The following is a 55,325-nucleotide window of genomic DNA, read 5'->3' on the forward strand; positions in this document are numbered from 1 at the left end:
AGCCGCAGCCCGACCTGCGCCTGGTCGCCCGGCGCAAGGAAGGCGGGCGCGGTCACGGTCAGCACCACAGGGTCGCGGACCAGGACCGAGGCATCGGCCTGGCCGACGCCCTTGTCGGTCCAGACGACGGCCATGACGCGGACCTCTCCGTTGAAGTCGCCGACCGGGACGTCAAGCTTTGCGGTTCCGTCCGCGCCCAGCGTCACCGGCCCCGAGAACCAGCTCATCAGCTTTTCGGTGGGCGGCGGGGCCTCGCTGTTCGAGGACATGGCGTCGCCGCCTTCGCGCAGGGCGCCGTCCGGGGCGCCGCTCGACACGATCAGACGACCATAGATGTCGCGCAGCCCGACACCCAGCCGGCGTTGTCCGAAATAATGCCCGGACGGGTCCGGCGCGGTATAACCGGTCAGGTTCAGGATGCCCTGGTCGACGGCAGCGACGGTGGCATGGACAGTCGCGCCCGGCGCCCCCTCGACCCGCAGCGTGACCGGGATCGTTCCGCGCGGCCGGGTTTCCTTTGGCGCCTCAAGGCTCGCCGCCAGTCGCCGCTCGCCCGGATCGACGGCGGCATGGGCCAGACCCAGCGCGCGGACGGGCGTGCGGTTTCCGGCTGCCGCGTCGCCCAGCGGCCGGATCGCGCTGACCGTGACATAGGCTCCGGCGCCCCAGTCATCCGTGACCGGAAGCTGGATCTCGTTCTCGCCCTCTTTCAGCGCGATGCCCTGCATCGAGACAAGACGGTTCGACAGGACCGAGACCAGCCCCAGCCCGTCCGCCAGCGCCTTGACCTTGACCCGCGCGGTATCGCCGCTGCGATAGGCGGCCTTGTCCAGCGTGACCTGCAGGCGGTCGGGGGTGGGGCTTCCGGCCTCGGCCGTCGCGCCCCATCCGGCGTAGAATTGGGTGGTGCTGGCCCCGCCCTGTCCCGAGGCCTGTTCGACCACAAGTTCATACTGACCCCAGTCGACGGGGACGGCGATCTCGGCCGGGTCCTGGCCCGGTTCGGCCACACCCTCGGTCACGCGGGCGCGGGTGGTGATCGGCTCCCAGTTCCATTGGCCTTCCAGTGAATACCATTGGTATTCGGTGTCGATCCGGTTCAGCACCCAGCGCAGCGGCGCGCTGGCGGGCTTCATGTCCGGGCCGACGGCCAGCAGCGAAAAGCGCGCCTCGCCGCCTTCGGACACGGTGTCGCCTTCGAACAGCGGCTTGATCCCGATCACGGGCGCGCCGGGCATCACGACGAGGGTTTCGCTGCGCTCGACGGGGCGTCCCGCGCCTTCGCGGATGTTCACCACAAGCTCGGCCTTGACCGGCTGCGGGCCAAGTTCGGCAGCGGGGGGCAGGTTCACCTCGGTCCGGTAATTCCCCGCGGCATCGGTCGTGCCCGCGGGCAGGCTTTGGACCACCGGCTGTGGCGCGTCGTCGGCAGAGCCGAAGACATAGCCTTCGAACCCGTCGAGATCCCGCGCCGCCGACAGACGAAGCTGACCTTCCACCGGCAGGTTGGCGGCGGGTGCGCCGAAAAGCCAATGCGCGGCCAGCGTCAGGTCCAGCACGTCACCGGCCTTGGCCGGGCCATCGGGCAGGGCGGGGGTGAAGTCGATGCGCTCGGGCAGGAAATCCTCGACCAGCAGACGTGCGGTCGACAGCGCGGGGCCGTCGGCCTGACTGCGCAGCTCAAGCCGCCATGTTCCACGTGGCGCATTTCCGGGGATGGTCCAGCTGACGGTGCTGCCGCCATCTCCGGCCTCGGCCGGCGTGACCCGGGTCTGTTCGACCCCGTCGGGACGCAGGATCACGGCAGTCAGGGGCAGGCCCTGCAGGGCACGGGATTGCGCGTCGCGGGCAAGGATCGTGGCATTCACCGTCTCGCCCACGCGATAGGCCCCGCGGTCGGTCGCGACGAACAGGTCGATCGGGGGCGCGGGGGGCTGGCCTTCGACGCCACGGTCGGACAGATCGAATTCGGGATCGCTGAGGGACAGGAACGCCATGTCGCGGGGCGTGCGATCGCTGCCGTCACCCTGCCACTCGGTCACGGTAACAAGGGCCGGGGCCGCACCTTCGGTCCCAAGGCTCAGCCCCGGCGCGAAATGCGCGACACCTTGCGCATCCGTCGCGGTCCGGGCCAGCACCTCGTTCGACTGGCTGACCAGGGCGACCTCGGCCCCGGCCTTTGGCGTGGCGTCGCGCAGGCTGCGCACGGCGACGGTCAGCCCATCCGTTCCCGAAAAGGTCGAGATCCCGAAATCCGAGATCACGAACCACTGCGTCGCCAGCCCGGTATCCGAGGCTTCCTGCCCGGTCACGCTGGCCTCGACGATGTAGATGCCCGGCTCAAGCGGGCCGGCAGCCGAAGGAATGGCCAGGCTGGTCGTCAGCTCCCGGTTCAGGACATCCTGCCCGACGGGTTTCGCCGGCTCGGCCGAGCCGCGCCAGATCTCGCGCGCCATCTGCCCCGAGAAGTATTCCGTCTGCCAACTGTCCAGCGGCGAGGCAAACATGTCCTCGGACATGGCGCGGATCAGGTTGCGGTCGGAAATGCGCAGCAGGCGCAGGTCGATCCGGTCGGCATTGACGGTGACCATCGACAGGCGCTGGTCGCCCGAGGCGGGCAGGACATAGGCGCGCCCGGGGAAACGCACTTCGGGCGAGCGGTCGCGGACATAGCCGCGCAGGGTCACGTCCCGCGTCAGCTTTTCGCCGTCCGCCGAGGGCAGGCCCGCGCGCAGTGTCAGCTCGACCTCCTGCCCGTGGGTCAGACCCGCGACGCAAAGGCGCGAGCCCTGGGCCTCGACCGTCAGGTCTCCGGCGGGCAGGCGAAGGAAGGGGCCGTAATCGGTGCCCTTGGCCAGTTCGCGCGACAGCTCGGCGCAAAAGCGGGGCATCCGGCCTTCGGATTCGACCTGCGTGTCGGTCACGCGCAGGCCGTTCCGGGCCTCGGACTGTTCAAGGGCGGTGGCGATCGAGGCGTCGCCGGGTGAAAGGCGCGCGGCAAGGCGCAATGCGCTCAGGGCATCCGGGCCGCGATCCAGCCGTTCGAACGCCATGGCAAGCCATGACAGTGCCTGTGCGGCCACCGGATCGGGATCGGCGCGCAGATAACCGTTGGCCGCCATCGACGCGATCGCGGTCGAGGCGTCGCGGTCATCGGAATCGCTGCTGTAAAGGGTCAGCCGGGCCAGGTTCGTCCAGTCTTCGGCCCCGTCGGAAAGCGCCACCACCTGCGCCATCAGCTGTGCCGCGGCACCCATGTCGCCCGCGCTTTCCGAGGCGGCGGCCTCCTCGCGCGGGTCGCCCGCGCCCTGCGGCGGGTTCATGGCCGGGAACAGCCGCGCCTGCGTCTGGGCGGCCTTGATGTCATCGGCATTGATGAAGGGGGCGGCACCGGCGCGGGACGCCGCGACAGCCTGGGTTTCCGCGACGATCGGAATCACGCGGCCCGACAGCGCACCGGCAAAGGGCGCGGGGGCGCCGTGGCCCTCGCCCTTGGGAAAGCAGGACCGGGCCTTCTGGTTATAGGTGACGGCGCGGCAGGCCTCGTCCCCAAGACAGGCCTGGATGCAGGATTGCAGGGTAGTGTCGAAGATCCGGCCGATATCGCCGCCGGGCAGGTCGGTGTCGGGGGACAGCTGAAGCCGCTCGGCGGGCAGCACGGCCTCCTGCGCAAGTCCGGGCAGGGCGGTAAGGGCCGCCAGCGCTAGCCCGGTCGAGATTGCGCGACGCAAGACAGATGATGGCATGATGTCCCTCCGATCCATGCCCCAAGGTGGCATTCACGGAAAGGAGAGGCAATCAGCCTATTCCCATTCCAGTTGGGAAAAGCTTGTCGCGGCATTGCGCGCAGTGGTGGCGTTGAAATCGGCCCAGCCCTCGGAATAGGGCTTCATCATGCTGACGATGGCCGGGATCGCCCGCGACAGCGCCATGCCGCCCGTAACGGCCTTGCGCGTCGCATCCCGCAGCGCGTGCAGATACTGGCGTTCGGGGGCTACAGCTTCGTCCCAGGTCGCGGCGACGGGGCCGTGGCCCGGCACGATCAGGCTGGGCGCGGGGTCGGGTCCGGTCCCATCGACCCAGTCGATCCAGTTGGACAGCGAGCCGTCCAGCGACGGGGTCAGCCCACGAAAGATCAAGTCCCCGGTGAACAACGTCTCTGATTCGCTGTCGAAGACGGTCAGATCGTTGTCGGTATGCGCGGATTTCACCGGCTCCAGCCGCAATTCGGTCGAACCGAGCGAAATCGTCATCGGCGCATCCACCTTTTGATCGACCGGCGCAATCCGCGATCCCATGAACGCAGCCTGTCCGATCTGATCGGGGATCGACATCATCCAGGCATCGGTCCGGCGCGCGACGGCGTCTGACAGGCGGGCATCCGCGACAATGCTGGCGCCAGCCTCGGCAAAGACTTCGGCCCCCAGGATATGGTCGGGATGCATGTGGGTCAGGATCAGATGACTGACCGGCTTGTCGGTCACGCTGCGGATGGCGGCATAAAGCGCCTCGCCCTCGGCCCGGGTGCCGCCTGCATCGATGACCGCGACGGTGTCGCCGACCACGAAGGCCAGGTTCGCGATGCGCCCACGATTCCCCGGCGAGATCTGCTCCATCGCGCCCTGGTAGAAGAAAACGCCATCCGCGACTTCCTGCATGTTCAGGGCAGGCAGGCCGGCGGTCTCGACACAGCGCGCGGCACCGCCGCGCAGGTCGGGATGGCGGGCCAGCCAGTCACGAGCGATGGGTTCGGCCTTGCGGTGGCATTCTTCGACACTGGGGGACTCGGCCGACGGAAGAAGCCTTTCGGCGCAGATCGAGGGGTCGTTCGCCAGGCAGGTGGCAAGCAGCAGATGAAACATTCCGCCCTCCGTCCTGTCGTGCGGTGCGGGACGTTAGCACGGCTTCCAGGCAGGCACCATCTAAGACCTTTGGCGGGTTGACTGAAACATACAGCGGCATACGATTTGTTGCATGCCGCAAGACGCGGCGGGATGAGGAGGAGGAACTCATGGCCTGGACCAAACCGGCGATCAAGGAAATCGCCTGCGGGATGGAAATCAACATGTACGCTCCGGCCGATGATGAGCCGGTTCTGTTCTGACCTGAACTGCTAGCAGATCCGGCCGGTCCCGTGCTGTCGGGACCGGTCGTGCCAAAAGCTATAAGCCATGCGTATCGTGATTCTCGGCACCGGCGCCGGGGGTGGGTTGCCGCAGTGGAACTGTGGTTGCCCAAACTGTGAAGCGGCGCGCGAGGGGCGCATCCCCTCGATGAGCCAAAGCGGGATCGCGGTCTCGTCGAACGGCAGGGATTGGGCGCTGGTGAATGTCTCGCCTGACCTGCGTGTGCAGCTTGCCACCAACCCGGTCCTGCGACCGGCGGGGCTGCGCGGCTCGCCCATTCGCTCGGTGCTGGTCACCAATGGCGACATCGATCACGTCGCCGGCCTGCTGACCCTGCGCGAAGGGCAGCCATTCGATCTGTTTGCCACCCCGGCCATTCACGGCGTGCTGGGGGCGAACCCGATGTTGTCGGTGTTGAATCCGCGGCTTGTCTCGCGCCGCGAAGTCGTTCTGGACCAGGATTTCGAACTGGTTGCGGGCGTTACGGCCCGCCTTTTCGCGGTGCCGGGCAAGGTGCCGCTATATCTGGAGGGCGAGACGGTCGAGACAGGGCAGATGGGTGAGCAGACGGTGGGCGTCGAACTTGACGCAAACGGCCGTCGCATATGCTATATCCCCGGCTGCGCCTCGGTTCCCGACTGGCTTCGCGACCGCATTTCGGGGGCGAATGCCTTGCTGTTCGACGGAACGCTTTGGACCGATGACGAGATGATCCGCGCGGGCCTTGGCCAGAAGACCGGCCGCCGCATGGGCCATGTCCCGGTTTCGGGTGCCGATGGCAGTATCGCGGCCCTGGATGGGGTGCCCGTCGCGCAGCGCATTTTCGTCCATCTCAACAATTCCAATCCGCTGGTGGACCCCGCCAGCCCCGAACGCGCCCGCGCCGAGGCTGCCGGCTGGCAGATCGGCCATGACGGCATGGAGATCCGGCCATGAAACTTGCCGACCAGCACCCGCTTTCACGGGCCGAATTCCATGAGCGGCTGAAGCGCATCGGGGCCGAGCGTTATCACGACCGCCACCCCTTCCATAAGCGCCTGCATGGCGGCGAATGCACCCCTGATGAGGTTCGCGCCTGGGTCATCAACCGCTGGCAATACCAGTCCCGGATTCCGATGAAGGACGCGGCCTTCCTGTCGCGGGTCGAGGATCCCCACCTGCGTCGCATTTGGCGTTCCCGGATCGAGGATCACGATGGCGGCGTGGACGAGGGTGGCGGCATCCGCCGCTGGCTGGCGCTGGCACAGGCCGTGGGGCTTGATCCCGACTATGTCGCAAGCGGGGCGGGCGTGATGCCCGCGACGCGCTTTGCGGTGGATGCTTATGTCCGCTTCGTCCGCGACATGCCGTTGCTGGACGCCGTGGCGGCCAGCCTGACCGAGATGTTCGCCCCGAAGATCCATGCCGAGCGGATCGAGGGCCTGTTGAAGCATTACGACTTCGCGGACGAGGCCAGCCTTGCCTATTTCCGCAAGCGCCTGTCCGAAGCGCCGAAGGATGTCGAATTCGGGCTGAACTATGTGCTCGATCATGCGGACACGCTGGAAAAGCAGGATGCGGCAGCGGCGGCGCTGACTTTCAAGACGGACGTGCTTTGGGCACAGCTTGACGCCTTGTGGCACGGATACGTCGAAGGCCACACGCCGAACGGTGCATGGCGGCCGGGGCAGGGGCTCATGGCCCGCCGGCCGGAACCTGCCGCGGCCGCGACATGACAGGACACCGCCTCAGCAATGCCTGCATCCCCTATCTGCCGCGCGGGGTGCGGCTGCACGATGACCGTGTCCGCGGGATCCGCGTCCTGCTGGCGCCAGAACGCGCCATGCAGCTGGATGCGGTGGGCGATGCCATCCTGACCGAACTTGACGGACGACGCAGCCTGGCCGAGGTGATCCTGACCCTGTGCGACCGCTACGACGCCCCCTCAGAACAGATCGAGGGGGACGTCCACGACTTCATTCGCGGGTTGGTGGATCGGCGCATGCTGTTCCTTGCCTGCCAGGGCCCGCATGGGGAGGCACCATGACCCATCAGCCCGTGATCCCTCAGGACATCCAGGGCAACCCGGTGCGCGTCGGCCTGCCGATGGCGATGCTGGCAGAACTGACGCATCGCTGCCCGCTGGCCTGCCCGTATTGCTCGAATCCGGTCGAGCTGGCGCGGGTCAACTCCGAGCTGACGGCGGCGGAATGGGGCGACATCTTCCGGCAGGCGGCAGATCTGGGCGTCCTGCAGGTGCACCTGTCGGGTGGCGAACCCGCGTCCCGCCGCGACCTGACCGAGATTGCCGCGGCCGCGCGCGATGCCGGGCTTTATGTCAATCTGATTACCTCGGGCATCGGCTTCACCGAGGCGCGGCTGCGCGAACTGGACGGCATCGTCGATCACGTCCAGCTGTCCCTGCAGGGCATCGACGCCGAAATGGCCGACTGGATCAGCGGTTATGGCGGCAGTTTCGCGCGCAAGATGCAGGTCGCGGAATGGATCGGGCAGATCGGATTTCCGCTGACCCTGAACGCGGTGGTCCATCGCCAGAATCTGGATCGCCTGCCCGAGATGATCGATCTGGCCGAACGTCTGGGTTGTCGCCGGATCGAGGTCGCGACCGTTCAGTTCCACGGCTGGGCCGACCTGAACCGCCGCCCTTTGATGCCGACGCTGGCGCAGGCCCAACGGGCGCGCGAGATCGTGAACGAGGCGCGGCGGCGCCTGCGCGGGCGGATGGTCATCGACTATGTCCCCGCCGACCACCATGCGACCTATCCCAAAAGCTGCATGGGCGGCTGGGGGTCGACCGGGCTGAACATCGCGCCGGACGGGGTCGTTCTGCCCTGCCATGCCGCGCAGACCATCAAGGGGCTGGAGTTCGACAATATCCGCGACGTGCGGCTGGCCCAGATCTGGCAATATGGCGCGGCCTTCAATGCGTTTCGCGGCACCGCCTGGCTGCCAGAGCCCTGCGCCTCATGCGAGCGACGCGAGGTTGATTTTGGCGGCTGCCGCTGTCAGGCTATGGCCATGGCGAATGATCCTCTGGCGACGGATCCGGTCTGCTCGCGCTCATCCCTGAACGCGCGGCTGCGGGCCGAGGCCGAGGCGGAGGCGGCCAGCGACGACATCGCGCTGGTCTATCGCCGGATGCCGAAGGAGAAACGGACATGAGGCTGGCCCTTGTCCTTGCCCTGCTGGCCGCACCGCATCTGGTCCTTGCGGCCGAGATCGAAAATCCGCTGCAACCATCGGAGGCCTGGGACGATCTTCGGTCCAGCATCATCGGGACAGATGACGAGCCGCCGATCGATCCCGCGATCCTGCTGCTGGATGCGCCCAAGCGCGCCGATAACCCGGCATTGGTACCGGTCCATATCACCCAGCCGCCCGGCGCGCCCGCGATCACCGGGCTTGCTTTGGTCGTAGACGGCAACCCGGCCCCGGTCGCCGCCGAGTTCACCTTTGGCAAGGCGCTGATGCCGCTGGATTTCGAAGTCAGGGTGCGCGTCGATAGCTATTCAGACCTGCGCGCCGTCGCGACGCTGGCCGATGGGCGCAAGGTGATGGCGGGGCGCTTCGTCAAGGCCTCGGGCGGGTGCGCGGCGCCGGCGGGCAAAAGCATGGACGACATGCGGGCCACGATGGGCCAGATGAAGTTTCGCCGGACCGAGGAAGACGGCCGCCACATCGGGACGCTGATGATCCGCCATCCGAATTTCTCGGGGCTGCAGCGGGATCAGGTCACGCTGCTGACGATCCCGGCCGAATTCATCCAGACGCTTGAGGTGACACAGGACGGGGCCGAGCTGTTCACGATGAACGCGGGGATCTCGATCTCCGAAGATCCGGTCTTTCGCTTTGGCTGGTCCCCCGGCGACGCGCCGGTGAAGATCCATGCCCAGGATACCGAGGGGCGGGTCTGGGATCAGTCCTTCTGAAGCCGGGCTGGCGTGCCTGACAGGCGCAACGCGCGCGCCTCCAGCGCTGCCCCCTCGTTCGGGTCGTGGGTGACAAGGATCAGCCCGGCGCCGCTGCGGTCCAGCAACTCTCCGGTCAGGGAGACCATGCGCGTCGCGGTCTCGGCATCCAGCGATGCGTAAGGCTCATCCGCCAGCAGGATATCCGGCCCCGCCGCAAAGGCGCGCGCCAGCGCCAGCCGGCGCTGCTGGCCCAGCGACATCTGGCGCGGAAACTTTGCCTCATGCCCGGCAAGCCCGGCACGGCCCATCCATTCGATGGCGGTCTTCCGGTCGCAGCCAGTGGGAATGGTGATATTCGCCAAGGCATCCCGCCACGGCAGCAGGACGGGTTCCTGAAACACCATCGCCAGCCGTTCGTCGCCGTCGCGCCGTCCCTGAAAGTTCCGGTCCAGCCCGGCCAGGATGCGCAGCAGCGTGGATTTGCCGATGCCCGAGGGGCCAAGGATCGCCACCCGCTCGCCCCGACCGACCGAGATTTCGATCGGGCCAAGGATCTCCTTGCCGGCGAAGGATTTTGCCTGAAGGTCAAGCCGCATCCTGCCTCCACCGGTTTACCCGCCGTTCCCAGGGGCGCAGGATGAAAAGGTCGATGGCCAGCATGATGGCCACGAAGGTCAGCGCCCAGGCGAGAACCCCGGTCACGTCGAAGCTGGAGAACAGCAGGTGGATCTTGAACCCGACCCCGTTTGAGCGGCCAAGGAACTCGACGACCAGCACGATCTTCCAGATGAGTGAGATGCCCGCGCGTGCCGCGGCCGCGATCTGCGGGGCAAGCTGCGGCAGCACGACATGGCGCAGTCGCGCGGCGGGCGCCATGCGAAAGGCGCTGGCCATCTCGTCCAGATCGGGGCGCAGCGCCCTTGCCCCTTCGCGGATCATGACGGTGACGACCGGGATCTTGTTCAGCGCCACGGCCAGAATCGCGGCGGTCTCGTTCAGGCCGACCCAGATATAGCTCAGCACGATGACGACCAGCGCGGGCACGTTCAGCAGGATGATGATGCCAGGATTCAGCCAGTCGTCGACGCGGCGGCTGCGGCCCATCAGCAATCCCAGCGCCAGCCCGATCGCCATTGCCAGCGCAAAGCTTGCCGCGACGCGCATCAGGGTCATCCCGGCATTGAACCAAAGCTCTCCGGTCGCGGCCAGATGACCAATTCTGGCCGCGACCTGCCAGGGGGCGGGCAGGGTCTGCGGCCGGTCGGTCAGTTGCGACGCGACGGTCCAGATCAGCAGCATGGCAAGAATGGACATGAGCCCCGGCCAAAGGCCCGAGCGGGAATTGCTGTCCTGGGACAAAAACCTACTCCGGCGTCCAGAACAGGCCGGGCGGCAGGGCGGTCACACCGCCGGTCAGTTCTTCGCCGCCAAGCGCGGCCATGGCCGCGAACATCTTTTCGGCATTTGCGACATCGACGGGGCCTTTCGCCGGAATGCCGGCGCGCCACCCCGCGCGCAGGGCCTGAAACTCGGCATCGTCCTTGGCGTCCATGAAGCTGCGGATCGGCTGCCAGGCGGCATCGTCCTTGGCAAGCAGATCCTTGGCTGCGGCCGAGGCCTTGGCCAGTCCCGCTGCCAGCGCGGGGTTCTTGGCGATCCAGCTTTCGCGCAGGACATAACCCAGCAACGGGGTCGAGGGATCAAGACCCAGATCGCGCGCCGCGGTGGCAACCGACATCACCTCGCGCATGCCGCGTGCCTGCATCTTGGCCTGGAAATGCCAGAAGTTGATCGCCGCATCGACCTCGCCGGTTTCGGCGGCGTTCAGGATCATCGGCGGCGCGCCGAAGACCTGCTGGGTGATGTCCGCCAGATCCTCGCCCAGCTTTTCGCGTGACCAGGCGCGCAGGATCAGCCAGCTTTTGTCCACCGGCCCGCCTGCGATGCCGATCTTCTTGCCCTTCAGGTCGGCAAGGGTCTGGACGGGGCTGTCGCCCTTGACCATCAGGCCGCCGACGGCGGTGGAGTAGGGGAGGAAGGTGAAGTCTGCGCCGCGCGCCCTTTGCTGCGCGACCCAGAGCCAGTCCGATACGATCGTCTCGACCTCGCCACCCTGCATCGCGACCTGGGTCGCGGGATTGCCCGCCAATATCATCGGAACCAGCGAAAATCCGTTGGCCTTGTCCAGCCCCTGCTTGACGATGGTCTGGATTTCCCAGTTGACGGTTCCGTTTTCCAGCGTGCCGATGCGGATGGCGGGCGGGGTGGTTGCGGCCCCGGCCCGGAACGCGAATCCCGACAGCATCGTCGCCCCGCCCAGCAGGGTGATTCTTCTGTTCAGTTGGACCATGGCTGTTCTCTCCCCCAATGCGGCCAAAATGCCACGCGGCAGCGGGATCGGCCAATACGCCCGAAGTCTTAGGAGAATTTCCCCTATAGCGCCATCAGGCTTGCACCACGGGCCGAGCCGCCTAAGATGAGGCACCTGCCGCCGGAGACCTGCACCCGGCAACCATTCGTTTCTTTGGGAGGAGAACGATGGCTACAGCCATTCTGCATAATTCGGACCGCGCAATCGCGGCCAGGCTTTCGGCGGATCGCGTTCGCGAGATCCTGATCGTGGACGACCACCCGCTGATGTGTGACGCGCTTGCGCTGACACTGAAGATCAGCTTCGGGCTGAAGAATGTGCGCACGGCGCGCAGTCTTGCCGCCGCGCTGGAACAGATTCGGAACCAGGGCGCGCCGGATGCGGTGATCCTGGACCTGAACCTGCCCGACGCGCGCGGAGCCGAGGGGCTGGTCACGCTGCGTCGCCAGATTCCTGATGTGCCGATCACGATGATTTCGGCCGATCTGGAAAACGCGATGATCTCGGCCGCGATGGCGGCGGGTGCGCAGGGCTATATCTCGAAATCGCTGGGGCGCGAGGCGCTGGTGGAAAGCCTGCGCCGCATGTGGGAGGGTGAGCGCGTCACCCCCGACAGCTACCAGCCCGAACATGTCGGCGAAGAGGATGCAGCCCGAGTCGAACTGGCGCGGCGATTCTCCAGCCTGACCCCGCAGCAGATGAAGATCCTGCGCCTGATCTGCCAGGGCAAGGCGAACAAGGAAATCAGCTATGAGCTGTCCATCGCCGAAGCCACGGTCAAGACGCATATCACTGCGATTATGTCCAAGATCAACGCGCGCCGCCGCACTCAGGCCGTGCTTCTGGCCAATAGCGTGAGGCTGTTCGAACCGGCATGAGCTCCGCCTTGCCCGAGCCATGGCCGGGCGATGTCGCCCCCGTCCGGCCAAAGCCCACGGTCGGTTTTCCCCGCGCCCCGCTGGCCCTTGCGGTTCCGGCGGGGGACGAGGATATGGCCGCGCGCCTGATCGCGGCCTTCCAGCCCATCGGTCCGTGTCTGGTCCTGCTGTTCGGCACGCCGGCCCTCGGCTTGCCGCAACTGGGTCGGGAGCTTGGCGCTGCGCTTGGACCTGCCTGCCGAATCGTCGGTTGTTCCTCGGCCGGGGAGATCGGGCCGCAAGGCTACTGCAAGGAAAGCGTCGTCGCGCTGGCTTTTCCCGCTGAAAGCTTTCGCGCGGGCATCTGCATCCTGCGCGATCAGGCGCAGGTTCCCGTCTCGGACTGGATGGCGAAGTTGCGTCGCTTTCATGCCGGTTTCCGTCCCGATCCCCGGCGATCAAGCTTCGGGATCCTGCTGCCCGACGCGTTGGCCCGGCAAGAGGATGTGCTGGTTGCCACGCTGGACGCGGCGATTCCGGGTCTGCCGGTCATCGGCGGCTCGGCGGCAGAAGGGATGCGATTCCTGCCCACCTGCCAGATGGTCGATGGCGAGGCCCATCCCGGCGCGGCTGTTTTTATGTTGATCGAGACCGATCTGGCGGTGGCCGAGGTTTCCTTTGCCCATTTCCGCCCGACCGATCGCCGTGCGGTCGTGACGGCGGCCGATCCCCATAATCGCATCATCTGGGAGTTGAACGCCGAACCCGCCGCGCAGGAATATGCGCGCCTGACGGGAATCGCGCTTAACGCACTGACGACTACGGAATTCGCCCGCCACCCGCTGCTTTTGCGCACCGGACGGCGGCACCATGTCCGCGCAATTCGTGCAATGACCCCTGATGGCGGGCTGCAGCTGCTTTCGGGGATCGAGGCGGGCAACATCCTGACGCTTGGCCACGCGGTCGACATGACCCAGGGATTTGCCGACGCGATGGACGCCCTGCCGCGCCCGCCGCTGATGGTGCTGGGCTTTGACTGCATCCTGCGGCGCATCGCGCTTGAACGGGCGGGCATGACCGAGCGGATGTCCGAGCTTCTGGCGCGCTATCGCGTCGTGGGCTTCAATACCTATGGCGAGCAGCACAGCGGGATGCATGTGAACCAGACCTTCGTCGGCATGGCGCTGATGCCCCCCGAGGTGGGATGACGATGTTCCTGCGCGAAGAGGACAGCGAGATTCGCCGGGTAGAGAAGCTGACCCGGATCTCGGACGTGCTGGTCGAACGGATCGACCGGCTTGAGGAAAGCCGCGGCTCGGCCTGGTCGATGTTCCAAGCCGCCGTCGCGCTGGAGCAAGAGGTGCAGGTCCGCACACGAGAACTGGAACAGGCGCTGGCTGACCTGTCCGAACGCAACCGTGAACTGGCCGTGGCCCGCGCCCTTGCCGAAGAGGCGAACCGCTCGAAGACGCGTTTCCTGCGCGCGGCCAGCCATGACCTGCTGCAGCCCCTGTCCGCCGCAAAGCTGTTCCTGGCGGCGCTGAACGATACCAGCATGGACGAGTTGCAGACCGAGCTGGCGCAGCGCCTGTCCGGGGCCTTCGAATCGGTCGAGGAACTGATGCATGCGGTCCTGGACATCTCGCGGCTGGACAGCCAGCGGATCGAGTTCCAGCGCAAGCCGGTCGATCTGGGTGAGATGTTCCGCCGCCTTGCCATCGAATATGCGCCGATGGCCGAGGCCAAGGGCCTTCGGCTGAGCTTTGCCCCGACTTCGGCCATTGTCGAAAGCGACCCGACCTTCTTGCGGCGCATCGCGCAGAACCTGGTCTCGAACGCGATCAAGTATACCGACAGCGGTGGCGTTCTGGCCGGCGTCCGGCGGCGCGGCGGCCGCGTCTGGCTTGAGATCCTGGACACCGGCATAGGCATTGCCGCGCCGGATCGGGCGCGGATCTTCGACGAATTTCACCGCATCGGTCGCGAGGGCGGCGCGCCGGGCATGGGCCTGGGCCTGTCGATCGTGCGCCGGGCCTGCGCCAAGCTGGGCCATCCGATAGCCATGGACAGCGAACCGGGACGCGGCACGGTGTTTCGCGTCAGCCTGCCGCTGGTCGGGGCTGAAACCCAGGGCAAGGGCGTGGCCCCGGTTCTGGACGGACCGTCCCTGCGCGGTCGCGTCGCCTTGGTGGTCGAGAATGACGATGCCATGCGCCGGGCCTATCAACTGATCCTGCAGGACCGGCTGGGCATGGTCGCCCGCGTCACCTGCGGCATCCCGGAGGCGTTGGCTCAGATGGGGGATGAACCGCCCGACGTGGTGATCGCGGATTACAATCTGGACAATGGCGACACCGGCCTGCAGGCAATCCGCGAATTGCGGCTGGCCGCCGGTCAGCCCGTCCCGGCGATTATCGTTTCGGCCCGACGCGACCCTGAAATCGGGCGCGCCAGTCTTGAGCTGGGCGTCCCGGTGGTCGAGAAACCGGTTCGCCCCGAGGATCTGCAGGCGGTGCTTCAGCACATGTTTGCCTAAGACCAAAGAAGCATTGCCGGGCCGCCGGACTTCCGCGGTGCATCGCGCGGGGGCAGGCTCGACCGGAGGGAAGAGGAAGGCCACGATGAAATTCTTGCGATTGATTGCCCTGGCCGGTCTGCTGGCCGCGCCACCCGCCATTGGCGGAGAGGCGGGCGACCTGCTGTTTGCCGAGCGGGGGCCTTGGGATCTGTCCAGCGGCCCGCTGGTCTGGAAGCTGGATCAGACCGGCCCCGAGGTCGAAGGCTTTACGCCGCTGGGGCAGGGTAAGCTGACGCTGGACAAGGGGACCGATCCCTCGGACGGCAAGCCGATGCTGCAATTGGCCGAGGAAACCTCGCGCATCAAACGCAAGATCGGCCCGTTCCCGGTGGAAGGGGGCGATCCGCTGCTGACCTTCTTCCTGGAAACCACGACGCGCGACATGGCCGCGCTGACCGGGGGCAGTCCCTTCTATATCCGCAACCGGCTGAAGGACGCGCTGTTCCGCGGCGGCGAAATCCGCAAGGAGGATGGCAAATCGGTCGCCGTCTTCACGCCTTTCGCTGGCGACAAGAACAAGGAACGGATGTTCGGTTTCGATACGCTGGAACTGAGCTTCACCGTCGCCGATCCCAAGCAGCCGATCCTGCGCATGGCAGCCAAGACCGGGCCGCTGGCGGGCGGGCGCCCCGCTTACATCAGCGAAATGGTGCTGCAATGAGGCGCGCCGCGATTCCGACGGCGTTGCTGGCCGTATGGGCCGGATCGGCGGGGGCGCAGTCCGTCAACGACTATCCCACCAACGCGCGGGCGGATTACGTCTTTGTCTGCATGGCGACCAACGGCCAGACCCGCGACATGCTGGACAAGTGTTCTTGCGCCATCGACCAGATTGCGTCGATCCTGCCCTATGACGATTATGTCCGGGCCGAAACCGTGATGCGGATGCGCCAGACCTCGGGCGAGCGGACCGCGCTGTTCCGACAGGGGCAGCAGGTCAACGACATGGTCGCCTCTTACCGCCGGGCCGAGGCCGAGGCCGAGATCATGTGCTTCTGAACTGGACAATCCGACCCTTGCGCGTTTCCTTGGCGGCAGCTGAACAGGAGGAAATCGCATGGATCTGGGCATCAAGGGCAAGCGCGGGTTGGTCTGCGCCGCATCCAAGGGGCTGGGCCGCGGCTGCGCCGAGGCATTGGCCGAGGCCGGGGTGGACCTGGTCATCAACGCGCGCGGCGCCGAGGCGCTGGAACGCACAGCGGCGGAGATTGCCGCGAAACACGGCGTCAAGGTCACGGCCGTGGCTGCCGACATCACGACCGATGCCGGACGCGCCGCCGTCCTTGAGGCGCTGGGCGGGCAGGCCGACATTCTGGTGAACAACGCGGGCGGCCCGCCGCCCGGCAAATGGACGGACTGGAATCGCGACGATTTCATCAAGGCGATCGACGCGAACATGCTGACCGCCATCGCGCTGATGCAGGCGCTGGTTCCGGGCATGATGGAACGGGGCTGGGGCCGCGTCGTCAACATCACCTCGCAATCGGTGCGCACGCCGATCGGAATCCTTGGCCTTTCGAACACCGCACGCGCGGGTCTGACCGGCTTTGTCGCGGGCATGTCGCGTCAGGTGGCCCCGCAGGGGGTGGTGGTCAACAACCTGCTGCCGGGCATTCATGCGACGGACCGAGCCTCCAGTCTTGATTCGGGCATCGCCAAGGCCGAGGGCATCAGCGTCGAGGAAGCCCGCCACCGCCGCGAGCAGACCATCCCGACGCACAGCTACGGGACGGCCGAGGATTTCGGGGCGACCTGTGCCTTCATGTGCAGCCAGCACGCACGATTCATGGTGGGCCAGAACATCCTGCTGGATGGCGGGGTGTCGAACATCTCGATCTGACCGGGGCGCGCGAACACCGGGGCGGCGGGTTGGCTCTTGCCAGAATCCCGCCGCCTCGCTACGACGAAAGTCGGAAATCGGGAGACACTGGCAGAGGCCAGGGCCGAAGGAGCAACCGCCCCGGTAAACTCTCAGGCGCAACGAACCGTTTTCCATCGAAGACTCTGGAGAGTGGCGATTTTTTCTCGCCCGCCGAAGGGATAACGATCTCAGGCGCCCCGGTTGGGGTAGGGACAGAGGGGGCATCGAACGGACGGGATAGGCCTGTCCGCAGATGAGGGATGCCCATGGCCGAACTTCGGCGAACGAGACTTCACGACCTGCATCTGGCGCTGGGCGCCAGGATGGTTCCCTTTGCCGGCTGGGACATGCCCGTCCAATACCCGATGGGGGTCATGGGCGAACACCTGCATACCCGCGCGAAAGCCGGGCTTTTCGACGTCAGCCACATGGGGCAGGTGATCCTGCGCGGGCCGGATGTTGCTGCGGCGCTGGAAACGCTGGTTCCGGCCGATATCGCCGGGCTGGGGCAGGGGCGCCAGCGCTATGGCCTGTTTACCAATGCGGCGGGTGGCATCCTTGACGACCTGATGATCGCGAACAAGGGCGACCACCTGTTCCTGGTCGTGAACGCCGCCTGCGCCGAACAGGACATCGCCCATCTGCGCCTGCTGGAAGGCAAGGGCATTTCGGTCGAACCGATTGCGGGCCGGGCGCTGCTGGCGCTGCAGGGCCCCGAGGCCGAGGTCGTGCTTTCCCGGCTGGTGCCGGGCGCTGCCGCGATGAAATTCATGGATGTCGCGGAATTCGACTGGCAGGGCGCGACCCTGTGGGTCAGCCGCTCGGGCTATACCGGCGAGGATGGGTTCGAGATTTCGATCCCCGATGACGTGGCCGAGGCCTTTGCCCGCGCCCTTCTGGACCAGCCCGAGGTCGCGCCGATTGGCCTTGGCGCGCGCGACAGCCTGCGGCTTGAAGCCGGGATGCCGCTTTACGGTCACGACATGGACGCGGCGACCACACCCGCCGTCGCCGGGCTTGGCTGGTCCGTGCCCAAGGTCCGCCGGTCCGGCGGTGCGCGCGAAGGCGGCTTCCCCGGTGCGGACACGGTGCTGGACGAACTGGCGCGCGGTCCCGAGATGACGCGCCACGGCTTGCGTCCCGAAGGCCGCGCCCCGATCCGAGAAGGCGTCGAGATTTTCGACAAGCCGGAAGGTGGCCACCGTATCGGGCAGGTCTGCTCGGGCGGGTTCGGCCCCTCGGTCGGTGGTCCGGTCGCGATGGCGATCCTGCCGGTCGGACTTGCCGATGGTGCTTCCGTTTTCGCCGAGCTGCGTGGCAAGCGCCTGCCGGTGACCCTGACCCCCATCCCCTTCCACAAACCAAGCTACAAGCGCTGAGAGGCCAGGCAATGCTGAAATACACCGAAGACCACGAGTGGCTGAAACAGGATGGCGACGAGATCATCGTCGGCATCACCGCCCATGCCAGCGAACAACTGGGCGACGTCGTCTTCATCGAGCTGCCCGAGATCGGCCGCGAGGTCGAGGCGGGCGAGGAGATCGTCGTGATCGAATCCGTCAAGGCGGCATCCGACATCACAGCCCCCGTCGCGGGCACCATCACTGCCGTCAACGAGGCGCTGCCCGATGCGCCTGGCGCGGTGAATTCCGATGCGATGGGGACCTGGTTCTTCCGGATCAAGCCGGCTTCGGTCGACCTTTCCGGCTTCATGGACGAAGCCGCCTATAACGAGCTGATCGGCTGAGCCACCGCTGCCGGGCCATCCGGCCCGGCGGTGGCCGAGGGGGCTGTCTGCCCCCTCGGGCTCCCCGAGGGTATTTCTGAAACGGTGAATGCCGCCTTGTGCGGTTGGACCGATCTTACTGGAACGCGCATATGGCCCGCTGGACCCCGACCACCTATAATCCCGACGACTTCGCCAACCGCCGCCATATCGGCCCCTCTCCGGCCGAGATGGAGGCCATGTTGAAGGCCGTGGGCGTCGACAGCCTTGACACGCTGATCGAGCAGACCGTTCCCGCGGGCATCCGCCAATCCCGCGCGCTGGACTGGCCCGCCTTGTCCGAAGCCGCCCTTCTGCAGCGCATGCGCGACGTGGCCAGCCGCAACCGCGTGATGACCAGCCTGATCGGGCAGGGCTATTACGGGACCGTCACGCCCCCCGCGATCCAGCGCAACATCCTGGAGAACCCGGCCTGGTACACGGCCTATACCCCCTACCAGCCCGAAATCGCGCAGGGTCGGCTTGAGGCGCTGCTGAACTTCCAGACCATGGTTGCGGATCTTACCGGCCTGCCGGTCGCGAATGCCTCGCTTCTGGATGAGGCAACTGCGGCGGCCGAGGCGATGGCGATGGCGCAGCGCGTCGCGAAGTCCAAGGCCAAGGCGTTTTTCGTCAGCGACAATCTGCATCCGCAGACCATCTCGGTCATCGAAACCCGCGCCGAGCCGCTGGGGATAGAAATCATCCGTGGTTCCGAGTGCGATCCCTCGACCGTGTTCGGGGCGATTTTCCAGTATCCCGGCACCTTCGGCGAAGTCCGCGATTATTCGCGGGAATGCGCCGCCCTGCACGCGGCGGGTGCGGTGGCCATCGTCGCAACCGACCTGCTGGCACTGTGCGTCCTGAAAGAGCCGGGCGCGATGGGTGCGGACATCGCCGTCGGCTCGGCGCAGCGCTTCGGCGTGCCGATGGGTTATGGCGGTCCGCATGCCGGTTTCATGGCCTGCCGTGACGAAATGAAGCGCGCCATGCCGGGCCGCATCGTCGGTGTGTCGATCGACGCAAAAGGCAACAAGGCCTATCGCCTGTCGCTGCAGACCCGCGAGCAGCATATCCGTCGTGAGAAAGCGACTTCGAACGTCTGCACCGCGCAGGCGCTGCTGGCGGTCATGGCAAGTTTCTATGCCGTATTCCACGGGCCTGTGGGTCTGCGCGCCATCGCGCAGCGCGTCCACCTGAATGCGGCGACGCTGGCCCAAGCCCTGCGCTCCGCAGGGGCCGAGGTCGAGCCCGAAGCCTTTTTCGATACCATCACCGTGCGCGTCGGCGTAGGCCAGCAGGGCATCCTTGCAGCGGCGCGCCATCGCGGCATCAACCTGCGCCGCGTCGGTCGTGACCGCGTCGGGATCTCGGTCGACGAGACCACGGATGCGGGCGTGATCGCGCGCGTTCTGGACGCGTTCGGCATCGCCGATCCGGCCAAGCCCGCGACTGCTCCGGCCATCCCCGAGGACCTGATCCGCGAAAGCGACTACCTTGCGCATCCGGTCTTTCACATGAACCGGGCCGAATCCGAGATGATGCGCTATATGCGCCGCCTGTCGGACCGCGATCTGGCGCTGGACCGCGCGATGATCCCGCTGGGGTCCTGCACGATGAAGCTGAATGCCGCCGCCGAGATGATGCCGATCACTTGGCCGGAATTCGGCGCGCTGCATCCCTTCGCGCCGGAGGATCAGGCCGCCGGCTATCATGAAGTCTTTGCCGACCTGACCGCGAAGCTTTGCGAGATCACCGGCTATGACGCGTTTTCCTTGCAGCCGAACAGTGGCGCGCAGGGCGAATATGCCGGTCTTCTGACCATTGCCGCCTATCACAAGTCGCGCGGCGAGGACCGGGACATCTGCCTGATCCCGGTCAGTGCGCATGGCACCAATCCGGCCAGCGCGCAGATGTGCGGCATGAAGGTCGTGGTGGTGAAATCGGCCCCGAACGGCGATATCGACCTTGAGGATTTCGCGGCCCATGCGGCGAAGGCGGGTGACAGGCTGGCGGCGGTGATGATCACCTATCCCAGCACCCATGGCGTCTTCGAGGACACCGTGCGCGAGGTCTGCGAGATCACGCACAAGCATGGCGGGCAGGTCTATATCGACGGGGCGAACATGAACGCGCTGGTCGGGCTGGTGAAACCCGGCGAGATCGGCGGCGATGTCAGCCACCTGAACCTGCACAAGACCTTTGCCATCCCGCATGGTGGCGGCGGCCCCGGCATGGGTCCGATCGGGGTCAAGTCGCATCTGGCACCCTTCCTGCCCTCGGACCCGCGCAGCGGCGATCTGGGTGCGGTCTCGGCAGCGCCATGGGGGTCGGCCTCGATCCTGCTGATCAGCTGGGCCTATTGCCAGATGATGGGGGGCGAGGGGCTCACGCAGGCAACCCGTGTCGCGATCCTGAACGCGAACTACATCGCAAGCCGACTGGCAGGATCCTTTCCGGTGCTGTTCATGGGCAATCGCGGTCGCGTCGCGCATGAATGCATTCTGGACATGCGGCCGTTCCAGGCGCATGGCGTGACCGTGGACGATATTGCCAAGCGTCTGATCGACAATGGTTTCCACGCGCCGACGATGAGCTGGCCGGTCGCCGGAACGCTGATGGTCGAACCGACCGAATCCGAGACCAAGGCCGAGATAGACCGTCTGATCACCGCCTTCCAGGCGATCCGGGCCGAGATCACCGATGTGGCCGAAGGTCGCATCAGCGCCGAGGCCTCGCCCCTGCGCCATGCTCCGCATACGGTCGAGGATCTGGTTGCTGACTGGGACCGCGAATATTCGCGCGAGCAGGGTTGCTTCCCGCCGGGCGCCTTCCGCGTCGACAAATACTGGCCGCCGGTCGGTCGCGTCGACAACGCCTATGGCGACCGCAACCTGATCTGCACCTGCCCGCCGCTGGAAAGCTATGCCGAGGCGGCCGAGTAAGGCCCATTGAAATTGGTCATCGCGGGATCATCTTGGGTGCAAAGACCCGGAGACCCGCGATGCCCGCCCTGAAACTGACCTGCCTGTCCTGCGGACAGGTGAACCGCCTGCCCGAGGAACGCCTGCCCGCCGGTCCTAAATGCGGCATTTGTGGCGAGGGGCTGATACCCGCGAAGCTGCGTTCCGTTAATTTCGACACGCTGCAAAAGGCCGCGCGCAATGACGATCTGCCATTGCTGGTCGACTTCTGGGCGCCTTGGTGCGGTCCCTGCCGTGCGATGGCTCCGGAATTCGAGAAGGCGGCGCAACATCTGAAGGGTCGGGTGCGGCTGGTCAAGATCGACACCGAGGCCCATCCCAAGGCAAGCCAGCGATGGAATATCCGGGGGATTCCGGCCTTCATCCTGTTCCGCGCCGGTCGCGAGATCGCGCGCGAGGCCGGTGCCCGCCCCGCCGCCGATCTGGTTCGCTTTGCAGAAACCGCGACCCGTTCCAGAGCGTCTTGACATTCCTCTCGGGCCGGTCCAATTACCCCGCCAGTGGGGCCGTAGCTCAGTTGGTAGAGCGCATCGTTCGCAATGATGAGGCCAGGGGTTCGATTCCCCTCGGCTCCACCAGATCCTCCCAGAATATCAAGATCGATTCCGAATTTCGCGATGTTGCGCAATGTTGTCTGGTGTCCCGACGCCGTGGGCTTGCCTGTCCTGATGACGGGTTTTGGGGCGAAGGCGGTGGACTTTGGCTGAGGTTGGCGGCTAACCTTTCGGCATGAAGCGGTTCGCGTTCATCGTCCTTGCGATCCTGTCGCTTTGCCTTGCGCCCTATATGGCCGCGGCCCACGCCACCGGCATGGCTACGGGGCAAATGACCCATGAGATGGCGATGGACCATGCCAGCGCGCATAATGCGCATCGCGGGACCGTGGTGACCTGCCATGGCAAGGGTAGCTGTGGCACGGATGCTGCCGTTTGCGCCTGGGTCTGTGCCGGAGGGGCGGCCATCGATCCGGTTTCACTCACGTTCCGCACTGTCCCGGTGCCGCGCGCTTTTCATGCGTTGCCCGCGGCGCGGATCGGCAAGGGAATGGTGCCGCCGCTGAACGAGCGCCCTCCCAATTCTTCCTTCCTCTGAAGCTGCACGCCGCTGTGGCGTGCGACAATCTGATTTCAGAGGGGAATCGTGGATTCCCACGGAGGCGAAGATGACTCTTCTTACCAGGCGCGGCTTTCTTGCCGCGGGCGTCGCGGCATCGGCAATGGTCCAGTTCCCGCGCATCGGGATGGCCGAACCCCCGGCAATTGGCCTGCGCGCCGCCAGCCGGACGCTTGACATCGACGGGCGGGCGGCCTCGGTCTGGGGGCTTGCGGGCCCCTCGGGGCAGGGGCTGATCCTGGACCCCGGCGCGCGGTTTCGAGTCGACCTGACCAACGATCTGCCAGAGCCGACAATCATCCACTGGCACGGACAGATTCCACCAAATGCGCAGGACGGCGTGCCCGACATGCCGATGCCGAAGCTGAAGCCTGGCGAGACGCGAAGCTATGACTATGCGGCAATTCCCGGCACCTACTGGATGCATTCTCATATCCCCAAGCAGGAAATGCGCCTGCTGGCCGCGCCGCTGATCGTGCGCAGTGCCAGCGACATCGCGGCCGACCGGCAAGAGGTGGTGATGTTCCTGCATGACTTTGCCTTCAAGTCGCCCGAGGAGGTGATGGAGGAGATTGCGGGTGGTCATGCGCCCTCGGGTCACGAAGGCATGGATCATGGCGCCATGCCGATGAAGCAGCCGATGGCCGGCATGGACCATGCGGGCATGTCGGGCCACGACATGTCCGGCATGTCTGGCATGGCCGCAATGCAGATGGACCTGAACGATTATGACTGGGACGCCTATCTGACCAACGACCGCACCCTGTCCGACCCCGAAGTGATCCGGGTCGAGCGGGACGGCCGCGTGTTGCTGCGGGTGGTCAATGCCGCTGCCGCCACGGTCTTCTGGATCGATACCGGCGGGGTTCAGGCGCGGCTGGTGGCGGTCGACGGGCAGGGCATCCAGCCCCTGACCGGCACCCGCTTCGGGATCGCGATGGCGCAGCGCCTTGACCTGGAGATCGAACTGCCGGGTACGGGGTCATGGCCGATCCTGGCGATCCGCGAAGGGGCGCGGGAGCGCACCGGCCTGATCCTGGCCACGGCGGGGGCAAAGGTGCCGAAGCTTACGCCTTTGGCCGACCAGAACGCCGCGGCCTTCGACACCGACATGGCGCAGGAAATGCGGCTGATCGCGAGTGATCCGCTGCCGGCGCGAGAGGTCCAGACAAGCCGGGCGCTGATGCTGGGCGGCACGATGCAGCCCTATCGCTGGACGATCGACGACAAGGTCTGGGGCGAGCATGTTCCCGTCACCGCGCGTTCGGGCGAACGGGTCGAGATCATGTTCCACAACATGTCGATGATGGGCCACCCGATGCACCTGCATGGACATACGTTCCAGGTGGTCGAGGTGAACGGGCGGCGGTTCTCCGGCGCGCGGCGCGATACGGTCTATGTGCCGCCGATGGCGATGGTGACGGTGGCACTGGACGCGGGCGAGGCCGCGCGCTGGATGCTGCACTGCCACCACATGCCGCATCTGGAAACCGGTATGATGACGGAATTCGCCATCACCACCTGAGCTTTTGGCGGGGGCCGCAAGGTGCCCCGCCATCCATCCGCGGATCAGGAATATCCGGGACGCGGCACCAGCCCCATCAGCGACTGCGACAGGCCGCCATCGACCACGATCTCTTGTCCGGTGACATACGAGGCGCGGGGCGAGGCCAGGAACAGCGCGACCTCGGCCATGTCCTCGGGCGCGGCGATGCGGCGCAGGGGCACCATCTCTTCACGTCGGGCCTTGGTTTCGGGATCGGCATAGAAGGCCTCGGACAACGGCGTCCGCACCAGGCCCGGACTGACGCAATTCGAACGGACCCCGCGTGGGCCCCATTCCTGCGCCATTTGCCGCGATAGCATCAGGATCGCCGATTTCGACGCGGAATAGGCCCCGCTGGCGGGCTGGGGCTGGCTTCCGGCAATCGACGAGACATGAACGATCGCCCCGGCTCCACGCGCCAGCATTGCCCGCCCGAAAGCCTGCGAGGTCAGCAGGTAGCCGGTCAGGTTGATGCGCAGCATCGCCGACCAATCCGCTTCGGCAATGCTGTCCAGGGGACCGGGTCGCAGGATGCCTGCATTGTTGATCAGCACATCCGCGCCGCCCAGCTCATCGACGCGGGCGGCGGCGGCTTCGATCTCGTCGCCCTTCGACAGATCGCAGGCCAGCGCCACAGCGGACTGGCCCAGTTCTTCGGTCAATGTCCCCAGCGCGGCAGCATCGCGGTCCAGCGCGACCACGCGTGCGCCCTGCGCCGCGAAAGCCTGGCAAAGCGCGCGCCCGATGCCGCCCCCTGCGCCGGTGATGACGACGGTCTTGTCCTGAAGTTCAAGCCAACTCATCGGTTTCTCCTTGTCTCTTGCCAAATGATATGTTGCGAAAGCAACAAAATCGCTTATGTCTTTGGGGTGTCAGGCAATCTGCCAGTGCCCGTTCGTGCTGCCCGGATGCCCTTCACGCGACGCACGCGGGACAAGGCAGGGGGAGTTTCATGCAATCCGATCATTTCGACCTCAACCGGTGCATCGGGGCGCTCAGCCTGCGCTTTTCCAGCCGCCTTGGTGCAGGCGCGTCGCAGGAATATCATGAGCGGTTCCAGATCGGCGTGGTCGAGTGGCGCATCCTGTGTCACCTGGCGGTCGAGCCGTGGTCGAATGTCATTTCGATGGCGAATTCCATCGGGCTGGACAAAAGCTCGGTCAGCCGGGCGTTGTCGGGGATGGAGGCGCGCGGCCTTGTCGAGATGCGCGACGCCGCCCGCCGCAAGCGCGAGGCGAACCTGACCGAAGCCGGGCTTGCGCTGCACCGCCAGGTTCTGCCCATTGCCCGCGCGCGCGAAGCCGCGCTGCTTGACGGCTTCTCGGACAAGGAATTCGACCAGCTTCTGTCCTTCCTGCACCGGCTCATCATCAATCTTCCCAAGGTTGAAGAGGACGCACAATCCCGCGCCGACACCGAAACCGAAACCGCCTAGCGCGCCAGCGAGGGCAGGGGGGCCGCCCGCAGCAGCCGGTCCTCTTGCGCGACGATCAGATGGGCCGAGGCGCGCATGTATTCGGCAAAGTCCGGGTCCGTGTCGCGGGCGTGCCAGCGCGCCTCCATATCCGCCATGTCGCGATAGGCCCACAGGTGGACGACCTGGTTCAGCGTGCCGACCGTGCTCGTGTAAAAGCCGATCGGTGCGCCCAGGCTACGCAGCAGCACGGGCATGGCCAGGCGATCGAAGACCTCAAGGAACTCGGCCATGCGGCGCGGTGTAATCGTATAGACGCGCAGGTTGACCAGCGGCCTGTCTTGGGGGGCGGTGAACATCGTCTTCTCCTCAGGCGGCATTGGGCGTGTGCTCGCAGGTCGCGTCGTCATCCAGCTTTCCGGCCAGCGCCAAAGCGGCGACATAGCCGAAGGTCATGGCTGGTCCGATGGTGATGCCAGCACCCGGATAAGCCCCGCCCATGATCGAGGCGGCGTCGTTCCCCGCCGCGTAAAGCCCCGGAATCGGGCGATCCTGTTCGTCCAGCACCCGCGCGCGTGTGTCGGTGACAAGTCCGGGGAATGTCCCCAGATCCCCCATCACGATCCGCAGCGCATAGAACGGTCCCTGTTCGACCGGCGCGACATTGGGATTGGGCTTGTGCGCCGCATCGCCAAGATATCGGTTGAAGCCGGAACTGCCGCGACCGAACTGCACGTCCTCGCCCCGGCGCGCGCCAAGGTTGTAGGTGTCGATCTCATGCGCCAGAGCCTCGGGGGGGACGCCGATCTGCTGAGCCAGATCCTGCACCGTCTTCCCTCGCCGCAGATAGCCCGAACGCAGATGTGGCGACAGCGGCATCGGATAGGGTTTCACGAAGCCGATTCCGTATTTGCGGATGGTGCGGTGATCCGCGATCAGCCACGCCTCGGTCTTGCCGGTGCCACGGCAGGCTTCGATCATGGCCGCACCGACATCGTGATAGGACGAGCTTTCGTTCACGAAGCGCCGCCCCGCGGGCGTCACCATGATGAAGCCCGGCTTGTAGCGGTCGACCAGATGCGGAAAGGCGACATCTCCGCCGGGGAACGGCACCTTCGAGACGGGCATCCAGGCGGCGGCATTGGGCAGGCCGGTGGACAGGTGGCCGCCTGCAGCCTCGCCCAGCGTGATGCCGTCGCCGGTATTTCCTTCGGGGACCGGGGTGAAATGCTCGCCCCCCTCGCGCAGATGCGGATAGATGGAGCGGGTGCGCAGGGGATCGCGGGCAAAGCCGCCCGCCGCCAGCAGGACGCCACGGGTCGCGGAAAATTCGCGCCTTTCCCCGTCGATGATCGCGGCGACCCCGATGACGCGGCCATCCGCTTGCAGAAGCTCGGTGACGGTTGCCCCGGTCTCGATCCTGATCCCCAGATCCAGCGCCGATTTCGCCAACCGCGCCGCCAGCGCATTGCCCGATGTCAACTGCACCCCGCGGCGATAGCGCAGCAGATGCAGCAGATGCACCCCAAGCCGCTTCGCGACATAGGCGGCCGAGACGGGCGAGCGGGTGAAGTTGAAGAAATGCTTCAGGTCGTTGTTCGACGAATTGAACATCATTCCCATGAAGGTGATGGTCTTCAACGGCGGGCGCAGGCGCGCCAGCTCGGCTCCCAGACGCCGCGCGTCATAGGGCGCGGCCGTGATCGAGCGGCCGATCTGGACACCGCCCGGCGCTTCGGGGTGATAGTCGGGATAAATCGAGGGGACGAAGGCCACCTCGGTCTCGGCCTCCATGAAGCGCAGCATGCGCGGGCCGAAATCCAGATAGGCGTCGACAAAGGCGCGGTTGTAGTTCGGCCCGGCTTCGTGGCGCATATAGGTGTGGACAGCCTCGCGATCGACCCTGGTTCCGCCCTGTTCGGGGGAACGATCCTCGAAATGCGGGTTCCCGGGGATCCAGGCGACGCCGCCCGAAAAGGCCGTGGTGCCGCCAAAGACCGGCGCCTTTTCCAGCACGATCACCGTCAGGCCGGATTTGCGCGCGGTAATGGCGGCGGTCAGTCCGGCGGCGCCCGATCCGACGACGACGACATCATGGCTGTTGGTTGCGGACATGGCGGGGTTCCTTTCAGTCATGCCGGATTGCGGCCGCGGACGAACAGTGCCGCGATGCCTGCGATCAGAAGCGGGATGGCAAAGACGGCCAGCAGCGCAGGCAGGCCAAGACCCTGTCCGATCAGCACGCCGCCCAGCATCGGCCCGATGACCGCGCCGATGCGGCCGATCCCCATGGCCCAGCCGATCCCGGTCGAGCGGATCTCGGAAGGATAAAGCGCAGCGGCCAGCGCGTAAAACGAATTGAAACCTCCATTGGTGGTGAAGCCGGCCAGGAAGGCCAAGGCCAGCGTGACCGCCAGCGTCACCGACAGATAGCCGAAGGCCGCGACCACGACCGCGCCACACAGCATTGCGGCAAAGGTGGCGCGTTGCAGGCCGATCCGGATGGCGATGCCACCGATGACGAAGGTCCCGACAAAGCCGCCCAGGTTGAACAGGGCTCCGGCATAGATGGCGTTCTCGACCGCAAGGCCTGATTGCACCGAAAGCTGGGTGATCCACGAGACAAGGAAGTAAAAGGTCATGAACCCCATGATCACCGCGATCCACAGGCACAGCGTCCCAGCCAGCCGTCCGTCACGGAAGATGGTTGCGGGCGAGATCCTGCTGCCCGAGATCCGTGGCGGCAGCGACGGCAGGGCGGTCTCTCCCAGCCGCCCCAGCAGGCGGTTCAGTCGGGCCAGCGCATCCTTGGGCTGGACCCGTTTCAGATAGTCGATGGATTCGGGCAGAAGCACCACCACCAGCGGCAGGATCGCCAGCGACACGAAGCCCGCCCCGGCCAGCATCGCGCGCCAGCCGTGGACGGGCAGCGCATGGGCCACGACCAGCCCTGTCAGGACCGCACCCAGCGGATAGCCCGCGATGGTCCCGGCGACGATCATGCCTTGCTGGCCCGGCGGCGCGTACTCCGCCGCGATCGTGCTGACGCTGGCCAGGAATGCCCCCACGGCCATGCCGATGATCGCGCGCAGGATCACCAGTTCGGTGACGTTCTGCACCCGGCTCGACAGCAGCATGCTGGCAGTGATCAGCGTCAACAGCGCCACGATCAGCGGCCTGCGCCCGAAGCGGTCGGCCAGCGGCGCGATGAACAGTCCGCCGACCGCCATGCCCGCCAGCGAGGTGCTGAAAACAACCCCCAGCGCCTCGGGGCCCAATTGCCACGAGGACTTCAGCGACGGCGCGATATAGGACATGATCACGATGTCCATGCCGTCAATCGCGTTCAGCAGAAAGCAGATCAGGATGACGGCCACGCGCAGTGGCGTCCAGCGCCCGTCGCCTGCCTTGCCCCGCGCCCGGTCCACCATGATCGTATGTGCCATCTCGCCTCCCCGAAATGCGGCAAGCCGCGGCCGGCGCGCGAAAGCATGGCTTCGCGGTCAGCAAACTTGCCGTGGATGATCATCAGAATGCGCCGCCTTCTCCCCCGGCGACGTTCGGATCTGCATAGGCGAGCCGGGGGCTTCGGTCAAACACTTTGTTGCGGTCGCAACACATGGCGAGATCGAAAGCTCGCCACTCAGCCGCTGCGGCGCGGCATTCACCCTTGCGCCACTGCCTTTTTGCTGGCTAGCTGAGGGGATATTGAGATGACGAGCCTCCACTTTTCCTCCCCATCGGAGCTGAGCAATGGCGACTTACATTCTTCCCCCCGACGCCGTCGCGGTTGGATCGACCAACCAGCAGGCAGGTGAGACGGTCATTACCCCCACGTCATTGCCGATCAACGATTTCCTGATCTCGCAAGGCTATGATCCGGCGGATGCCGTGGTCACGATCACCATCGACGACCAGTATATCGTCGATGACGAGGATCTGGATGGCGACGGCACTCCCGACCCCTATATCCCCGACGATACGCCGGTATCGAGCTTCGAAATCGATGCTGACGGGGACGGGACCGCCGATTACTACGTCGCGGGGCAAGGCTCGCAGGCCAGCGAGTTGTCGACCAACAACCAGTACAGCGGCAATACCTGCAGCTACAGCGGGGGGTTCTATTTCCACGACTCCGAAACGGGCGAGGAGGTGGACAGCGTCAATGGCACCATCTTCATCACGACCGACGGCACCTTCACCCCGGGTGTAAGCAAGCCCGTGGTGCCGATGGACAATGGCGGCATCGCGCTGGACGATCTGGTCGTGGTCTGCTTCACGCGCGGCACATGGATTACGACGCCCGACGGCCCCCGCCTGATCGAGGAACTGGCCGTCGGCGATCTTGTCACCACGCTTGACCAGGGACCGCAGCCGATCCGCTGGATCGGGTCGCGCCGGCTCAGTCGCGGGACACTGGCGCGGCTGCCGAACCTGCGCCCGATCCGCATCGCCGCGGGGGCACTCGGGCCGGGCCTGCCGGAAACCGATCTTGTCGTTTCGCCCCAGCACCGGATGCTGCTGTCCTCGCCCATCGTGCGCAGGCTGTTCGATACAGACGAAGTCCTTGTTCCTGCCAAGAAGCTTCTCGGGCAACCCGGCATTGCCGAGGAAGCGGCGCAATCGGTCGAGTATTTCCACATCCTGCTGGACCGCCATCAGGTCGTGATCGCGAATGGCGCGCCCTCGGAAACCCTGCTGGTCGGGCAGATTGCCCTGCGCGCGCTGGGGGCCGAGGCGCGGCGAGAGATCGCGCTCATCTTCCCCGAGATCGCCTTGCCCGGTTTCGCGCCGGTTCCGGCGCGCCAGCTTGCCGCGCCACGCCGGATCGGCAAGCTGGTCGAACGCCATGTCAGGAACGGTCATCCTCTGTGCCAGCAGGTCAGGTCGGCTGCGAGCTGAAATCCGGCGCAGGCGATTCCTTGCCGGTCCCCTTGCTTCCGTGGGGCCGGAACCGGTCGTTGCGCGTTATCCTGGATCAAGAAGGTTCAGGAGCAGGACAATGAAGCTCGCATCCAGATTGGCCGCCGCGGGATTGGTGCTTGCCACTCTTGGCGCGGCGCCCGCGATGGCCGATCCCGGCAATGGGAAAGGCCATGGCAACGGGAACGGCAAAGAGCACGCGCGCTATGGCCACGATCAGGGCAAGCACGGCGACTATCACGGGCGAAGCAATTATGTCGCCGACTGCCCGCCGGGACTCGCCAAGAAGAACCCGCCCTGCATCCCGCCCGGCCAGGCCCGCAAATACGGGAACCGCGTCGGTGATACGCTGCGAGTCGGAGATTACATCGTGATCCGCGACCCGCACCGCTATGACCTCGAGCAGCGGCGGGGCTGGGATTACTATCGTGACGACGACCGCATCTATCGCGTCGACAGCGGCACCCGGAAGGTGCTGGCCGTCATGAACCTGATCGACGCCTTCACGAACTGAACGCAGGCAGAAAAAGGCCGGGCATTCCTGCGGATGCCCGGCCTTCACCGTTTTTCAAATACCCATCTTGACCGCGCCACCGGGGCGGCGCGGGGGCAGGGTCACATGGCCGCCAATTGCGCCAGCGCCGCACGGATGCGGGCCACGTCGTCTTCAAGCGCGGCCAGTTTGTCGCGGGTTTCCTCGATCACCTCGGGTTCGGCATGTTCGACGAACTTCGGGTTCGAAAGCCGCCCGCGCAGTCCGGTCGCGTCCTTTTCGGTCTTGGCCGCGGATTTCTCCAGCCGGGCGGTTTCGGCCTTCACGTCGATCATCTCGCCCACTGGCAGGGCAAAGCTTGCCCCCAGCGCCGCGACCGAGATCATGCCCGGACCCATCTTGCCGGCAGCGGGCGGATTGACGCGCGCCAGCCGCTCGATCAGCGGACCGTTCGCGGCCAGGGCTTCGCGTGCGGCCTCGTCCGCTTCGGTCACGATCAGGTCGGGGCGCGCCCCGGCCGGCACGCCGATCTGCGCGCGGGCGGAACGGATATTCTCGATCAGCTGGATCACCCAGTTCATCTGGCGATCGGCATCGGCGTCGATCAGCTCGGCACCGAATTCCGGCCAGTCGCCGTGGACCAGCATCTTCGGACGATCTCCGGTCAGCGCCCAAAGCTCTTCGGTCAGGAACGGCATGATCGGATGCAGCATGGTGTAGCACTGGTCCAGAACCCAGCCCATCGTCGCCAGCGTCTCGTCCCGATATTCGCCATCGAACAGCGGTTTCGAGAATTCGACATACCAGTCGCAGACCTTGCCCCAGACAAAGGCGTAAAGCCCGGTCGCCGCATCGTTGAAACGATAGCTGGCCAGCGCCTCGTCGGTCGCGATGCGGATGCGGGCGACCTCGCCGATGATCCAGCGGTTCACGACATGGGTGGGCTCGGGGCGCGCGCCACCGCCGCGCACGCCGTTCATCTCGGCAAAGCGGGTCGCGTTCCAGATCTTGGTGACGAAGTTGCGATTCGCCTCGACATGCTTCGGCCCCAGCTTCGGATCGCGGCCCATTGCCGCCATGCTGGTCAGGGTAAAGCGCAGCGCATCCGCGCCATATTCGTCGATCAGCGTCAGCGGGTCGATGACGTTGCCTTTCGACTTCGACATCTTCGCGCCCTTCTCGTCGCGCACCAGCCCGTGCACATAGACGGTGCGGAAGGGGACGTCGCCGACGACGGCCAGTTGCATCATCATCATCCGGGCGACCCAGAAGAAGATGATGTCGAAGCCGGTGATCAGCGTGCTGGTCGGGAAATAGCGCGCCAGTTCCGGCGTCTGTTCCGGCCAGCCCAGCGTTCCGATCGGCCACAGGCCGGACGAGAACCAGGTATCCAGCACGTCCGGGTCGCGCCAGACGGGATAGACCAGCCTGGTCGGATCCTGCGTCAGGTTGTAATCGGCCAGACCCTGCGAAAATGCGTCGATTGCTGCCTCGCGATCGGCAACCTCGATCACGCGGGCGATTTCCAGCGGCTGGGGCAGGCCCGCGATGCTGTCGCGGAACTTCTCGACCACCTCGGAGAAATGCGCGGCGGCATGGTGGATCTCGTCACGATGGACAAGGCCTTCCTCCAGCAGGGCGAAGATCTCGACATCGTCCAGCGCGCCGTCATTGTCGTCATCGACTTGGCCTTCGCGGCCCATGTCCAGCCCATACCAGACCGGGATCTGGTGGCCCCACCACAGCTGACGACTGATGGTCCAGGGCTCGATATTCTCAAGCCAATGGAAATAGACCTTTTCATGCTGCTCGGGCAGGATCTTCGTCGCGCCCGAACGCACGGCTTCCAGCGCGGGCCCCACGATCTTGGCGGTATCGACGAACCACTGGTCGGTCAGCATCGGCTCGATCACCACGCCCGAGCGGTCGCCGAAGGGCTGCATGATCGGCTTTGCTTCGACCAGAGGGCGGCGTTCCAGGTGCTCGGCCCCGGTTTCCTTGTCGATTTCCTTGTGCAGATAGGTGACGGCCAGACCCTCTGCGTTGATCTGCTCGATCACCGCCTTGCGGGCCTCGAACCGGTCCAACCCGCGCAGGTCATCAGGGACGAGGTTCACGTTCGAGACGTCGCCGACATCCTCGCCGCGCGCCGCGCGGGACGCGATCCCGGCGCTTTCGGCATAGCTGAGGCCGTCCTGGCGCATCGCGCCCTTGCCGTCCATCAGCGCGTAAAGCGGGATGTCGTTGCGGGTGGCGACGCCATAGTCGTTGAAGTCATGCGCGCCGGTGATCTTGACGGCGCCCGAGCCGAAATTCGGGTCCGGATATTCGTCGGTGATGATCGGGATCAGGCGGCGCAGGTGCTTCGGCCCGACGGGGATCTCGACCAGCTTGCCGACGATCGGGGCATAGCGGGCATCGTCGGGGTGAACCGCGACCGCGCCATCGCCCAGCATGGTTTCGGGGCGCGTGGTGGCGATGCTGATATAGTTGCGCGTCTCGCGCAGGATGACGGTCCCGTCCTCGTCCCGCTCGACATATTCATAGGTTTCGCCACCGGCCAGCGGATACTTGAAGTGCCACATATGGCCGGGAACCTCGCGGTTCTCGACTTCAAGATCGCTGATCGCGGTTTCGAAATGGGGATCCCAGTTCACCAGCCGCTTGCCGCGATAGATCAGGCCCTTGTCGTGCATCTCGACGAAGACCTTGATGACGGCGTCGTGGAAGTTGCCTTCCTGACCCTTGGGGGCACCGGGGGCGCCCGACATGGTAAAGGCGTTGCGCGACCAGTCGCAGGAGGCGCCAAGACGCTTCAACTGACCGATGATCGTATCGCCGGATTCCTGTTTCCAGGCCCAGACCTTCTGCAGAAAGGCCTCGCGCCCGATCTCGCGGCGGTTCGGTTCCTGACGCTGGGCCATCTGGCGCTCGACGACCATCTGGGTGGCGATCCCCGCATGGTCCTGGCCCGGCTGCCACAGCGTGTCGAAGCCGCGCATCCGGTGCCAGCGCACCAGGATGTCCTGCAGCGTGTTGTTCAGCGCGTGACCGATATGCAGACTGCCGGTCACGTTGGGCGGCGGGATCACGACCGAAAAGCTGTCCGCCCCCGGTTTCGCATTGGCTCCAGCGGCGAAAGCATCGCTCGCCGCCCATTCACCCGCGATCCGCGCCTCGGCCGTGCTCGCGTCGAAGTTCTTTTCCATGGCCATCTCGTCACCCCTTTGATCGTCAAGGGGATAGCGAAACACGGACAAAAGGCCAAGAGGCGCTAGGCCCTGAACCGTTGCGGAACCAGCTCGGGGAAGGGGAAATATTGCAGCCAGGGCAGCGCCTCGGTGCGGGCGCGCTGGAATGAGGGCCGCGCGAGCAGCCGCTCGAAATAGGCGGCAAGGGCGGGATGGCCCGCGAAGGGGTGGATCATCCCCGCGTAGAACAGCGCAGGTGCCGCCGCGCAATCGGCCAGACCGAAATCACCGGCCGCCCATTCCCGGCCCTTGAGGTGATGGTCCAGCGCGACATAGGCGCGCTCAAGCCGGTCGCGCACGAAGCGGCCGACCGGTTCTTCGACGCCCTCGCCCATGAACAGGCGCGCACCCACGATCTGCTGCATCACCTGCATGACCTGAAAGTCGAAGAACCGGTCCCATTGCCGCGCCGACAGCGCGGCGTCGGGGTCCGCCGGCAGCATCCGCACCTTGCCCGGATAATGCCGGTCCACATATTCGATCATCACCGAGGATTGCGACAGGATGACCCCGCGCGCATGGTCCTTCAACCCCGGCATCAGGCCCATCGGCTCGATCCCGGCCATCAGGGCGCGATCCTCTTCCTGACCAAGGTCGATCTGGTGGAAGGTGAAGGGCGCGCCGGTTTCATACAGCGCGACCAGCACCTTCTGGGTATAGGATGAGAGCGGGTGGCCATAGATGGTCAGCATCACGCGGCCTCGGCGAAATGTTCAAGCTGCGCGGCATGGGCCCGCTGGAAGGCGGGTCGCGCGATCATCCGCGCCAGATACTCGGCCAGCACCGGATGGGCCGCAAGCTCGCCCAGGCTGTCGACATTGCGCAGGACATCGGTCATCAGGATATCGGCGATGGTGAATTGGCCCGCCGCGATGAAGTCCCGATCCGCCAGAACCGGTTCAAGCTGTCGCAGGCGTTCATGCACGCGCGGCAGCGCCAGTTCCTCTGCCACCGCATTCCGGTCGAAGACGCGCGCCAGCGCCAGGGCCATCACCACGGGCTCAAGACTGTTCAGCGCCGCGATCAGCCATTGCTGGGTCTGGGCCCGTGCCTGCGGATCGCGGGGCAGCAGGCTGTCCTGTCCCTCGCCAAGATACAGAAGCATCGCACCGCTTTCGAACAGCGACAGTTCCCCGTCGCGCAGGATAGGCACCTGACCAAAGGGCTGGCGCGCATAATGCGCGGGCGTCCTTTCACGCACGCTGGTCGTCTCGATCTTATAGGGCAGGCCCGCTTCCTCGCAGGCCCAACGGATGCGCAGGTCGCGGATAAAGCCGCGGGCCATGTCAGGCACCCAGTCGAAGGTGGTGATTACAACAGTCATCGTCTCACTCCTTTCGGGCGAATTCCGCGTCGATCGAGATCGGGATCGGCTCGGTGAAAAATGCGTTCAGGCCGTAAGCCTGCGGGTCGATCTGCGTCTCGGCATGCAGGCCGATCAGGTCGCGGATCACGGGATTGCCGTTTTCGTCCCCGGTATAGCCCTTGCCCGCGCCGACAAGCTCGACCCGGAAGGTGGCGGGGTGGGTCTTGCCCATCAGTGTCAGTTGGCCGGATACGGTCCCGGCGGTATTGCTGTCAGCAGTGAAGCTGTCCGAGACGAAGCTGGCAGTCGGGTTTGCCGCGCCATTCAGATAGTCCTTGCCGGTCAGGATTTCGGCAAAACCCTCGACCGGGGTCGAGATCGAGGCGATCTCGACCTGCGCGGTCAGCTTGCTGGATCCGGGATCGTCGGGATTCCATTCCAGCACGCCGCTGACCTTGTCGAAGCGGAAGACACTGTAGGAAAAGCCCAGGTGCTGGACGCGGGCGATGACCCCGGTGTGGTAGTGGTCCAGGTTATAGGTGCCGGCCGCGGCGGCATGGTAATCCTTTTGCCCATGCGGCACGTCCGACGGCTTGATGTCCTGCGCCATGGCGGGCGTGGCGCAGAGCAGGGCGGCGATAATGGTCGCGCGGATCATCAGACATCCTCTTTCGGGCCGACGACCGAGAAATGGGCCCCCTGGGCGTCGCGGAAGAAGGCGATGAAGGCACCGCCCGGAACCTCGACCGGGCCATGCATCAGCGTGGCCCCGCCACCGGTTGCTCGCGTAATCGCGGAATCGACGCCGTTCACCCCGAAATAGGGCAGCCAGCACGGCACGGGCGAATTGCCCAGGCCCATCATCCCGCCGATATCGGCCCCGTTCCACGAGAAGAGCTGATAGGTGCCCATCTCTCCCATGTCGACGGCGGTCGAGCGGGTCCAGCCGAACAGTTCGGCATAGAAATCCAGCGCGGCCTTTGGGTCGGTCGACATCAGTTCGATCCAGTTGCCGTGGCTTTCCTTTCTTTGGTTCCAGGCACCGGATTCCACCGGGGGCTGGGGTTCCATCGGCAGGGGCTGAAGCACGCCGAAGGCCGCCCCCTGCGGATCCGACAGGATGGCGAAGCGCCCGGTCCCCGGAATGTCGGCAGGTTCGCGAAAGACAGTGCCGCCCAGCGTCTTGACCTTGGTCGCGGCGGCGTCGGCATCGTCCACGTCGAAATAGACCATCCAGAAAGGCGGAGTTCCGGCGCAGTCGTCCGGCATTTCGGCCAGCCCGGCGACCATGTCGCCGCCGTGGCTGGCCAGATGATAGGTAAAGCCGTCCATGCCGGCGTCGGCGATGCTCCAGCCGAACAGCTTGCCATAGAACTGATCGGCCTGGGGCAGGGCGCCCTTGTCGGTGGACAGCTCGAACCAGCAGGGTTTGCCGTGATACATGATCCGGTCCTCAGTTGCCGTCGAAGACGGGTTCGAACCCGCCCCACATCATCCGCATCCCGTCGAAGGGCATTTCGCCCATCTTTTCCATTTCGGGGTCGGACATCATCTTTTCATAGGCGGTGTCGGCGGTGGCTTTGTCGGGCCATTCGATCCACGAGAACAGGACCGTCTCGTCCTCTTTGGCCTTGGTGGCCATGTGGAAGTCCGTGACCTTGCCATGCGGGACATCGACGCCCCAGTTCTCGACCATGCGGACTGCGCCCGCCTTCTTGAAATAGGGCCAGGCCATTGCGGCGTGATCCACATATTTCTGCTTGTTCGCAGTCGGCACGGCCAGAAGAAATCCAGAGTAATACGTCATGCGTCATCCTCCTTTTCGCGGCGCGGGAAACGCCGCCCGAGTCGCAGGCTGGCACTTGAAGTAGTAAAAAGCAACTGTTAATATGAAAACATGATCGAGACAGGCCAGACTCCGCGAACCCGCTATGACGAAGGGTGCCTTGGTGCCCACGCGCTGAATTTCATCGGCGACCGATGGGCGCTGCTGGTCGTGCGCGAATTGATGTTCGCGCCCAAGCGCTTCCAGATGATCCGGGCGGGAATGCCGGGGATCACCGCCAGCGTCCTGACGCAAAGGCTGGGGCAGATGACCCAGACCGGTATTGTGCGCCATGACGCTGTGCTGGGAATTTACAGTCTGACCGAGCTTGGCCGTGCGCTGCACCCGATGCTGACCGAACTTTGCCGCTGGGCGCTGCTGCTGCCGGGGCATGATCCGAAGAAGTTCATCAGCATCTCGGCGCTGATGATCTCGATCTCGGCCACGGTGGATTCCGGTCGGGCAGCGGGATCACCGCTGCGCGCGGGGTTCCTGTCGGGCAGCGAGGGATTCGAGGTCACGATTTCCGCGCAGGGACTTCCGCAGGTCCGGGCCGTGCGTGAACCCAAGGGGGATTTCGTGCTGGCCGGCAACGGAAACGCACTGGCCGCCGCCGTCTATGGCCCCCCGCCAGCCGCGCTGGCCGCGGCGGGGCGCATTGCCCTGCACGGCGATCCGGCCGCCGCGCAGGAGTTCACCGGCTTTTTCAGCATTGCGCCTCAGACGAGGTCCAGCAGCGAATCGCCCGACGAGATCGTGCAGGCGCCCGCGGCTTCCTCGACCTGAAGCTGGGTCACGACGCCGCCATCTACCAGCATCGCATAGCGCTTCGAGCGGCCGTTGACCCAGCCCGCGCCTTCGATGTTCAGGCCAAGCGCCTTGGTATAGCTGCCATCGGCATCGGCCAGGACCTCGATCCCGGCATCGGCGGCGCCGGTGGCCTTGGACCATGCTCCCGCGACGAAGGGGTCGTTGACGGTCACGCAGACAACGCGCGAGACGCCTTTTGCGCGGAACTTGTCCGCGTTCTTCACGAAGCTCGGCATGTGGCTGTTCGAGCAGGTGGGCGTGAAGGCGCCGGGCACGGCGAAGATCGCGACGCGACCTTGCGACAGTTCGGCGATGTCGACCTCGGCCGGGCCGCTTTCGCCAAGTTTGAACAGTTTCCCGGCAGGCAGCTTGTCGCCTTGCGAAATGGACATGCGCATTCTCCATGAATTGCATCGATGCGGGCCGGACTATAGGCTCTGCGCCTCGGGCAAACCAGTAAGGTAAAGAATGAACATCGTGATCCTTGGTGCGGGGCAGGCGGCTGCCTCGATGGCGGCGAAATTGCGGGCGCTGGGGCATCAGGGCCAGATCACCGTGATCGGGGACGAAGCCGCGCCACCCTATCAGCGCCCGCCGCTGTCCAAGGCCTATCTGCTGGGCGACATGGGGCTGGACCGCCTGACACTGCGCGGCTCCGAATGGTGGGACGAACAGGGCATCACCCTGCGTCTGGACGAACGCGCGACGGCGATCGACCGCGACCGCCGAGCCGTGCTGACCGACCGTGGCGAATACCCCTATGACGCGCTGGCGCTGACGCTGGGCGCAAGCCCGCGCCGCCTGCCCGACGCACTGGGGGGCAGCCTGCCGGGCGTCCATGTCGTCAGGAACCTGGCCGACATCGCCCGGGTAAAGCCCGGGCTATTGCCCGGTCGCCGGCTTGTGGTCGTCGGCGGCGGCTATATCGGACTTGAGGCGGCGGCCGTCGCCCGCAAACTGGGGTTGGAGGTCACGCTGGTCGAGGCCGCGCCTCGCATCCTGGGCCGCGTCGCCGCCCCAGAGACCGCCACGATGATCCGCGACCTGCACCATGCGCATGGCGTCGAGATCGTCGAAGGCACTGCGATCGCACGCATCACCGGTGAGGCGCAGGCGGATGGCGTGATGCTGGCCGATGGCCGCCACCTTCCCGCCGATCTGGTCATCTGCGGCATCGGGATCGCGCCGGAAACCGCGTTGGCCGAAGCGGCCGGGCTGGTCCTGGACAACGGCATCGCCACCGATGCGCAGGGCCGGACCTCGGACCCGGCGATCTGGGCGGCGGGCGATTGCGCCAGCTTTCCGGTCCCGGAGGGCCGGATGCGGCTGGAAAGTGTCGGGAACGCCATCGACATGGCCGAGGCTGTCGCCGCGAACATCCTGGGCGTGGGGGCGGATTATGTCCCGAAGCCATGGTTCTGGTCCGACCAGTTCGACGCCAAGTTGCAGATCGCCGGGCTGAACAGCGGGTTCGACCGGGTAGTGACGCGGCCGGGCGCGGGGGCGCATGGCGGCTCGGTCTGGTATTTCCGGGACGGCCGGCTGATCGCTGTCGATGCCCTGAACGACGCCCGCGCCTATATGATCGGCAAGCGCCTGATCGAGAGCGGCAGATCCCCCACGCCCGAGGCCGTGGCCGAAGCCTCCGAACTGAAGGCGTTGATGTGATGCGGATCATCGGGGGCAATCTTCGCGGGCTGAAGCTGGCCGATGTGGGCGAGGGAGACCGCGCCGCGCATCTGCGTCCGACCACCGATCGGGTGCGCGAGTCGATCTTCAACCTGCTGGTCAACGGCACGCATGGCAATCCGATCCCCGGCGCGCGGGTGCTTGACCTGTTCGCGGGCACAGGCGCACTGGGGCTTGAGGCGCTGTCGCGCGGTGCCGCCCGCGTCGCCTTCGTCGATGACGGGGTCACGGCCCGTGCGCTATTGCGCGAAAACATCGAAAAGGCCCGCGCCATGGGTGTCACCGATGTCTGGCGGCGCGATGCCACCGACCTTGGCATCAATCGCAGCCCCGGTTTCGATCTGGTCTTTCTGGACCCGCCCTATGGCAAGGGGCTGGGGGAAAGGGCGCTGGCCACCGCATTGGCCGGTGGGTGGATCGCGCCCTCTGGCATGGTCGTCTGGGAAGAAGCCGCGCCCCCTCCGCCGGTCGAGGGGCTGGAACGGATCGACCAGCGCAAATACGGCGATACCGTCATCACGCTGCTGCGCCCCGCCCAACCCTAGGTCGCGCGGTCCAGCTTGGTCGACAGGTGGATCAGGCTTTCGCTTGACCTGACGCCCGTCAGACTGCCGATCTGGTCCAGCACATCGTCAAGCTGGCTGGTCGAAGTGGCGGCAAGTTGCAGCAAAAGATCGACGCGTCCGCTGGTGGTGTGGACGCGCTCGACCTCGGGCAGGCTGCGCAACCGGGTCAGGATCGCGCCTTGCGAGCGCGGCTCGATCGTCAAAAGGCAGGTCGCACGGATCCGGTTTTCGCGCGCGGCATCGCCAAGTCGCAGCGTATAGCCGGCAATCGCGCCCGAGGTTTCCAGCCGTTCCAGCCGGGCCTGTACGGTCGATCGCGCGACTTTCAGGCGCCGCGCCAGCACCGCCACCGATTGCCGCGCATCCTGCGCAAGATGGGCCAGAATGCCCCGGTCAAGCTCGTCCAAACCCAGTCCTGTCATATTGCTTCATTCTTCGTCGATTTAACCGATCTGGTGCCCGATTGCACCCTTTTCATTGGTCAAATCGAACGAGGCAGGGTGCATGATGACCTTGCTGCCGCGCCCGATGCCAAGTGGAAGGACTTGCCAATGGGACTGACTGAGCGCAACGGACCCAAGGCCGCGTGGGAAAACCCGGCCCAGATCATCCGTGTCCTGGCCCCCGAAAATCCGGTCATGGTCTTTGATGCGGCGCGGCTGCGCCGGGTTGCAAGACGCTTCCTGAAGGGGTTTCCGGGCATGGTCACCTATGCCGTCAAGGCGAACCCGGACGAGGCCGTCATCCGCACACTGATCGCCGCAGGGATCAGGGGCTTCGACGTCGCCTCTCCCTACGAGATCGACCTGATCGGCCGGCTGTCTCCCCAGGCGGCGCGGCATTACCACAATCCCGTCCGGTCGCAGATGGACATCGCCCATGCCGTCGGGGCGGGGGTGCGCTGCTGGTCGGTGGACAGCCTGACGGAACTGCACAAGCTTTTCGACCGCGTGCCCGCTGAGGGATGCGAGATTTCCGCCCGCTTCAAGGCGCAGCTTCCGGGCGCGGCCTATGACTTCAACTCGAAATTCGGCGCTTCGCCCGAAGTCACGGCGGAATTGCTGCGCCAGATCGCCGGACGGGGCTATGTCCCGTCGCTGACCTTCCATCCCGGGACGCAATGCAGCGACCCCCGCGCGTGGGAGGCCGGGATCCGCGCCGCTGCCGTGATCTGTCGTGAAGCCGGGGTCAGGGCGCGGCGGCTGAATCTGGGCGGAGGCTATCCCTCGCATCGCACTGGGCGGGCGCCGGACCTGACGGCGATCTTTCACGCGATTGCGGGGGCCACGGCCGCCGCCTTCGGTTCCGATCCGCCCCAACTTGTCTGCGAGCCGGGACGCGGGCTTTGCGCGGATGCGTTTTCGCTGATCACCCGCATCAAGGCCGTACGTGACGGCGGCGACATCTTCCTGAATGACGGCACCTATGGCGGGCTGTCCGAACTGCCGGTGATGGGCAACCTGACGCGCCTGGACTTGCTGACCCCCACCGGCGAACGCCGCATGGGGGCGCTCCGGCCCCGAACGGTCTTTGGACCCACCTGCGACTCGATTGATCGCCTGCCGGGTGAATTGCTCCTGCCCGAGGACGTGGCAGAGGGTGATTATCTGGTCTTTCACGGGGCAGGTGCGTATTCCACCGTCACCAATACCCGCTTCAACGGCTTTGGGCAGATGCAGCACCTGTCTGTTAGGACAGTTTTGTAATCCCGCAATTTTCGCGTCGTATTTCCATGCTAGCGTCCGGCCATGGACCACGATTGCGCATCAATCTGCCAGGTGGTGCTGATGGACGGCACCTTCGCCTCTCTGACCGAGGGCAGGAAGTCCTCGATTGCGCGCATCCATGCGATGTTGTCGGGCGAACAGGGCGCGGTCCCGGCGCGGGTTCAGCTTCACTATGCTCCCGGCCAGCAATGGGCGGCGTGGCGCACCCTGCCGCAACTGGTCAGCGGGCAGTCTCTGGACCAAAATATTCATGCCGCATACGCTTGGCTCGCCCGGCATTGGCGGCCGGGGAACCCGCTGTATTTCTTCGGCTATTCCCGTGGTGGCATCGGGGTCTGTGCGCTGGCCGACATGATCGAGCGCCTTGGCCTGCTGAAGCCTGAACATGCCAGCGACACGAATATCGGCGCGGTCTGGGATCTGTACCGCCACGGTCGGGGGGCGGCACCAGGACCGGGCCTTTGTCATCCCGAGGTACCGATCCGCATGGTCGGTCTTCTTGACACGGTGATGTCGCTGGGGGTGCGTCTGCCCTTTCTCTGGACTGTATCCGAGCCGGGCTTCGACTATGCCAAGGGGTATCTTGCCGGCAATGTGCAGCAGGGCGTCCATGCCCTGGCGCTGGACGAGACGCGACTTGCCTTTGCCCCGATCCTGTGGGGCGGGGCCGGTCAACGGGCCGAACAGGCGTGGTTCCGCGGCTGTCACGCGGATATCGGCGGGCAGTTGGGCGGCCATGAATTTGCCCGTCCGCTGGCAAATCTGCCGCTGGTCTGGCTGATGTCGCGGGCCGAGGAGGCAGGGCTTCCCCTGCCGGACGGCTGGCGGCGACACCATCCCTGCGACGTGGACGCGCCGCAGCTTGGGTCATGGCACAGCTGGGGCAAGGCATTCCTGATGCGCGCGCCGCGACGCGCGGGGCTGGACGGGACCGAGACGATCCACCATTCGGTTCCGCAGCCCTATTCCGGCCCAGCCGAACTTGGCGGCAACCTGGCCGGGGCCGTGCCGGAACCCGCGGCCCGGCGCCTGCGCCTGTGGCCGTCGCGGGGCGGAACCGACAACTCGGCGACCGCCTGAGGGCGCGAGCCGCTCAGCGTCAGGCGACGTGGGGCAATTCCCCCCGCGGCGTCAGACCAAGTGCGCCACAGACCTTCAGCACCAGCTCGGGCTTGTTCAGCGTATAGAAATGCAGCTTGTCGACGCCGCCTTCGACCAGCTGCTCGCAAAGTCGCACGCAGACATCCAGGGCAAGGCGCGCTTCGCCCTCTTTCCCGGCTTGGGCAAAGGCCTCTTCGGCCCATGCCGGGACCGAGGTGCCGCAGCGTTCGGCAAAACGACGTGCCCCGGCCCAGCTTTGGATCGGCAGGATGCCGGGAATGATGGCGGCCGTCACGCCCGCGCGCTCGCACTGGTCACGGAACCGGAAGAACGTGTCCGCATCGAAGAAGAACTGCGTGATCGCGCTGCTGGCCCCGGCATCGGACTTGCGCTTCAGCCAGGCCACGTCGGCGAGGGTGTCGGGGCTGTCGGGATGCGGTTCGGGATAGGCGCCGCAGCGGATGGTCATGTCGCCGCGCGCGGCGATCGCCTCGATCAGCTCGACCGAATTCGCGAAACCGTCCTCATGGGGTGTGAAGCGGGCCTGACCCTGGGGCGCGTCGCCGCGCAGGGCCACGATCTCATGAACACCGGCGGCCGCATAATCCGCGACGATCCGCAACGTTTCTTCGCGGGTCGCGTCGACGCAGGTCAGGTGGGCCGCGACGTTCAGGCCGTAATGGCTGGCAAGGGCGGTCACCGCCTCGTGCGTCAGCTGGCGGGTGGTGCCGCCCGCGCCATAGGTCACCGAGACGAAATCCGGGCCCAGTGGCGCCAGCGCGCGGGCCGTGTCCCACAGCCTGAACGACTGGTCCAGATTCCGCGGGGGGAAGAATTCGAAGCTGACGGCTGGGGTGATCATGACAGTGTCCTTTTCTGTCGGGGCTTGTGACATGACACGGGACGTGAGACAAATTCATAATCCTCAAGATCGTGATGAGTTTCATTCAAGATGCACCTTGAGCTTCGCCACCTTCGCAGCCTGCGCGCCATTCATGAACAGGGCGGCCTGGCCCGCGCGGCCGAGATCCTGAACCTGACCCAATCGGCGCTGTCCCACCAGATCAAGGCGCTGGAGGAACAGGCGGGGGTCGAGCTGTTCCTGCGCAAGACCAAGCCCCTGCGCCTGTCCGCTGCCGGGATGCGGCTTTTGCGCACGGCCGAGCAGGTGCTGCCGCTGATCGATTCCGCCGAGGCCGAGTTTCGCGCGGTTGAGCTGGGCCGCGCCGGACGGCTGCATGTCGCGATGGAGTGTCACCACTGCTTCGACTGGCTGCTTCCCGTGCTGGACCAGTTCCGCCGCGCCTGGCCCGAGGTCGATCTGGACATCCGCACCAGCCTGGCACTGAAGGCGCTGCCCGCGCTGGTGCGGGGGCAGGTGGATCTGGTGATCTCGTCCGATCCCGAGGAAATGCCGGGCGTCACCTATCAGCCGCTTTTCGACTATGCGCCGACGATGGTGGTGCCCGCGAACCATCCTCTGGTCGCCAAGGGCTACGCCGATCCCGCCGATCTGGCGGGCGAGACGCTGATCACCTATCCGATGGATCGCGCACGGCTGGACGTTTTCTCGCAATTCCTGGATCCGGCGGGGGTAACGCCCGCACATCACCGGCAGGTCGAACAGACCGCCGTCGCGCTGATGCTGATCGCTTCGGGGCGGGGGGTCGCGGTGATGCCCGACTGGGTGCTGCGCGCGCAGGCCGGCAATCCCGAACTGGCGCTGCTGCCGCTTGGACCGGACGGCATGCTGCGTCGCCTGTATGCCGCGCTGCGCGAAGATGACCTGTCGCAACCCTACATGGCCCATGTCCTGCGGCTGGTCAGGACTGAGCCGGTGCGGATGATGCGGGGCCTGTCCTATGCCCGGACCACACGTCGGATGCCCGAGGATGGCCGCGCAGGGGTTTGACATTGCGCGACAATCGCCCGATGAATCGCACTCGTCCCCTCGCGTCCGGGATTGCCATGAACGATCTTTCGCAGGACCAGAACCTTAGCGTCGAGCTTTCCGGCGACAGCCTGCGGCTGGGCGGATCCTTTACGGTCTGGACCTTGCCCCAGCTTGCGGCGCCGGTTCCCGCATTGCGCCGCATCGACCTGTCGGGACTGACCCGGCTGGATACCGCCGGGGCGAATTACCTTGCCGGTTGCGCCGCGCAGGGCATCGCGATCGAGGGGCTCAGCGAGACGCAGGCGAAGCTGGTCGACACGGTCGCCGCCGCGCGCCCGGTGCCGGATGCCGAACGCAATGCGCCGCGCGGCTGGCACGCGCTGCTTGAGGGGATCGGCCGCGGCGTCGTGGGTGCGCTGATCTTTTTGCGAGAGATCGCGGAATATCTGGGCCGCTTCCTTGCCGCGCTGGGGCGCGCGATCCTGCATCCGACGGATTTCCGGCTGACCTCGCTGGTGCATCATTGCCAGGAAACCGGCTTGCGCGCGGTGCCCATCGTCGCGCTGATGTCCTTTCTGATCGGGGTTGTGCTGGCCTTTCAGGGCGCGGCGCAGCTCAGCCAGTTCGGGGCCGAGATCTTCGTGGTCGAACTGATCTCCATCTCGATCCTGCGCGAGCTGGGCATATTGCTGACCGCGATCATCGTTGCGGGGCGAACCGCATCGGCGCTGACCGCCTCGATCGGGTCAATGAAGATGCGCGAAGAGATCGACGCCATGCGCACGCTGGGCATGGACCCCGACATGATCCTGATCCTGCCACGGGTGCTGGCGCTGATCATCACGCTGCCGATCCTGGGCCTGATCGCCAATATCGCGGGCCTGATCGGCGGGGCGATCATGTGCTGGATCGAGCTGGGAATCTCGCCTTCGATGTTCCGCTATCGCCTGATCTCGGAAACCGGGGTCGAGCATGTGATCGTCGGGTTGAGCAAGGCCCCGGTCTTTGCGCTGGTGATCGGCGTGATCGGCTGCCACGCGGGAATGAAGGTCGGCAAGGACGCGGAATCGCTGGGCGCCCAGACCTCGAAGGCGGTGGTCAACGCGATCTTCGCGGTGATCGTCATGGACGCCCTGTTCTCGATCTTCTTTGCCGAGGTCGGGTTGTGAGCGCGAATGTCATCGAGGTCAGGGGCCTGCGCACCCAGTTCGGCGATCATGTGGTGCATGAGGCGCTGGACCTGGACCTTCGCCGGGGCGAGATCCTGGGCGTGGTCGGCGGATCGGGGACCGGGAAATCGGTCCTGCTGCGCACCATCGTCGGGCTGATCCGCCCCGCAGCCGGAACCGTCAGCGTGCTGGGACAGGATGTCCGCCAACTCAGCGGACCCGCGCGTGAAGCGTTGGAGCGGCGCTGGGGCGTCATGTTTCAGGACGGCGCGCTGTTCTCGGCCCTGACGGTGCAGGAAAATGTCGAGGTGCCGCTGCGCGCGGTCCCCGGCCTGGACGATGCCCAGCGGCAGGCTTTGGCGCAATTGAAGGTGTCGATGGCGGGCCTGCCCTGGAGTGCGAATGCCAAGTATCCGGCCGACCTGTCGGGCGGGATGAAAAAGCGTGCGGGACTTGCGCGCGCGCTGGCGCTTGACCCCGAGATCGTCTTTCTGGACGAACCGACCGCCGGGCTGGACCCGATCGGCGCCGATGCCTTCGACCGGCTGATCGTTGCACTGCGGGATGCGTTGAACCTGTCGGTGTTTCTGGTCACCCATGACCTTGATACGCTTCACGCCTGTTGCGATCGCATCGCGGTCCTGGCTGAGAAGAAGGTGCTGACCACCGGAACGATGGCCGAGATGCTGGATGTCCAGCATCCTTGGGTCCACGAATATTTCCACGGCCCCCGTGCCCGTGCCGCCGTAGCCGACAAGGAGTAGACAGGATGGAAACCAAGGCCAATTTCGTCCTGATCGGTGCCTTTACGCTGGCGGGTTTCCTGGGCTTGCTGGCGTTTACGATGTGGTTTGCCAAGCTGGAGCTGAATCGCCAGTTCGCCTATTACGACGTCTATTTCCCCGAGGTATCGGGCCTTGGCGTGTCGTCCGAGGTGACGTTCGCGGGCCTTTCCGTCGGAAAGGTCGTAGAGATGCGCCTGTCCCAGGATGTGAACGGTGCCGTTCGCGTGCGTGTCGAGGTGGCCGAGGACACGCCGATCCGCACCAATTCCCGTGCCTCGATCGAGATTCAGGGCGTTACCGGGGTGACGAACGTGGCGATCACCTCGGGCAGTCCCGATGCGCCGCTGCTGCGCGAGGTCAATCCCGACGAGGTTCCGGTGATCCTTGCGAACCGTTCGGCCCTTCAGACGCTGAGCGATCAGGGCCCCGAGATGATCTCGCGGTTGAACACCGTGGCCGAGCAGATGACCCACCTGTTGGGCCAGGACAACCAGGATAGGGTGCGCAGCATCCTGGACAATGTCGAACGCTCCAGCTCCAATCTGGACCGCGCGCTGTCCGATGTGACCAAGGCCACCGATTCCATCGCTGCGGCGGCCAGCGACATTTCCGCCTTCGGGAACCGGCTGGACAGTCTGGGCGAGGCCGCCGAGAAGACGCTGGGGAACGCCGATGACGCCTTTGCCCGCTTCAACCAAAGCGCGGACAAGGCCGATCGCGCGCTCGACGCGGGCACCGCGGCACTGGACGAGGTCCGCGGCTATGTCTCGGGCGATCTGCGCGGCCTGACGCAGCGGCTGGACCAGACGGCCGCCACCCTGCAGGCAGACGTGGCGCGTCTGGGCGAGCGAAGCGGGCAGACGCTGGACAAGCTGGACACGGCGCTGGATGTCGGCGGGCGCACCCTTGCATCGGCCGAGCGCGCATTTGACGGCGCCGACCGCATCATCAACTCTGAGGTCGGGCCAGTTGCGGCCGACCTGCGCGCCACGCTGGCCCGCTTCAACGAGACGATGGAGCGCGTGACCGAGGATATTCCCGCCATCACCGCGAAGCTGCGCGATGCCGCCGACAGTGCCGATGGCGCCTTTGCCAGCCTGCGCACAATGCTGGACGGGGCGCGTGCGCCGGTCCAGAGTTTCACCCGTGACGCGCTGCCGCAGATCTCGCGCATGACGACCGAATTGCGAGATCTGGTCCGCAATGTGAACCAGCTTGTGACCGCCCTGCGCCGCAACCCGGCGCAGATCATCACCGGGCCCAAGACGCCCGAATTCCGCCGCTGAGAGGTGCCATGACCCGCCTGACGACCCTGACCCTGCTGGCCGCGGTGATGCTGTTGCCGGGATGCGCTGCGATCTCGGCCCTGTCCGGGGGACCGAACCGCGACGTTTTCGAGCTGCGCCCGCTGTCGGACGCGTCGAAAACCTGCGGCCGCGGCAGGATCGCCGAACTGGTGATCGAGGAGCCGAAGGCCCGTGGGACCCTGAACACCGAACGGATCATGATCCGACCCTCGGCCCTGCAGACGCAATATCTGCCGGATGCCCAATGGGGCGACACCGTCCCGGTCACGCTGCAGAACCTGCTGGTCCGCGGCTTTGGCACCTATGACGTCTTCACCCATGTCGGACGCGCGCCGCTGGGTGCGGCCGGGGATTATGCCCTGATCAGCGAGATCAACGATTTCAACGCCGAGGTCTCGGGCAAGGGCGCCATCGTCAAGCTGTCGGTCAATGCCCAGCTCGTCAACGAGATGAGCGCGACGGTCGTGGCGCGGGGGCAGTTCAGCGCCTCGGCCCCGTCGCCATCGACCCGCACGGACGACCTGATCCCGGCTTTCGATGCGGCGGGCCAGCAACTGCTGGCGCAGATGACGGATTGGGGCCTGCGCGGCGTCGGGGTCAATCCCGGCAATTGCCGCTGAGGGGCAAGAATGGGGAAGCCCCGGTCGGGGCTTCCCGGATTCAGGTCAGGCTTCGACCGCGGTGATTTCATAGACGAAGGACTTCGCGTCCAGTTCGTCCACCACCTTGTCGCCGATCGTGGCCTGCGGATACATCATGAAGGGCAGGATGCCGTCGCGGCCGGGCAGGCGCAGATCCTCGGCCGTGTTATAGGCGACCCAGTTGCCTTCCCAATTGCCGAACAGCGCCGCATCGACCTGCGCGACCAGCGGATCCTTGGGATCCTTGATCCAGGTCTCGGTCTCGGCGCGCATGACCTTCAGGACGTCGGCGGGGTCCATCGCCACCCAACCGTGACCGGACAACCAGACCTCGGCCCGGCAGTGCTGGGCGCCGGTGATCTTGTCGCTGTTCGCGCCAAGCTGCTTGTAGCCGAAGGCCGAGGGCGCGACGCGGACCCCGAACACGTCCCGCGCCGGTACGCCCGAGGCGCGGGCCAGCCCGACGAACAGCCCGTTCAGATCGGCGCATTTCCCGCCCAGTCCGGCGGTGGTCAGCGTGGCCACGTTGTTGCCCGGACCGCAGCCGGGCGTGTCCATGTTGCGATAGCAGTTCGAGACGATCCAGGCATAGATCGCGCGCACCTTGTCGACATCCGTGGTGGCACCGGCGGTGATCTTCTGCGCGGTTTGCGCGACGATCCCGTCCAGCGGCTTCTGGGTCGAGGCCTTCAGCGCCGCCCGCAGTACTTCGGGATCTTCGGACACGTCCGAGCTGCTGGACCAGTCGATGGTGCGGTTTCGGGTCTCGAACCGGCTGACCAGTTCAAGATGCGGCGCGCCGCCGCCCTCGAAGGTCGCGTGCAGGAATTTCGCGCCGCTCGGATCGGTGACCAGCCGCGCCGCTGTGGCGTTACCCGTCCAGTTGTCGTCAAGGCTGCGCTGGTAATCTGTGGTCAAAGACGGAACCGGCAGCCAGACCTGCGCCGGTCCCTGACCCTGCGGCAGATCGATCACGGTGCGGGTCTGGAATTGCCGCCAGTCCGAGGCGGCGGGGGCATAGGTCCGGTCGCCCGCAAACGCCCGGCGCGCGAACCCGCCCAGCATCGGCGTGGCTCCGGCAAGTAGCGCCAGTTTCAGGATATGTCGACGAGAGCTCGCGATCATGGGCTAACCTTTCATCAGGGTTGCGTAACGGCGGAACTTCGACCCAGCCTAGTCCCGATGGGGCCGTGTCTCAACATCGCATTCGGGATCGCCAAGCGCCGCGCTGACGGTTTTCGCGATCATCGCGGGAACGGTGGGCGACATGCCCACCGGCTGCAGCACGCGTCCCGCAAAGCCCGCCTTGGCCAGAGCGGCGGGCAGGTCGTCCGTCACATGCTCGGCGCGGGTCGCGAAAAGCGGCAGGCAAAGACTTTGCGCGGGCAGGTCGCGCGCGGCATCGGCCAGGAACGGCGCCTCCTCGATGAAGCCGCAAGAGGTGTGGGCGCAATGTGGTGCCAGCGCCCCGGCCATCGCCAGCGCGGCCGAGGCGGGTGCGCGCGAACGGCCCGATCCATGCGCCGCGATCAGCACATGGGTTCGGGGCAGGGACCAGCCCTGATCCGACGCGGCGGCGGCGAGCATGCCAAGACACAGGTCGGGCAGGCCGGGATCGCTGCCGAACGGGGGCAGGACCCGGGCCCGATCCGCGCCGCAAAGCGCCAGCCTGCGCGGCAGTTCGCTGCGCGTGAACCAGCCCTCGGCCATGAACATGGGATAGACGAGATGGTCGTTTCTGGCCACGTCCAGCGCGCCGGGCATGGCAAGTGTCGCGCCCCGGACGCGGATCCCGGAAAGCCGGGCCGCGACTTTGGCCGCCAGATCCTCGACCGCCGCCTGTTGCGGGCCGGGATCGCCCGGCTGGCCGTGGGCGACGATCAGGACCTCAGGCACGGAAGGCGGCGGCGAAGGGCTCGGGGATGGCGAAGGCCGTCAGCGCCAGCGCGCGCGCCGTGGCCGACATCTTTCGCGCCGTCTTTTCGACGATCCGCTGCAATTCCGCGGGATCGCGCCCTTCGGCAAAGGGGCCAAGATACCAGCGGATGAAGGTGAAGCAGGCGACGTCCTCCATCGCCTGAACCTCGTCATCGCGCTTGATCCCCTGCTTGGTCAGCATCCGTTCGACATGGGCGATGTCATCGGCACCATAGCCCGCATCGCCCATGATGCCTGCGACGCGCGCGGCATGGCGGCGGCCCTGTTCGGTGCGCCAGGCCAGATAGCCGGGCCTGTCCATCGGGTAATCGCTGCGCGGCAGGGACCAGCGCTCGATATGCTGGCCGCGGCAGGCGATGCGCAGCGGTTCAGAGGCCGCGGGATACAAAGCCTCTTGTTCGGCGCTCATCCGGCGGCCGTATAGCAGCGCCTCGGGCTGGCCGTCGGTCGTCAGGGTCGGATCGGCGGAATTGGCCTTGTCGATGGCGTCGAAAGCGGTCTGAAGGCGGGTCATGGGCATCCTCTTTTGCGACCATCATGGCGCAGGCATCTGCGGCGTCAACGCGCATTGCCGCAGCGCAGGCCCAAGGCTAGGGTCGCGGGCATGGATTGGACAGAATTCGCATTGGCCCTGGCGGTCTTTCTTGGATCGCATGTGATCCCGATGCGCTTTCGTGCGCCCTTGATCGCGCGACTGGGGCGCCGGACCTATCTGGTCGGCTACAGCCTGCTGTCGCTGGCGCTGCTTTACTGGCTGATCCTGGCCGCCGGTCGCGCCCCCTTTGTCGAACTGTGGCCGCAGCAGCTCTGGATGCGCTGGCTGGTCAATATCGCGATGCCGGTCGCGATCGCGGCGACCTGCCTTGGCGGAATGGCCGGGTTGATGGCGGGGCTGACGCTGTGGGCCGGAACGCATCTTCTGGCCAATGGCGATCTTGCCCATGCCGTGCTGTTCGGCCTGCTGCTGGCCTATGCCCTGTTCGGGCTGGCCATCAGTCTAAGAAAGGGCGTCACGATCCGGACAGGGTGGCAGCGCATCGTCGCGGTGCCGTTGATCTGGGGGGCGCTGTTGCACCTGCATCCGTTGCTGATCGGGGTCAGTCCGCTACCATAGGCTCGGGAGGGCGAAATCCTTCGGGAATCCGGTCGTGCCCGTCAAGGATCAGGTCCGCCAGCATCCCGGCCGCCGAGGGGGCCATGGCAAGGCCGATCTTGAATCCCCCGTTCGCCACGTAATGGCCGGGACGTCCCGGCCAGGGGCCGACGATCGGGGCGCGGGACTTGGCGCGGGGCCGGATGCCCGCCCAGCGATCGACGACCGGCGCATCGGCAAGGGCGGGGCACAGCGCCCGTGCCTTGTCGATCAGCGCGTCAAGCTGCGCGTCCGTTCCCGTATCCGTCGCATCGCGTTCCGAGGTCGAGCCGACGGCGACGGTCCCGTCCGCATGCGGAACGATATGCAGACTGTCGGCAAAGACCTGCGGCTGGTCGGCCATGTCAAGCGCCAGCAGCGCCGACTGGCCCTTGACGCCGTTCCCGCCAAAGGATTGCAGCCCTGCGACGCCGGTTGCCCAGATCGCGGGACGATCGGGGGCGGGGGTTCCCTCGACGATCTCGCCGCCTTTGGCGCGGATGGCTGCGGCCAACGCCTCTCCGGCGCGGCGCGGGCTGATCCGCGCGGTCAGCCGGTCCACCAGCCACAACCCCGTGGCCGAGACAGGCACCAGTCCCGCCTGTGGCCGGTCGGTCAGCTCCATCCCCGCCCAATCGGGCCAATGGGCGCGCGCCGCCTCGATCCGGTCGCGCATCCGCTCTTCGGCACCGGGGGGAACGGGCTGGATGCGCCCCGTCCGGGCATAGCCGGGATCTGTTCCACCCGCCGCGGCGACCTCGGCCCACCAATCGCTGGCGGCGATCAGGGCCTCAAGCTGGGTCTGCTTCTTGTCGTTCCAGTTTTCGGGGGCATGGGGCGCCAGAGCGCCGACATGCCCGCCCGAGGCGCCGGCGCCGATCCGCACGGCCTCGAACACCTGCACCGGCTGGCCGCGGCGCAGCAGTTCCCACGCGCAGGCCAGCCCGAAGACGCCCGCCCCCGCGACGGTCAGTTTTGCGCTTGCCATCCGGATACCCCATGTAGCATCTGCCCCGGTAAAGGAGTTAGCGCGGATGAACGATCCCGACCAGAGCAGTGCCGACCTTGATTGGCGCGACGGCGCGATCCCTGTTTCTCGCCGCTTCGACGATCCCTATTTCAGCCTGAATGGCGGGTTGGACGAGACGCGCCATGTCTTTCTGGCGGGAAACGATCTGCCGGGCAGGCTGGTCCCCGGCTTTCATGTTGCCGAACTGGGATTCGGCACTGGACTGAACCTGCTGGCGCTGGCGCAGGTGGCGACCGATCCTGTTCGCTTCACCAGTTTCGAGGCGTTTCCAATGGACCCCCAGGAACTGGCGCGGGCCCATTCCGCCTTTCCCGAACTTGCGGCGCTGTCTGCGCAGTTGCGCGACGGCTGGCCCCACCGCCGCTTTCGCGTGGGCCAGGTCGAGGCCGAGATCATCGAGGGCGATGCCCGCACGGCGCTGCCCGCCTGGACGGGCAGGGCGGATGCCTGGTTCCTGGACGGCTTCTCTCCCGCCAAGAACCCCGAGCTTTGGGGAGAGGATCTGATGCGGCAGGTGGCGCTGCATACCGCTCCGGGGGGCAGTTTCGCGACCTATACCGCTGCGGGCCATGTCCGGCGCGCCTTGGCCGCTGCGGGCTTTCAGGTCAGCCGGGCGCAGGGTTTCGCGGGAAAGCGCCACATGAGCAGGGGGTCGCTAGCGCCTGACCTCGGGGATGCGTGAGGGCGCATAGCTGGCCGCCTGATGCGGCGGCCGCCCGCGCGTCGCCCCCCAGAAGGCAGGTCCGCCCCGGCGCAGAAAGACCGGCAGCGTCAGCAGGCCTCCCGCGATGAAACCCGCGGCATGGGCGATATAGGCGACGCCGTCCTCTTGCTGCAGCAGCGCGCCCGACACCAGTTGCAGGCCGAACCACGCCAGCAGCAGCACCCAGGCCGGGATGGTGAAGCGCTTGAAGAAGATGATGATGATCGCGATCACATCGACGCGGGCACGCGGGAACAGCAGAAGATAGCCCCCCATCACCCCCGCGATCGCGCCCGAGGCCCCGACCATGGGCACGGCGCTTTGCGGATCCGCCAGCACCTGCCCCCCTGCCGCCGCAAGGCCGCAGGCAAGGTAAAAGACCAGGAATCCAACCGGACCCATCTGGTCTTCCAGATTGTCGCCAAAGACCCACAGGAACAGCATGTTCCCCGCGATATGCATGATCCCGGCATGCAGGAACATGTGCGTGATCAGTCCCCACATCCAGAACCCTTGCGAAACCGCCGCCGGGTAAAGTGCAAGCCGGTCCCAAAGCCCGGACATCCCGCCCAGCCAGGGTGCGGTCAGCAGGAACATGACAAGGTTCAGGATGATCAGCGCATTGCGGACATGGGCCGGATGCTCGGACGGGTTGTGGTCACGGATCGGAAACATCTGCGGGGCGGCCTTTCACGTCTCCATGAAGGCTGGCCGGGTCGGGCCAGAAACGCAAGCCGTGCTGTTCCGGCGCGCCGCCCGGATATAGCATCCCTCCGAATCGTTTCAAGAGAGGGTCAAATGACCAGCCTGACGGACCGCAAGAATGCCGCAATCTCGCGCGGGGTCGGCATGACGACGCAGATCTATGCCGATCGCGCCGAGAATGCCGAGATCTGGGACAAGGACGGCAACCGCTATATCGACTTTGCGGCGGGCATCGCCGTGGTCAATACCGGGCATCGCCATCCGCGCGTGATCGCGGCGGTCAAGGAGCAGCTCGACCGCTTCACCCATACCTGCCACCAGGTCGTGCCTTATGAAAGCTATGTCGCGCTGGCCGAGCGGCTGAACGCGGCGGTGCCGGGCGACTGGCCCAAGAAGACCGCTTTCTACACAACCGGGGCCGAGGCGGTCGAAAACGCGGTCAAGATCGCGCGCCATCATACCGGCCGGGCGGGCATCGTCGCCTTTTCCGGCGCCTTCCACGGGCGCACCTTCCTTGGCATGTCGCTGACCGGCAAGGTCCAGCCCTACAAGGCGGGCTTCGGGCCGATGATGAACGACATCTGGCACCTTCCCTTTCCGAACGACCTGCACGGCGTCACCCAGGACGAGGCACTGGCGGCGCTGGACCGGCTGTTCAAATCCGACATCGACCCCGCCCGCGTCGCCGCGATCATCGTCGAGCCGGTGCAGGGCGAAGGCGGCTTCTACGAGGCGCCCTCGGGCTTCCTGCAACGCCTGCGCGAGATCTGCGACCAGTATTCGATGCTGCTGATCGCGGACGAG

General features: G+C 66.0%; 57 protein-coding genes, 1 tRNA gene and 1 riboswitch (2 of these 59 only partly in view). Of the genes, 35 read left to right on the forward strand and 23 right to left on the reverse strand.

Annotation, left to right across the window (positions count from 1 at the left end; genetic code table 11):
• Window positions 1-3,746 carry the 5' portion of an alpha-2-macroglobulin family protein gene (locus RM190_RS15030; protein ID WP_311760273.1) on the reverse strand. The gene continues 1,762 nt to the left of window position 1, outside the view, so the window shows 3,746 of its 5,508 coding nt (coding positions 1-3,746); the start codon lies at window positions 3,744-3,746; the stop codon falls past the left edge of the window.
• Between the two features lie 57 nt (window positions 3,747-3,803).
• Window positions 3,804-4,862, reverse strand: coding sequence for a quinoprotein relay system zinc metallohydrolase 2 (locus RM190_RS15035; protein WP_311760274.1), 1,059 nt, complete (start codon window positions 4,860-4,862; stop codon window positions 3,804-3,806).
• Between the two features lie 149 nt (window positions 4,863-5,011).
• On the opposite strand from RM190_RS15035, the gene pqqA reads away from it, so the two are divergent.
• The 6 genes from pqqA to RM190_RS15065 all read left to right on the forward strand — a co-directional run bounded on the left by pqqA (window position 5,012) and on the right by RM190_RS15065 (window position 9,055).
• Complete coding sequence (pqqA, locus tag RM190_RS15040) at window positions 5,012-5,104, forward strand: pyrroloquinoline quinone precursor peptide PqqA (RefSeq protein WP_311760275.1); 93 nt, start codon at window positions 5,012-5,014, stop codon at window positions 5,102-5,104.
• 67 nt (window positions 5,105-5,171) lie between these two features.
• The gene (gene pqqB, locus RM190_RS15045; RefSeq protein ID WP_311760276.1) at window positions 5,172-6,062 is read left to right on the forward strand and encodes a pyrroloquinoline quinone biosynthesis protein PqqB; all 891 of its coding nucleotides are present in this window, start codon (window positions 5,172-5,174) and stop codon (window positions 6,060-6,062) included.
• Window positions 6,059-6,841 (forward strand): pyrroloquinoline-quinone synthase PqqC, encoded by a 783-nt coding sequence (pqqC, locus tag RM190_RS15050; RefSeq protein ID WP_311760277.1) that lies wholly within the window; start codon window positions 6,059-6,061, stop codon window positions 6,839-6,841. Before pqqB ends, pqqC begins: the two co-directional genes overlap by 4 nt.
• A complete protein-coding gene (pqqD, locus tag RM190_RS15055) occupies window positions 6,838-7,152 on the forward strand; it encodes a pyrroloquinoline quinone biosynthesis peptide chaperone PqqD (RefSeq protein ID WP_311760278.1) in 315 nt (104 codons plus the stop codon). Before pqqC ends, pqqD begins: the two co-directional genes overlap by 4 nt.
• A complete protein-coding gene (gene pqqE, locus RM190_RS15060; RefSeq protein ID WP_311760279.1) occupies window positions 7,149-8,288 on the forward strand; it encodes a pyrroloquinoline quinone biosynthesis protein PqqE in 1,140 nt (379 codons plus the stop codon). The genes pqqD and pqqE overlap by 4 nt, the downstream gene beginning before the upstream one ends.
• A complete protein-coding gene (locus RM190_RS15065) occupies window positions 8,285-9,055 on the forward strand; it encodes a quinoprotein dehydrogenase-associated SoxYZ-like carrier (protein ID WP_311760280.1) in 771 nt (256 codons plus the stop codon). Before pqqE ends, RM190_RS15065 begins: the two co-directional genes overlap by 4 nt.
• Here RM190_RS15065 and RM190_RS15070 read toward each other — a convergent pair.
• The 3 genes from RM190_RS15070 to RM190_RS15080 are packed head-to-tail and all read right to left on the reverse strand — an operon-like array spanning window position 9,043 to window position 11,387.
• Window positions 9,043-9,633: an ATP-binding cassette domain-containing protein gene (locus RM190_RS15070; RefSeq protein WP_311760281.1), complete on the reverse strand. Its 591-nt coding sequence runs from the start codon at window positions 9,631-9,633 to the stop codon at window positions 9,043-9,045. The two genes, RM190_RS15065 and RM190_RS15070, sit on opposite strands and share 13 nt — an antisense overlap.
• Window positions 9,623-10,351 (reverse strand): ABC transporter permease, encoded by a 729-nt coding sequence (locus tag RM190_RS15075; RefSeq protein WP_311760282.1) that lies wholly within the window; start codon window positions 10,349-10,351, stop codon window positions 9,623-9,625. The genes RM190_RS15070 and RM190_RS15075 overlap by 11 nt, the downstream gene beginning before the upstream one ends.
• Before the next feature lie 49 nt (window positions 10,352-10,400).
• Window positions 10,401-11,387, reverse strand: a complete 987-nt coding sequence (locus RM190_RS15080; protein ID WP_311760283.1) for an ABC transporter substrate-binding protein — start codon at window positions 11,385-11,387, stop codon at window positions 10,401-10,403.
• Window positions 11,388-11,575: 188 nt separating this feature from the next.
• On the opposite strand from RM190_RS15080, the gene RM190_RS15085 reads away from it, so the two are divergent.
• From RM190_RS15085 to RM190_RS15145, 13 genes are all read left to right on the forward strand, one after another.
• Window positions 11,576-12,286: a response regulator transcription factor gene (locus RM190_RS15085; protein WP_311760284.1), complete on the forward strand. Its 711-nt coding sequence runs from the start codon at window positions 11,576-11,578 to the stop codon at window positions 12,284-12,286.
• Entirely contained in the window at window positions 12,283-13,473 is a 1,191-nt protein-coding gene (locus RM190_RS15090; protein ID WP_311760285.1) for an FIST N-terminal domain-containing protein, read from the forward strand. Before RM190_RS15085 ends, RM190_RS15090 begins: the two co-directional genes overlap by 4 nt.
• On the forward strand, window positions 13,470-14,801 hold the full coding sequence (locus tag RM190_RS15095) for an ATP-binding response regulator (RefSeq protein ID WP_311760286.1): 1,332 nt from the start codon (window positions 13,470-13,472) through the stop codon (window positions 14,799-14,801). Before RM190_RS15090 ends, RM190_RS15095 begins: the two co-directional genes overlap by 4 nt.
• A gap of 85 nt (window positions 14,802-14,886) precedes the next feature.
• Window positions 14,887-15,504 (forward strand): hypothetical protein, encoded by a 618-nt coding sequence (locus tag RM190_RS15100; protein WP_311760287.1) that lies wholly within the window; start codon window positions 14,887-14,889, stop codon window positions 15,502-15,504.
• Complete coding sequence (locus RM190_RS15105; protein WP_311760288.1) at window positions 15,501-15,842, forward strand: hypothetical protein; 342 nt, start codon at window positions 15,501-15,503, stop codon at window positions 15,840-15,842. Before RM190_RS15100 ends, RM190_RS15105 begins: the two co-directional genes overlap by 4 nt.
• Window positions 15,843-15,900: 58 nt before the next feature.
• Window positions 15,901-16,683, forward strand: coding sequence for an SDR family oxidoreductase (locus RM190_RS15110; RefSeq protein WP_311760289.1), 783 nt, complete (start codon window positions 15,901-15,903; stop codon window positions 16,681-16,683).
• Window positions 16,684-16,751: 68 nt separating this feature from the next.
• A riboswitch (glycine riboswitch) is annotated at window positions 16,752-16,841 on the forward strand.
• Between the two features lie 129 nt (window positions 16,842-16,970).
• Window positions 16,971-18,083, forward strand: coding sequence for a glycine cleavage system aminomethyltransferase GcvT (gene gcvT, locus RM190_RS15115; protein WP_311760290.1), 1,113 nt, complete (start codon window positions 16,971-16,973; stop codon window positions 18,081-18,083).
• Between the two features lie 11 nt (window positions 18,084-18,094).
• On the forward strand, window positions 18,095-18,451 hold the full coding sequence (gene gcvH / locus RM190_RS15120) for a glycine cleavage system protein GcvH (protein WP_311760291.1): 357 nt from the start codon (window positions 18,095-18,097) through the stop codon (window positions 18,449-18,451).
• 131 nt (window positions 18,452-18,582) lie between these two features.
• A complete protein-coding gene (gene gcvP, locus RM190_RS15125; protein WP_311760292.1) occupies window positions 18,583-21,414 on the forward strand; it encodes an aminomethyl-transferring glycine dehydrogenase in 2,832 nt (943 codons plus the stop codon).
• A 59-nt stretch (window positions 21,415-21,473) separates the two neighbouring features.
• Complete coding sequence (trxC, locus tag RM190_RS15130) at window positions 21,474-21,920, forward strand: thioredoxin TrxC (protein WP_311760293.1); 447 nt, start codon at window positions 21,474-21,476, stop codon at window positions 21,918-21,920.
• Between the two features lie 35 nt (window positions 21,921-21,955).
• Window positions 21,956-22,031 (forward strand) — tRNA-Ala (locus RM190_RS15135).
• Window positions 22,032-22,182: 151 nt separating this feature from the next.
• A complete protein-coding gene (locus RM190_RS15140) occupies window positions 22,183-22,545 on the forward strand; it encodes a hypothetical protein (RefSeq protein WP_311760294.1) in 363 nt (120 codons plus the stop codon).
• 70 nt (window positions 22,546-22,615) lie between these two features.
• The gene (locus RM190_RS15145; protein WP_311760295.1) at window positions 22,616-24,091 is read left to right on the forward strand and encodes a multicopper oxidase family protein; all 1,476 of its coding nucleotides are present in this window, start codon (window positions 22,616-22,618) and stop codon (window positions 24,089-24,091) included.
• 44 nt (window positions 24,092-24,135) lie between these two features.
• Here the strand turns inward: RM190_RS15145 and RM190_RS15150 are convergent, their stop codons facing one another.
• On the reverse strand, window positions 24,136-24,915 hold the full coding sequence (locus tag RM190_RS15150) for an SDR family NAD(P)-dependent oxidoreductase (protein WP_311760296.1): 780 nt from the start codon (window positions 24,913-24,915) through the stop codon (window positions 24,136-24,138).
• 149 nt (window positions 24,916-25,064) lie between these two features.
• On the opposite strand from RM190_RS15150, the gene RM190_RS15155 reads away from it, so the two are divergent.
• Complete coding sequence (locus RM190_RS15155; RefSeq protein WP_311760297.1) at window positions 25,065-25,547, forward strand: MarR family winged helix-turn-helix transcriptional regulator; 483 nt, start codon at window positions 25,065-25,067, stop codon at window positions 25,545-25,547.
• Here RM190_RS15155 and RM190_RS15160 read toward each other — a convergent pair.
• Genes RM190_RS15160 through RM190_RS15170 form a run of 3 tightly spaced genes read right to left on the reverse strand, consistent with a single transcriptional unit; the run spans window position 25,544 to window position 28,972 of the window.
• Window positions 25,544-25,885 (reverse strand): NIPSNAP family protein, encoded by a 342-nt coding sequence (locus RM190_RS15160; protein ID WP_311760298.1) that lies wholly within the window; start codon window positions 25,883-25,885, stop codon window positions 25,544-25,546. The genes RM190_RS15155 and RM190_RS15160 overlap by 4 nt on opposite strands.
• Window positions 25,886-25,895: 10 nt before the next feature.
• Window positions 25,896-27,641, reverse strand: a complete 1,746-nt coding sequence (locus tag RM190_RS15165; protein ID WP_311760299.1) for an FAD-dependent oxidoreductase — start codon at window positions 27,639-27,641, stop codon at window positions 25,896-25,898.
• Window positions 27,642-27,658: 17 nt separating this feature from the next.
• A complete protein-coding gene (locus RM190_RS15170; protein ID WP_311760300.1) occupies window positions 27,659-28,972 on the reverse strand; it encodes an MFS transporter in 1,314 nt (437 codons plus the stop codon).
• 307 nt (window positions 28,973-29,279) lie between these two features.
• Between RM190_RS15170 and RM190_RS15175 the strand changes: the two genes are divergently transcribed.
• Window positions 29,280-30,428 carry a Hint domain-containing protein gene (locus tag RM190_RS15175; protein ID WP_311760301.1) on the forward strand — a complete coding sequence of 383 codons (1,149 nt, stop codon included), beginning with the start codon at window positions 29,280-29,282 and terminating at the stop codon, window positions 30,426-30,428.
• Between the two features lie 100 nt (window positions 30,429-30,528).
• Window positions 30,529-30,963 (forward strand): hypothetical protein, encoded by a 435-nt coding sequence (locus tag RM190_RS15180; protein ID WP_311760302.1) that lies wholly within the window; start codon window positions 30,529-30,531, stop codon window positions 30,961-30,963.
• A gap of 101 nt (window positions 30,964-31,064) precedes the next feature.
• Here the strand turns inward: RM190_RS15180 and RM190_RS15185 are convergent, their stop codons facing one another.
• The 6 genes from RM190_RS15185 to RM190_RS15210 are packed head-to-tail and all read right to left on the reverse strand — an operon-like array spanning window position 31,065 to window position 37,306.
• Complete coding sequence (locus RM190_RS15185; RefSeq protein ID WP_311760303.1) at window positions 31,065-34,157, reverse strand: valine--tRNA ligase; 3,093 nt, start codon at window positions 34,155-34,157, stop codon at window positions 31,065-31,067.
• A gap of 59 nt (window positions 34,158-34,216) precedes the next feature.
• Window positions 34,217-34,885: a glutathione S-transferase family protein gene (locus tag RM190_RS15190; protein WP_311760304.1), complete on the reverse strand. Its 669-nt coding sequence runs from the start codon at window positions 34,883-34,885 to the stop codon at window positions 34,217-34,219.
• On the reverse strand, window positions 34,885-35,517 hold the full coding sequence (locus RM190_RS15195) for a glutathione S-transferase family protein (protein ID WP_311760305.1): 633 nt from the start codon (window positions 35,515-35,517) through the stop codon (window positions 34,885-34,887). Before RM190_RS15195 ends, RM190_RS15190 begins: the two co-directional genes overlap by 1 nt.
• Before the next feature lie 4 nt (window positions 35,518-35,521).
• A complete protein-coding gene (locus tag RM190_RS15200; protein ID WP_311760306.1) occupies window positions 35,522-36,157 on the reverse strand; it encodes a YceI family protein in 636 nt (211 codons plus the stop codon).
• A complete protein-coding gene (locus tag RM190_RS15205; protein WP_311760307.1) occupies window positions 36,157-36,942 on the reverse strand; it encodes a VOC family protein in 786 nt (261 codons plus the stop codon). The genes RM190_RS15200 and RM190_RS15205 overlap by 1 nt, the downstream gene beginning before the upstream one ends.
• A 10-nt stretch (window positions 36,943-36,952) precedes the next feature.
• Window positions 36,953-37,306 carry a DUF1428 domain-containing protein gene (locus tag RM190_RS15210; RefSeq protein WP_311760308.1) on the reverse strand — a complete coding sequence of 118 codons (354 nt, stop codon included), beginning with the start codon at window positions 37,304-37,306 and terminating at the stop codon, window positions 36,953-36,955.
• A 90-nt stretch (window positions 37,307-37,396) separates the two neighbouring features.
• Here RM190_RS15210 and RM190_RS15215 point away from each other — a divergent pair, with 90 nt between their 5' ends.
• Window positions 37,397-38,110: a winged helix-turn-helix transcriptional regulator gene (locus RM190_RS15215; RefSeq protein ID WP_311760309.1), complete on the forward strand. Its 714-nt coding sequence runs from the start codon at window positions 37,397-37,399 to the stop codon at window positions 38,108-38,110.
• Here the strand turns inward: RM190_RS15215 and RM190_RS15220 are convergent.
• Window positions 38,044-38,526: a peroxiredoxin gene (locus RM190_RS15220; protein ID WP_311760310.1), complete on the reverse strand. Its 483-nt coding sequence runs from the start codon at window positions 38,524-38,526 to the stop codon at window positions 38,044-38,046. The two genes, RM190_RS15215 and RM190_RS15220, sit on opposite strands and share 67 nt — an antisense overlap.
• A gap of 76 nt (window positions 38,527-38,602) precedes the next feature.
• Here RM190_RS15220 and RM190_RS15225 point away from each other — a divergent pair, with 76 nt between their 5' ends.
• Together RM190_RS15225 and rsmD are read left to right on the forward strand one after the other, a co-directional pair.
• Window positions 38,603-39,802, forward strand: a complete 1,200-nt coding sequence (locus RM190_RS15225; protein ID WP_311760311.1) for an NAD(P)/FAD-dependent oxidoreductase — start codon at window positions 38,603-38,605, stop codon at window positions 39,800-39,802.
• Window positions 39,802-40,368: a 16S rRNA (guanine(966)-N(2))-methyltransferase RsmD gene (gene rsmD / locus RM190_RS15230; RefSeq protein WP_311760312.1), complete on the forward strand. Its 567-nt coding sequence runs from the start codon at window positions 39,802-39,804 to the stop codon at window positions 40,366-40,368. Before RM190_RS15225 ends, rsmD begins: the two co-directional genes overlap by 1 nt.
• Here rsmD and RM190_RS15235 read toward each other — a convergent pair.
• Window positions 40,365-40,796, reverse strand: a complete 432-nt coding sequence (locus tag RM190_RS15235) for an Lrp/AsnC family transcriptional regulator (protein WP_311760349.1) — start codon at window positions 40,794-40,796, stop codon at window positions 40,365-40,367. The two genes, rsmD and RM190_RS15235, sit on opposite strands and share 4 nt — an antisense overlap.
• A gap of 144 nt (window positions 40,797-40,940) precedes the next feature.
• Here RM190_RS15235 and RM190_RS15240 point away from each other — a divergent pair, with 144 nt between their 5' ends.
• Entirely contained in the window at window positions 40,941-42,095 is a 1,155-nt protein-coding gene (locus RM190_RS15240; protein WP_311760313.1) for a type III PLP-dependent enzyme, read from the forward strand.
• A gap of 42 nt (window positions 42,096-42,137) precedes the next feature.
• Window positions 42,138-43,196, forward strand: a complete 1,059-nt coding sequence (locus tag RM190_RS15245) for a DUF2235 domain-containing protein (protein WP_311760314.1) — start codon at window positions 42,138-42,140, stop codon at window positions 43,194-43,196.
• A 19-nt stretch (window positions 43,197-43,215) separates the two neighbouring features.
• Here RM190_RS15245 and metF read toward each other — a convergent pair whose 3' ends face one another.
• On the reverse strand, window positions 43,216-44,079 hold the full coding sequence (gene metF, locus RM190_RS15250; RefSeq protein WP_311760315.1) for a methylenetetrahydrofolate reductase [NAD(P)H]: 864 nt from the start codon (window positions 44,077-44,079) through the stop codon (window positions 43,216-43,218).
• A 90-nt stretch (window positions 44,080-44,169) separates the two neighbouring features.
• On the opposite strand from metF, the gene RM190_RS15255 reads away from it, so the two are divergent.
• The 5 genes from RM190_RS15255 to RM190_RS15275 are packed head-to-tail and all read left to right on the forward strand — an operon-like array spanning window position 44,170 to window position 48,992.
• Window positions 44,170-45,129, forward strand: coding sequence for a LysR family transcriptional regulator (locus RM190_RS15255; RefSeq protein WP_311760316.1), 960 nt, complete (start codon window positions 44,170-44,172; stop codon window positions 45,127-45,129).
• Window positions 45,130-45,185: 56 nt separating this feature from the next.
• A complete protein-coding gene (locus RM190_RS15260) occupies window positions 45,186-46,280 on the forward strand; it encodes an ABC transporter permease (RefSeq protein ID WP_311760317.1) in 1,095 nt (364 codons plus the stop codon).
• Entirely contained in the window at window positions 46,277-47,044 is a 768-nt protein-coding gene (locus RM190_RS15265) for an ABC transporter ATP-binding protein (RefSeq protein WP_311760318.1), read from the forward strand. Before RM190_RS15260 ends, RM190_RS15265 begins: the two co-directional genes overlap by 4 nt.
• Window positions 47,045-47,049: 5 nt before the next feature.
• Window positions 47,050-48,351: an MlaD family protein gene (locus RM190_RS15270; protein WP_311760319.1), complete on the forward strand. Its 1,302-nt coding sequence runs from the start codon at window positions 47,050-47,052 to the stop codon at window positions 48,349-48,351.
• Between the two features lie 8 nt (window positions 48,352-48,359).
• Window positions 48,360-48,992, forward strand: a complete 633-nt coding sequence (locus tag RM190_RS15275; RefSeq protein ID WP_311760320.1) for an ABC-type transport auxiliary lipoprotein family protein — start codon at window positions 48,360-48,362, stop codon at window positions 48,990-48,992.
• Window positions 48,993-49,037: 45 nt separating this feature from the next.
• On the opposite strand, the gene RM190_RS15280 is transcribed toward RM190_RS15275, so the two are convergent.
• Genes RM190_RS15280 through RM190_RS15290 form a run of 3 tightly spaced genes read right to left on the reverse strand, consistent with a single transcriptional unit; the run spans window position 49,038 to window position 51,465 of the window.
• A complete protein-coding gene (locus tag RM190_RS15280; RefSeq protein ID WP_311760321.1) occupies window positions 49,038-50,138 on the reverse strand; it encodes a transglutaminase-like domain-containing protein in 1,101 nt (366 codons plus the stop codon).
• A gap of 48 nt (window positions 50,139-50,186) precedes the next feature.
• Complete coding sequence (locus tag RM190_RS15285; RefSeq protein ID WP_311760322.1) at window positions 50,187-50,909, reverse strand: sirohydrochlorin chelatase; 723 nt, start codon at window positions 50,907-50,909, stop codon at window positions 50,187-50,189.
• Window positions 50,902-51,465: a DUF4202 domain-containing protein gene (locus RM190_RS15290; RefSeq protein ID WP_311760323.1), complete on the reverse strand. Its 564-nt coding sequence runs from the start codon at window positions 51,463-51,465 to the stop codon at window positions 50,902-50,904. Before RM190_RS15290 ends, RM190_RS15285 begins: the two co-directional genes overlap by 8 nt.
• 90 nt (window positions 51,466-51,555) lie before the next feature.
• On the opposite strand from RM190_RS15290, the gene RM190_RS15295 reads away from it, so the two are divergent.
• Entirely contained in the window at window positions 51,556-52,065 is a 510-nt protein-coding gene (locus RM190_RS15295) for an NnrU family protein (protein ID WP_311760324.1), read from the forward strand.
• Here the strand turns inward: RM190_RS15295 and RM190_RS15300 are convergent.
• On the reverse strand, window positions 52,049-53,071 hold the full coding sequence (locus RM190_RS15300; RefSeq protein WP_311760325.1) for an NAD(P)/FAD-dependent oxidoreductase: 1,023 nt from the start codon (window positions 53,069-53,071) through the stop codon (window positions 52,049-52,051). The genes RM190_RS15295 and RM190_RS15300 overlap by 17 nt on opposite strands.
• 46 nt (window positions 53,072-53,117) lie before the next feature.
• On the opposite strand from RM190_RS15300, the gene mnmD reads away from it, so the two are divergent.
• Window positions 53,118-53,795: a tRNA (5-methylaminomethyl-2-thiouridine)(34)-methyltransferase MnmD gene (mnmD, locus tag RM190_RS15305; RefSeq protein ID WP_311760326.1), complete on the forward strand. Its 678-nt coding sequence runs from the start codon at window positions 53,118-53,120 to the stop codon at window positions 53,793-53,795.
• On the opposite strand, the gene RM190_RS15310 is transcribed toward mnmD, so the two are convergent.
• Window positions 53,769-54,491 carry a rhomboid family intramembrane serine protease gene (locus tag RM190_RS15310; protein ID WP_311760327.1) on the reverse strand — a complete coding sequence of 241 codons (723 nt, stop codon included), beginning with the start codon at window positions 54,489-54,491 and terminating at the stop codon, window positions 53,769-53,771. The genes mnmD and RM190_RS15310 overlap by 27 nt on opposite strands.
• A gap of 123 nt (window positions 54,492-54,614) precedes the next feature.
• Here RM190_RS15310 and RM190_RS15315 point away from each other — a divergent pair, with 123 nt between their 5' ends.
• Window positions 54,615-55,325 carry the 5' portion of a 4-aminobutyrate--2-oxoglutarate transaminase gene (locus tag RM190_RS15315; protein ID WP_311760328.1) on the forward strand. It continues 558 nt past the right edge of the window, so 711 of the gene's 1,269 nt are visible here — the first part of the coding sequence; it begins with the start codon at window positions 54,615-54,617; the stop codon falls past the right edge of the window.

Source organism: Paracoccus broussonetiae (assembly GCF_031854425.1).
Taxonomy (GTDB): domain Bacteria; phylum Pseudomonadota; class Alphaproteobacteria; order Rhodobacterales; family Rhodobacteraceae; genus Paracoccus; species Paracoccus broussonetiae.

Coding starts and splice junctions, on each gene's coding strand:
- RM190_RS15200 (WP_311760306.1), bottom strand. CDS start 36,157: ATGATCCGCGCGACCATTATCGCCGCCCTGCTCTGCGCCACGCCCGCC.
- pqqC (WP_311760277.1), top strand. CDS start 6,059: ATGAAACTTGCCGACCAGCACCCGCTTTCACGGGCCGAATTCCATGAG.
- RM190_RS15075 (WP_311760282.1), bottom strand. CDS start 10,351: ATGTCCATTCTTGCCATGCTGCTGATCTGGACCGTCGCGTCGCAACTG.
- trxC (WP_311760293.1), top strand. CDS start 21,474: ATGCCCGCCCTGAAACTGACCTGCCTGTCCTGCGGACAGGTGAACCGC.
- RM190_RS15245 (WP_311760314.1), top strand. CDS start 42,138: ATGGACCACGATTGCGCATCAATCTGCCAGGTGGTGCTGATGGACGGC.
- RM190_RS15160 (WP_311760298.1), bottom strand. CDS start 25,885: ATGTTCACCGCCCCCCAAGACAGGCCGCTGGTCAACCTGCGCGTCTAT.
- RM190_RS15095 (WP_311760286.1), top strand. CDS start 13,470: ATGACGATGTTCCTGCGCGAAGAGGACAGCGAGATTCGCCGGGTAGAG.
- RM190_RS15290 (WP_311760323.1), bottom strand. CDS start 51,465: ATGACCCGCCTTCAGACCGCTTTCGACGCCATCGACAAGGCCAATTCC.
- RM190_RS15105 (WP_311760288.1), top strand. CDS start 15,501: ATGAGGCGCGCCGCGATTCCGACGGCGTTGCTGGCCGTATGGGCCGGA.
- pqqB (WP_311760276.1), top strand. CDS start 5,172: ATGCGTATCGTGATTCTCGGCACCGGCGCCGGGGGTGGGTTGCCGCAG.
- RM190_RS15240 (WP_311760313.1), top strand. CDS start 40,941: ATGGGACTGACTGAGCGCAACGGACCCAAGGCCGCGTGGGAAAACCCG.
- RM190_RS15185 (WP_311760303.1), bottom strand. CDS start 34,157: ATGGCCATGGAAAAGAACTTCGACGCGAGCACGGCCGAGGCGCGGATC.
- RM190_RS15205 (WP_311760307.1), bottom strand. CDS start 36,942: ATGTATCACGGCAAACCCTGCTGGTTCGAGCTGTCCACCGACAAGGGC.
- RM190_RS15155 (WP_311760297.1), top strand. CDS start 25,065: ATGCAATCCGATCATTTCGACCTCAACCGGTGCATCGGGGCGCTCAGC.
- gcvT (WP_311760290.1), top strand. CDS start 16,971: ATGGCCGAACTTCGGCGAACGAGACTTCACGACCTGCATCTGGCGCTG.
- RM190_RS15175 (WP_311760301.1), top strand. CDS start 29,280: ATGGCGACTTACATTCTTCCCCCCGACGCCGTCGCGGTTGGATCGACC.
- RM190_RS15270 (WP_311760319.1), top strand. CDS start 47,050: ATGGAAACCAAGGCCAATTTCGTCCTGATCGGTGCCTTTACGCTGGCG.
- RM190_RS15210 (WP_311760308.1), bottom strand. CDS start 37,306: ATGACGTATTACTCTGGATTTCTTCTGGCCGTGCCGACTGCGAACAAG.
- RM190_RS15220 (WP_311760310.1), bottom strand. CDS start 38,526: ATGTCCATTTCGCAAGGCGACAAGCTGCCTGCCGGGAAACTGTTCAAA.
- pqqE (WP_311760279.1), top strand. CDS start 7,149: ATGACCCATCAGCCCGTGATCCCTCAGGACATCCAGGGCAACCCGGTG.
- RM190_RS15090 (WP_311760285.1), top strand. CDS start 12,283: ATGAGCTCCGCCTTGCCCGAGCCATGGCCGGGCGATGTCGCCCCCGTC.
- RM190_RS15070 (WP_311760281.1), bottom strand. CDS start 9,633: ATGCGGCTTGACCTTCAGGCAAAATCCTTCGCCGGCAAGGAGATCCTT.
- RM190_RS15100 (WP_311760287.1), top strand. CDS start 14,887: ATGAAATTCTTGCGATTGATTGCCCTGGCCGGTCTGCTGGCCGCGCCA.
- RM190_RS15165 (WP_311760299.1), bottom strand. CDS start 27,641: ATGTCCGCAACCAACAGCCATGATGTCGTCGTCGTCGGATCGGGCGCC.
- gcvH (WP_311760291.1), top strand. CDS start 18,095: ATGCTGAAATACACCGAAGACCACGAGTGGCTGAAACAGGATGGCGAC.
- RM190_RS15180 (WP_311760302.1), top strand. CDS start 30,529: ATGAAGCTCGCATCCAGATTGGCCGCCGCGGGATTGGTGCTTGCCACT.
- RM190_RS15170 (WP_311760300.1), bottom strand. CDS start 28,972: ATGGCACATACGATCATGGTGGACCGGGCGCGGGGCAAGGCAGGCGAC.
- RM190_RS15085 (WP_311760284.1), top strand. CDS start 11,576: ATGGCTACAGCCATTCTGCATAATTCGGACCGCGCAATCGCGGCCAGG.
- mnmD (WP_311760326.1), top strand. CDS start 53,118: ATGAACGATCCCGACCAGAGCAGTGCCGACCTTGATTGGCGCGACGGC.
- RM190_RS15255 (WP_311760316.1), top strand. CDS start 44,170: ATGCACCTTGAGCTTCGCCACCTTCGCAGCCTGCGCGCCATTCATGAA.
- RM190_RS15280 (WP_311760321.1), bottom strand. CDS start 50,138: ATGATCGCGAGCTCTCGTCGACATATCCTGAAACTGGCGCTACTTGCC.
- RM190_RS15310 (WP_311760327.1), bottom strand. CDS start 54,491: ATGTTTCCGATCCGTGACCACAACCCGTCCGAGCATCCGGCCCATGTC.
- RM190_RS15300 (WP_311760325.1), bottom strand. CDS start 53,071: ATGGCAAGCGCAAAACTGACCGTCGCGGGGGCGGGCGTCTTCGGGCTG.
- RM190_RS15195 (WP_311760305.1), bottom strand. CDS start 35,517: ATGACTGTTGTAATCACCACCTTCGACTGGGTGCCTGACATGGCCCGC.
- RM190_RS15225 (WP_311760311.1), top strand. CDS start 38,603: ATGAACATCGTGATCCTTGGTGCGGGGCAGGCGGCTGCCTCGATGGCG.
- RM190_RS15150 (WP_311760296.1), bottom strand. CDS start 24,915: ATGAGTTGGCTTGAACTTCAGGACAAGACCGTCGTCATCACCGGCGCA.
- gcvP (WP_311760292.1), top strand. CDS start 18,583: ATGGCCCGCTGGACCCCGACCACCTATAATCCCGACGACTTCGCCAAC.
- RM190_RS15190 (WP_311760304.1), bottom strand. CDS start 34,885: ATGCTGACCATCTATGGCCACCCGCTCTCATCCTATACCCAGAAGGTG.
- RM190_RS15140 (WP_311760294.1), top strand. CDS start 22,183: ATGAAGCGGTTCGCGTTCATCGTCCTTGCGATCCTGTCGCTTTGCCTT.
- RM190_RS15260 (WP_311760317.1), top strand. CDS start 45,186: ATGAACGATCTTTCGCAGGACCAGAACCTTAGCGTCGAGCTTTCCGGC.
- pqqA (WP_311760275.1), top strand. CDS start 5,012: ATGGCCTGGACCAAACCGGCGATCAAGGAAATCGCCTGCGGGATGGAA.
- RM190_RS15295 (WP_311760324.1), top strand. CDS start 51,556: ATGGATTGGACAGAATTCGCATTGGCCCTGGCGGTCTTTCTTGGATCG.
- RM190_RS15080 (WP_311760283.1), bottom strand. CDS start 11,387: ATGGTCCAACTGAACAGAAGAATCACCCTGCTGGGCGGGGCGACGATG.
- metF (WP_311760315.1), bottom strand. CDS start 44,079: ATGATCACCCCAGCCGTCAGCTTCGAATTCTTCCCCCCGCGGAATCTG.
- rsmD (WP_311760312.1), top strand. CDS start 39,802: ATGCGGATCATCGGGGGCAATCTTCGCGGGCTGAAGCTGGCCGATGTG.
- RM190_RS15215 (WP_311760309.1), top strand. CDS start 37,397: ATGATCGAGACAGGCCAGACTCCGCGAACCCGCTATGACGAAGGGTGC.
- RM190_RS15110 (WP_311760289.1), top strand. CDS start 15,901: ATGGATCTGGGCATCAAGGGCAAGCGCGGGTTGGTCTGCGCCGCATCC.
- pqqD (WP_311760278.1), top strand. CDS start 6,838: ATGACAGGACACCGCCTCAGCAATGCCTGCATCCCCTATCTGCCGCGC.
- RM190_RS15065 (WP_311760280.1), top strand. CDS start 8,285: ATGAGGCTGGCCCTTGTCCTTGCCCTGCTGGCCGCACCGCATCTGGTC.
- RM190_RS15145 (WP_311760295.1), top strand. CDS start 22,616: ATGACTCTTCTTACCAGGCGCGGCTTTCTTGCCGCGGGCGTCGCGGCA.
- RM190_RS15275 (WP_311760320.1), top strand. CDS start 48,360: ATGACCCGCCTGACGACCCTGACCCTGCTGGCCGCGGTGATGCTGTTG.
- RM190_RS15035 (WP_311760274.1), bottom strand. CDS start 4,862: ATGTTTCATCTGCTGCTTGCCACCTGCCTGGCGAACGACCCCTCGATC.